Annotated in this window: 56 protein-coding genes; 36 read left to right on the forward strand and 20 right to left on the reverse strand. The window is 68.8% G+C overall.

Annotated elements, in window-relative coordinates; genetic code table 11:
* The 8 genes from EJK15_RS30460 to EJK15_RS30495 all read left to right on the forward strand — a co-directional run.
* Positions 1–1209, forward strand: a 1209-nt coding sequence (locus tag EJK15_RS30460) for an extracellular solute-binding protein (protein WP_138713924.1), incomplete at its 5' end; no start/stop codon positions are given.
* A gap of 5 nt (positions 1210–1214) precedes the next feature.
* Positions 1215–2063: a carbohydrate ABC transporter permease gene (locus EJK15_RS30465; RefSeq protein ID WP_138713925.1), complete on the forward strand. Its 849-nt coding sequence runs from the start codon at positions 1215–1217 to the stop codon at positions 2061–2063.
* Positions 2060–2878, forward strand: coding sequence for a carbohydrate ABC transporter permease (locus EJK15_RS30470; protein ID WP_138713926.1), 819 nt, complete (start codon positions 2060–2062; stop codon positions 2876–2878). Before EJK15_RS30465 ends, EJK15_RS30470 begins: the two co-directional genes overlap by 4 nt.
* Positions 2879–2904: 26 nt before the next feature.
* Positions 2905–5280, forward strand: coding sequence for a GH39 family glycosyl hydrolase (locus EJK15_RS30475; RefSeq protein WP_171074619.1), 2376 nt, complete (start codon positions 2905–2907; stop codon positions 5278–5280).
* Between the two features lie 23 nt (positions 5281–5303).
* A complete protein-coding gene (locus tag EJK15_RS30480; RefSeq protein WP_138713928.1) occupies positions 5304–7970 on the forward strand; it encodes an alpha-L-rhamnosidase in 2667 nt (888 codons plus the stop codon).
* A gap of 55 nt (positions 7971–8025) precedes the next feature.
* The gene (locus EJK15_RS30485) at positions 8026–9366 is read left to right on the forward strand and encodes an ATP-binding protein (protein WP_171074620.1); all 1341 of its coding nucleotides are present in this window, start codon (positions 8026–8028) and stop codon (positions 9364–9366) included.
* Positions 9367–10165: 799 nt separating this feature from the next.
* Positions 10166–10669, forward strand: a complete 504-nt coding sequence (locus EJK15_RS73020) for a hypothetical protein (protein ID WP_138713930.1) — start codon at positions 10166–10168, stop codon at positions 10667–10669.
* Between the two features lie 764 nt (positions 10670–11433).
* The gene (locus tag EJK15_RS30495; protein ID WP_138713931.1) at positions 11434–12369 is read left to right on the forward strand and encodes a pectate lyase family protein; all 936 of its coding nucleotides are present in this window, start codon (positions 11434–11436) and stop codon (positions 12367–12369) included.
* 208 nt (positions 12370–12577) lie between these two features.
* On the opposite strand, the gene EJK15_RS30500 is transcribed toward EJK15_RS30495, so the two are convergent.
* The 4 genes from EJK15_RS30500 to EJK15_RS30515 form a co-directional block, all read right to left on the reverse strand.
* A complete protein-coding gene (locus EJK15_RS30500; protein WP_138713932.1) occupies positions 12578–12799 on the reverse strand; it encodes a hypothetical protein in 222 nt (73 codons plus the stop codon).
* Between the two features lie 250 nt (positions 12800–13049).
* Positions 13050–14240: an NAD(P)/FAD-dependent oxidoreductase gene (locus EJK15_RS30505; RefSeq protein WP_138713933.1), complete on the reverse strand. Its 1191-nt coding sequence runs from the start codon at positions 14238–14240 to the stop codon at positions 13050–13052.
* Positions 14241–14320: 80 nt separating this feature from the next.
* Positions 14321–15268, reverse strand: coding sequence for an RNA polymerase sigma-70 factor (locus tag EJK15_RS30510; protein WP_138713934.1), 948 nt, complete (start codon positions 15266–15268; stop codon positions 14321–14323).
* Positions 15269–15476: 208 nt separating this feature from the next.
* The gene (locus tag EJK15_RS30515) at positions 15477–16373 is read right to left on the reverse strand and encodes an aminoglycoside phosphotransferase family protein (protein ID WP_138713935.1); all 897 of its coding nucleotides are present in this window, start codon (positions 16371–16373) and stop codon (positions 15477–15479) included.
* A gap of 153 nt (positions 16374–16526) precedes the next feature.
* On the opposite strand from EJK15_RS30515, the gene EJK15_RS30520 reads away from it, so the two are divergent.
* Positions 16527–16760 carry a recombinase gene (locus tag EJK15_RS30520; protein ID WP_240777313.1) on the forward strand — a complete coding sequence of 78 codons (234 nt, stop codon included), beginning with the start codon at positions 16527–16529 and terminating at the stop codon, positions 16758–16760.
* Positions 16761–16821: 61 nt separating this feature from the next.
* Here the strand turns inward: EJK15_RS30520 and EJK15_RS30525 are convergent, their stop codons facing one another.
* Positions 16822–17982 carry a TolB family protein gene (locus tag EJK15_RS30525; RefSeq protein WP_138713936.1) on the reverse strand — a complete coding sequence of 387 codons (1161 nt, stop codon included), beginning with the start codon at positions 17980–17982 and terminating at the stop codon, positions 16822–16824.
* A 168-nt stretch (positions 17983–18150) separates the two neighbouring features.
* Positions 18151–18759 carry a TetR/AcrR family transcriptional regulator gene (locus tag EJK15_RS30530; RefSeq protein ID WP_138713937.1) on the reverse strand — a complete coding sequence of 203 codons (609 nt, stop codon included), beginning with the start codon at positions 18757–18759 and terminating at the stop codon, positions 18151–18153.
* A gap of 74 nt (positions 18760–18833) precedes the next feature.
* On the opposite strand from EJK15_RS30530, the gene EJK15_RS30535 reads away from it, so the two are divergent.
* Both EJK15_RS30535 and EJK15_RS30540 read left to right on the forward strand, forming a co-directional pair.
* Complete coding sequence (locus EJK15_RS30535) at positions 18834–20021, forward strand: cytochrome P450 (protein WP_138713938.1); 1188 nt, start codon at positions 18834–18836, stop codon at positions 20019–20021.
* Positions 20022–20214: 193 nt separating this feature from the next.
* Entirely contained in the window at positions 20215–20916 is a 702-nt protein-coding gene (locus EJK15_RS30540) for a hypothetical protein (RefSeq protein WP_138713939.1), read from the forward strand.
* Between the two features lie 192 nt (positions 20917–21108).
* On the opposite strand, the gene EJK15_RS30545 is transcribed toward EJK15_RS30540, so the two are convergent.
* A complete protein-coding gene (locus tag EJK15_RS30545; RefSeq protein WP_138713940.1) occupies positions 21109–21459 on the reverse strand; it encodes an ArsR/SmtB family transcription factor in 351 nt (116 codons plus the stop codon).
* A gap of 67 nt (positions 21460–21526) precedes the next feature.
* Positions 21527–22408, reverse strand: coding sequence for a cation diffusion facilitator family transporter (locus tag EJK15_RS30550; RefSeq protein ID WP_240777314.1), 882 nt, complete (start codon positions 22406–22408; stop codon positions 21527–21529).
* Positions 22409–22713: 305 nt separating this feature from the next.
* Between EJK15_RS30550 and EJK15_RS30555 the strand changes: the two genes are divergently transcribed.
* From EJK15_RS30555 to EJK15_RS30570, 4 genes are all read left to right on the forward strand, one after another.
* Positions 22714–23061: an ArsR/SmtB family transcription factor gene (locus EJK15_RS30555; RefSeq protein ID WP_138713942.1), complete on the forward strand. Its 348-nt coding sequence runs from the start codon at positions 22714–22716 to the stop codon at positions 23059–23061.
* A 308-nt stretch (positions 23062–23369) separates the two neighbouring features.
* Complete coding sequence (locus tag EJK15_RS30560; protein ID WP_138713943.1) at positions 23370–24434, forward strand: energy-coupling factor ABC transporter permease; 1065 nt, start codon at positions 23370–23372, stop codon at positions 24432–24434.
* 4 nt (positions 24435–24438) lie between these two features.
* Positions 24439–25197: a cobalt ECF transporter T component CbiQ gene (gene cbiQ, locus EJK15_RS30565; protein WP_138713944.1), complete on the forward strand. Its 759-nt coding sequence runs from the start codon at positions 24439–24441 to the stop codon at positions 25195–25197.
* Positions 25191–25931 carry an energy-coupling factor ABC transporter ATP-binding protein gene (locus tag EJK15_RS30570; protein ID WP_420847106.1) on the forward strand — a complete coding sequence of 247 codons (741 nt, stop codon included), beginning with the start codon at positions 25191–25193 and terminating at the stop codon, positions 25929–25931. Before cbiQ ends, EJK15_RS30570 begins: the two co-directional genes overlap by 7 nt.
* Positions 25932–25974: 43 nt before the next feature.
* On the opposite strand, the gene hisG is transcribed toward EJK15_RS30570, so the two are convergent.
* From hisG to EJK15_RS30590, 4 genes are all read right to left on the reverse strand, one after another.
* Positions 25975–26820: an ATP phosphoribosyltransferase gene (gene hisG / locus EJK15_RS30575; protein WP_138713945.1), complete on the reverse strand. Its 846-nt coding sequence runs from the start codon at positions 26818–26820 to the stop codon at positions 25975–25977.
* Between the two features lie 615 nt (positions 26821–27435).
* Positions 27436–28782, reverse strand: coding sequence for a chromate efflux transporter (gene chrA, locus EJK15_RS30580; RefSeq protein ID WP_206061183.1), 1347 nt, complete (start codon positions 28780–28782; stop codon positions 27436–27438).
* A 49-nt stretch (positions 28783–28831) separates the two neighbouring features.
* Positions 28832–29263 (reverse strand): chromate resistance protein ChrB domain-containing protein, encoded by a 432-nt coding sequence (locus EJK15_RS30585; protein WP_138713947.1) that lies wholly within the window; start codon positions 29261–29263, stop codon positions 28832–28834.
* Positions 29260–29751 carry a Chromate resistance protein ChrB gene (locus EJK15_RS30590; RefSeq protein ID WP_138713948.1) on the reverse strand — a complete coding sequence of 164 codons (492 nt, stop codon included), beginning with the start codon at positions 29749–29751 and terminating at the stop codon, positions 29260–29262. The genes EJK15_RS30585 and EJK15_RS30590 overlap by 4 nt, the downstream gene beginning before the upstream one ends.
* 142 nt (positions 29752–29893) lie before the next feature.
* On the opposite strand from EJK15_RS30590, the gene EJK15_RS30595 reads away from it, so the two are divergent.
* From EJK15_RS30595 to EJK15_RS30605, 3 genes are all read left to right on the forward strand, one after another.
* On the forward strand, positions 29894–30469 hold the full coding sequence (locus EJK15_RS30595; protein WP_171074621.1) for a TetR/AcrR family transcriptional regulator: 576 nt from the start codon (positions 29894–29896) through the stop codon (positions 30467–30469).
* 116 nt (positions 30470–30585) lie between these two features.
* Positions 30586–31263 carry an ABC transporter ATP-binding protein gene (locus EJK15_RS30600; RefSeq protein ID WP_206061184.1) on the forward strand — a complete coding sequence of 226 codons (678 nt, stop codon included), beginning with the start codon at positions 30586–30588 and terminating at the stop codon, positions 31261–31263.
* Positions 31256–33568: an ABC transporter permease gene (locus EJK15_RS30605; protein ID WP_138713951.1), complete on the forward strand. Its 2313-nt coding sequence runs from the start codon at positions 31256–31258 to the stop codon at positions 33566–33568. The genes EJK15_RS30600 and EJK15_RS30605 overlap by 8 nt, the downstream gene beginning before the upstream one ends.
* Here EJK15_RS30605 and EJK15_RS30610 read toward each other — a convergent pair.
* Entirely contained in the window at positions 33449–34246 is a 798-nt protein-coding gene (locus tag EJK15_RS30610; RefSeq protein WP_171074622.1) for a TetR family transcriptional regulator, read from the reverse strand. The two genes, EJK15_RS30605 and EJK15_RS30610, sit on opposite strands and share 120 nt — an antisense overlap.
* Before the next feature lie 109 nt (positions 34247–34355).
* Between EJK15_RS30610 and EJK15_RS30615 the strand changes: the two genes are divergently transcribed.
* The gene (locus tag EJK15_RS30615; protein WP_138713953.1) at positions 34356–35513 is read left to right on the forward strand and encodes an FAD-dependent monooxygenase; all 1158 of its coding nucleotides are present in this window, start codon (positions 34356–34358) and stop codon (positions 35511–35513) included.
* 81 nt (positions 35514–35594) lie between these two features.
* On the opposite strand, the gene EJK15_RS30620 is transcribed toward EJK15_RS30615, so the two are convergent.
* Positions 35595–36254: a response regulator gene (locus EJK15_RS30620; protein ID WP_138713954.1), complete on the reverse strand. Its 660-nt coding sequence runs from the start codon at positions 36252–36254 to the stop codon at positions 35595–35597.
* Entirely contained in the window at positions 36251–37486 is a 1236-nt protein-coding gene (locus EJK15_RS30625; protein ID WP_138713955.1) for a sensor histidine kinase, read from the reverse strand. Before EJK15_RS30625 ends, EJK15_RS30620 begins: the two co-directional genes overlap by 4 nt.
* Positions 37487–37650: 164 nt before the next feature.
* Between EJK15_RS30625 and EJK15_RS30630 the strand changes: the two genes are divergently transcribed.
* The 4 genes from EJK15_RS30630 (at position 37651) to EJK15_RS30645 (ending at position 41476) form a co-directional block, all read left to right on the forward strand.
* Positions 37651–37836 (forward strand): hypothetical protein, encoded by a 186-nt coding sequence (locus EJK15_RS30630; RefSeq protein ID WP_138713956.1) that lies wholly within the window; start codon positions 37651–37653, stop codon positions 37834–37836.
* Positions 37837–37880: 44 nt separating this feature from the next.
* Complete coding sequence (locus tag EJK15_RS30635) at positions 37881–38576, forward strand: ABC transporter ATP-binding protein (RefSeq protein WP_138713957.1); 696 nt, start codon at positions 37881–37883, stop codon at positions 38574–38576.
* Entirely contained in the window at positions 38573–41008 is a 2436-nt protein-coding gene (locus EJK15_RS30640; RefSeq protein ID WP_138713958.1) for an ABC transporter permease, read from the forward strand. Before EJK15_RS30635 ends, EJK15_RS30640 begins: the two co-directional genes overlap by 4 nt.
* A gap of 189 nt (positions 41009–41197) precedes the next feature.
* Positions 41198–41476 (forward strand): NUDIX domain-containing protein, encoded by a 279-nt coding sequence (locus EJK15_RS30645; RefSeq protein ID WP_171074623.1) that lies wholly within the window; start codon positions 41198–41200, stop codon positions 41474–41476.
* Between the two features lie 486 nt (positions 41477–41962).
* Here the strand turns inward: EJK15_RS30645 and EJK15_RS30650 are convergent, their stop codons facing one another.
* Together EJK15_RS30650 and EJK15_RS76470 are read right to left on the reverse strand one after the other, a co-directional pair.
* Positions 41963–42631, reverse strand: coding sequence for a response regulator (locus tag EJK15_RS30650; protein WP_138713960.1), 669 nt, complete (start codon positions 42629–42631; stop codon positions 41963–41965).
* Positions 42628–43731 (reverse strand): sensor histidine kinase, encoded by a 1104-nt coding sequence (locus EJK15_RS76470; protein WP_138713961.1) that lies wholly within the window; start codon positions 43729–43731, stop codon positions 42628–42630. Before EJK15_RS76470 ends, EJK15_RS30650 begins: the two co-directional genes overlap by 4 nt.
* Positions 43732–43912: 181 nt before the next feature.
* Between EJK15_RS76470 and uidA the strand changes: the two genes are divergently transcribed.
* The 11 genes from uidA (at position 43913) to EJK15_RS30700 (ending at position 53631) form a co-directional block, all read left to right on the forward strand.
* Positions 43913–45658 (forward strand): beta-glucuronidase, encoded by a 1746-nt coding sequence (uidA, locus tag EJK15_RS30660; protein ID WP_206061185.1) that lies wholly within the window; start codon positions 43913–43915, stop codon positions 45656–45658.
* A complete protein-coding gene (locus tag EJK15_RS30665) occupies positions 45655–47004 on the forward strand; it encodes a glycoside-pentoside-hexuronide (GPH):cation symporter (RefSeq protein WP_138713963.1) in 1350 nt (449 codons plus the stop codon). The genes uidA and EJK15_RS30665 overlap by 4 nt, the downstream gene beginning before the upstream one ends.
* The gene (locus EJK15_RS30670) at positions 46980–47372 is read left to right on the forward strand and encodes a hypothetical protein (protein WP_138713964.1); all 393 of its coding nucleotides are present in this window, start codon (positions 46980–46982) and stop codon (positions 47370–47372) included. The genes EJK15_RS30665 and EJK15_RS30670 overlap by 25 nt, the downstream gene beginning before the upstream one ends.
* A gap of 165 nt (positions 47373–47537) precedes the next feature.
* On the forward strand, positions 47538–48353 hold the full coding sequence (locus tag EJK15_RS30675) for an oxidoreductase (RefSeq protein ID WP_138713965.1): 816 nt from the start codon (positions 47538–47540) through the stop codon (positions 48351–48353).
* A 50-nt stretch (positions 48354–48403) separates the two neighbouring features.
* Positions 48404–48922, forward strand: coding sequence for a nuclear transport factor 2 family protein (locus EJK15_RS30680; protein WP_138713966.1), 519 nt, complete (start codon positions 48404–48406; stop codon positions 48920–48922).
* Between the two features lie 726 nt (positions 48923–49648).
* Positions 49649–49813 carry a hypothetical protein gene (locus tag EJK15_RS70985; RefSeq protein WP_171074624.1) on the forward strand — a complete coding sequence of 55 codons (165 nt, stop codon included), beginning with the start codon at positions 49649–49651 and terminating at the stop codon, positions 49811–49813.
* Between the two features lie 640 nt (positions 49814–50453).
* The gene (locus tag EJK15_RS70990) at positions 50454–50609 is read left to right on the forward strand and encodes a hypothetical protein (RefSeq protein WP_171074625.1); all 156 of its coding nucleotides are present in this window, start codon (positions 50454–50456) and stop codon (positions 50607–50609) included.
* A gap of 66 nt (positions 50610–50675) precedes the next feature.
* Positions 50676–51194, forward strand: a complete 519-nt coding sequence (locus tag EJK15_RS30685; RefSeq protein ID WP_138713967.1) for a SigE family RNA polymerase sigma factor — start codon at positions 50676–50678, stop codon at positions 51192–51194.
* On the forward strand, positions 51191–52417 hold the full coding sequence (locus EJK15_RS30690) for a TolB-like translocation protein (RefSeq protein WP_138713968.1): 1227 nt from the start codon (positions 51191–51193) through the stop codon (positions 52415–52417). Before EJK15_RS30685 ends, EJK15_RS30690 begins: the two co-directional genes overlap by 4 nt.
* A gap of 252 nt (positions 52418–52669) precedes the next feature.
* Positions 52670–53284, forward strand: coding sequence for a nucleotidyltransferase domain-containing protein (locus tag EJK15_RS30695; protein ID WP_138713969.1), 615 nt, complete (start codon positions 52670–52672; stop codon positions 53282–53284).
* Between the two features lie 101 nt (positions 53285–53385).
* Positions 53386–53631 carry a hypothetical protein gene (locus EJK15_RS30700; RefSeq protein WP_138713970.1) on the forward strand — a complete coding sequence of 82 codons (246 nt, stop codon included), beginning with the start codon at positions 53386–53388 and terminating at the stop codon, positions 53629–53631.
* Between the two features lie 67 nt (positions 53632–53698).
* Here the strand turns inward: EJK15_RS30700 and EJK15_RS30705 are convergent, their stop codons facing one another.
* Positions 53699–54475, reverse strand: coding sequence for a CPBP family intramembrane glutamic endopeptidase (locus EJK15_RS30705; protein ID WP_138713971.1), 777 nt, complete (start codon positions 54473–54475; stop codon positions 53699–53701).
* Positions 54476–54598: 123 nt separating this feature from the next.
* Between EJK15_RS30705 and EJK15_RS30710 the strand changes: the two genes are divergently transcribed.
* Both EJK15_RS30710 and EJK15_RS30715 read left to right on the forward strand, forming a co-directional pair.
* A complete protein-coding gene (locus EJK15_RS30710) occupies positions 54599–55696 on the forward strand; it encodes a sensor histidine kinase (RefSeq protein WP_138713972.1) in 1098 nt (365 codons plus the stop codon).
* The gene (locus EJK15_RS30715; protein ID WP_138713973.1) at positions 55693–56328 is read left to right on the forward strand and encodes a response regulator; all 636 of its coding nucleotides are present in this window, start codon (positions 55693–55695) and stop codon (positions 56326–56328) included. Before EJK15_RS30710 ends, EJK15_RS30715 begins: the two co-directional genes overlap by 4 nt.
* Here EJK15_RS30715 and EJK15_RS30720 read toward each other — a convergent pair.
* On the reverse strand, positions 56314–56655 hold the full coding sequence (locus EJK15_RS30720) for an ASCH domain-containing protein (protein ID WP_206061186.1): 342 nt from the start codon (positions 56653–56655) through the stop codon (positions 56314–56316). The genes EJK15_RS30715 and EJK15_RS30720 overlap by 15 nt on opposite strands.
* Positions 56656–56735: 80 nt before the next feature.
* Positions 56736–57511, reverse strand: a 776-nt coding sequence (locus EJK15_RS30725) for an urease accessory protein UreD (RefSeq protein ID WP_138713975.1), incomplete at its 5' end; no start/stop codon positions are given.

A 57511-nucleotide genomic window follows, 5' to 3' on the forward strand; every position in this document is an offset into this window, starting at 1 on the left:
GGGACGGGCGGGACGGCCGACGCCGAGCCCGGATCGCTGACGTTCTGGCTCTCCCAGCAGACACCCCAGTCGATCAAGGACGGGATCGCCGCCTTCGGCAAGCAGGACGGCGTCAAGACCGAGATCGTCACGGTCCCCGACCCGTTCGAGACCAACACGCTGACCAAGTGGACCGCCGGAGAGCGCCCCGACGTCATCTACTGGCAGCCCGCCACGAAGTTCTTCGCTCAGCTCGTCCCGCGGTCGAACCTGCAGGACCTGTCCGGCATGGACTTCGTCAAGAAGACGAAGTACCGGCTGGCCGCCGAATCCGGCGCATCGGACGGCAAGGCCTACACGGCCACCGTGGGCTTCCCGTCGATCTTCGGCATCTTCTACAACAAGGGCGTCTTCGCCAAGAACGGCGTGACGCCGCCGAAGAGCTACGACGAGCTGCTGGCGGTGTCGAAGAAGCTCAAGGACGCCGGGGTGGCGCCGATGTCGATCGCGGGCGGTGACGCCTGGACGATGCAGGTGCCGATCTACGAGATGCTCACCGACGCCGTCGCCTCCGGACTCGTCGAGAAGATCAATACGAAGGCGGCGTCGTGGACCGATCCGGCGGTCCTGAGCGCCCTGAAGGGCTTCAAGTCCTACGTCGAGGCCGGCTACACCAACCCCGACTACAAGACCGCCAAGTACACCGACCAGCAGTACGCGCTGTTGTCCGGCAAGGTCGCCATGGTCGCGCAGGCGTCGTGGATGATCTCGGCACTGGCGGAGACGGCCGGCGCCGGGAAGGTCGATCAGAGCATCGGCTTCATGCCCTGGCCCACGACCTCCGGCAAGGCGATGTGGCAGTCGTCGAACAACGCCTCGGTGATGTTGCCCAAGACGAGTGACGCGACCCGCGAGCAAGCCGCCCGCGACTACGTCGCCTACGCCACCACGACGGGCTACAAGGCCTACCTGGGCGCGGCGAAGGAGCCGTCGGTCATCGAGGGGATCACCGACCCGCCCGGGGTGTCGGTGCTGCAGAAAGCCGTCGGCGACGCCTACGCCGCGGGGGCGATCCCGAGCGTGGACATGCAGGCGGCGGCGAGTTTCGGAGATTTCCCGACGATGGTCGGCGAGCTGATCACCGGCAAATCGACCCCCGAAGACGTGGCCCGTCAGATGCAGGCGGAATTCGAGAAGAACGCGAAGCTCATCGGCGTCGAGGGGTTCTGACGATCATGCTGAGACAGCGACGCGGCATCGCGTTGCTCATGGCCCCGCTCGGATTGTTCGGCGCATTCTTTCTGCTGCCGAACCTGATGAACCTCGCCTTCGCCTTCACCGGCTGGAGCGCGTTCCGTCCGGCGGTCGAATTCGTCGGCCTGGACAACTTCCGCGATCTCGCCGATGACGGCATCCTCTGGGCAGACCTGCGCCGCACCCTCGTCTACGCCGCGGTGGTGACGCTGGCTCAGAACGGCGTGGGCCTGGTGCTGGCCCTCGGCCTGGAGCGGTCGACGCGCGGCAACCGCGCGCTGCGGGCCATCCTGTTCTTCCCGGTCCTGCTCGCGCCGCTCGCCGTGGGATATGTCTTCCAGGCCGTTTTGGCCTACGACGGGCTGCTCAACCGGTTACTCGGGACGCAGGTCGAGTGGCTGGGCTCGGTGGACTGGACGCTGGGTGTGGTGGCCCTGGTCCACGCGTGGAAATGGGTCGGGCTGACGGTGCTCATCTACATCGCGGGCCTGGCCGCCGTGCCGCAGGAGGTGCTGCAGGCCGCGCGGATCGACGGCGCGTCCGGCTGGCAGGTGTTCCGCCACGTCAAGTTCCGGCTGCTGGCGCCCGCCGTCACGATCAACGTCACGCTGACCCTGATCGGCGCGCTGAACACCTTCGACATCGTCCTGGCCACCACGCGCGGCGGCCCCGGCCGCGCCACCGAGGTGTTGAACGTCTACGTCTTCCAGCAATTCGGGACCGGAGCGTTCGGGCAGGCCACGGCCATGAGCCTGGTGCTGTTCCTGACGGTGGTCGCGGTCGCCGTCCCGCTCGTCGTCTACCTGCGCCGCCGGGAGGTATCGGGATGAACACCGGGTTCCTGCGGCAGGCCGCGCTCTGGGCGTTCGCGGCGGTATTCGTCGGCGTCCCGCTGTGGCTCGTTCTGGTGACGGCCGCCAAACCTTACGCCGAGGCGCAACACCTGTCCCTGGCGCTGCCCCAGACCTGGCACCTGACCGAGAACCTGGGCACGATCTTCTCCGACGGAGCGGCGGTGCGGGGCTTCGTCAACAGCTGCCTCGTCACCGTCCCGGCGCTGCTGCTGCTGTTGTTCTTCGGGGCGATGGCCGCGTGGGTGTTCGGCCGGGACCGCCGCCGCAGCCTGCGGGCGCTGTACTACCTGGCGATCAGCGGAATCCTGCTGCCGCCCGCGATCATCACCACCCTCCAGGTGCTCAAGACGGTCGGCCTGGACGGCACCCGGCTGGGCGGAGTGCTGTTCTACGCGGGCGCGTACATGAGCCTGTCGATCTTCCTGATGACCGGCTTCGTCAAAGGCATCCCGTACGAGATGGAGGAGGCCGCCCGGCTCGACGGGTGCTCCACACTGGGCGTGTTCCTGCGCATCATCCTCCCGTCGTTGCGGCCGGTGCTGCTCACCGCCGGCATCTTCCTCGCCCTGCAACTCTGGAACGACTTCTTCTACGCCTTCTTCCTGCTCAGGGGCACCGAACGGCAGACCCTGCCGCTGGGGCTGTTCAGCTTCGTCAGCGGCAACCAGTACCGGACGAACTGGCAGTTGATCTTCGCCGACGTGATCGTCGTCAGCCTGCCGCTCGTGGTGACCTATCTCGTCGCCCAGAAACGCATCGTCAGCGGACTTATGTCCGGCGCGGTCAAGTAGCAACTCACTTTCACAAGGAGACTCGTGTGCCATCATCTCTTCGCCGCACATTAAGCACCGTCCTGGCAGGGGTGAGCCTCATCCTCGCCACGACGACCGGTCCGGCTCATGCGGCCGCCACCGTCGACGTATCGGCCGACTACCGGGTCAATATCGTCGGCGGCCTGAACAAGGATCAGCTGCTCAACGTCTCGCAGGGCGGCTACGTCACGTTGCAGAACCTGCATGCCCTGCCTGACCACGCGGCCGCGCTCGCCGAGTTAGGGGTGCGCCAGCTACGCGTGGACCATGTGTTCGACGACGAATTCTACGGCGTGGTGAAGAGCGACGGGAATTACGACTACACCAAGCTCGACGCCGTACTGAAGCCGTTCCTTGATCAGGGCATCAAGCCGTGGATCAGCCTCAGCTACATGCCTCGCGCACTTCGGAAGATCCCGGCGGAGCTTTTCAGCCCTCCCGCCGACAATGCGGCATGGGCGCGCGCGGTCAAGGCCTTGGTTCAGCACTTCGGCCGTCGGGGGTGGAACTGGGAGGTGTGGAACGAACCCGACTTTTTCTGGAAGGGCACCTCAGCCGACTACCTCAGCATGTACGCGGCCACCGCCAAAGCCGTCAAGGAGGGAGACAGCTCCGCGCAAGTAGGCGGGCCGGGCGTCACGAAAGCCGGCATGCTCGGGGACTGGCTGGACTTCATCGCCGCCAACAGGACCGTGCCCGCTGACTTCGTCTCGTGGCACGACTACGGAGCCCCCACCTTCACCTCCGCCTCGACGGTCCGTGACGCGCTGGCCGCGCGCAGCCTTTCGGGCAAGAAGCTGTACGTCACCGAATGGCACGCCGGCTCCCGCATGGACAATGGTCCCGGCACCTGGCCGGACACTCAGCAGAGCGCCTCGTACGCCGCCCACCGGATGTTCGAGGCCCTCAAGGACACCGGGCTGAACGGGATCTTCTTCTTCACCGGGCTCGAAGGGTTGACCCCGCAAAAGGACTTCAACGGCGATCTCGGGCTGCTCACCGTGGAGGGACGCCGCAAGGCGGTCGGCAACACGTTCGCGATGCTCCAGTCCATGAGCGCCGTCAGGCTCGGCACCTCGGTCACCGGCGCGTCGAGCACCGCCACGCACGGACTGGTCACCCAAGATGCGGCAACGCGCAAGGTCAGCGTCCTGCTGTGGAACGACACTCTTGAGCGCACGCCCTTCAACGTGTCGGTGGACAACCTGCCGTACACCGGGAACTTCGCCGTCACCCGCTTCGACATCGACGGCACCGCGGGCACCTCCTGGTTCGACCAGAGCGCCGGCCTCGCCAACCAGCGTCCCAGCCCGAACGAGCTGCTGCGCCCGTCCTCGCGCGACGTCGTAGCGGCGACGTCGAAGTGGTCCACGTCGCTGACGCTCGAACCCAACGCCACCGCCCTGATCGAGCTGACGCCGGCCGACGGGGAGAGCATAGGGGCGAAGCCGGTGGCTCCCGTCGCCACCACCGTGAACCTGGCGCGGGGCATGGAGGTGTCGCACAGCACGGAGTACACCGCCCGGGGCTGGTTCCCGAAGGCGGTCACCGACGGGCGGCGATACAGCTACGCCAACGCCGACGCCGAAGGGGCCGACCCCACCATGGGCTGGACCTCGGTGGAGCACACGACCAACACGCCTCCCGCCCCTGAGTGGGTGCAGGTGGACCTCGGCTCCATCGTGCCCTTCGACACGGTGACGCTGTGGCCCCGCAGCGACCAGGCCGGGGACGGGCACAACTTCCCCGCCGACTTCACCATCGCCGGATCCGCCGACGGTACGACGTGGGACACCCTGATCTCTAGAACCGGTTACAGCCCGGTTCCCGGGCCGCAGGCCTTCCCGATCAGTTCGGACAAGCGGTATCGGTTCGTACGCGTCTCAGCGTCCAAGCTCGGCCTGCCGATCAAGGAAGGGGGCCGGGACGCGTACCGGTTCCAGCTCGCCGAGCTGGAGGTGACCAAGCGGGCCACCAACATCGGCGTGGCCAATCCCGGCTTCGAGACCGGCGCAATGAGCGGCTGGACGGCCACCGGCGCCGCCACCGTGGTCGACAGCGATTCCCGCTCTGGCAAGCACGCCGCCACGTTCGCCGGCGCAGGCAATGGTGTGAACGTCACCGTCACCGGACTGAAGCCCGCGACCACGTACACGTTCTCCGGATACCTGCGCTCCGGCACGCCGGGCGACAAGGTCCAGCTCGGCGTCAAGGACTACGGCGGCGCGGAGACCAGCGCATTCGTCGACGCCACGACGTACACCCCGACCTCGGTCACCTTCACCACCGGACCGTCCAGCACGAGCGCGAACCTGTTCGCGCGGAAGAACAGCGGCGTGGGCCGGGCGTGGTTCGACGACTTCGCCCTCGTTCAGAACTGATCCCGCCTCCTAGAAGGAGTTTCATGAGCAATCACGCCACTGGCGCGCTTCACGTCGTCCGCACCCGTACCGCCGATCTGCCCGCCCCGCTCGGCATCGATGACCGCCGGCCGTACCTGAGCTGGCAGCTGGACTCGGACCGGCGCGGGGCCCGCCAGTGCGCGTATCAGATTCAGGCCGCCAGCTCCGCGGCACTGTTGGTGTCCGGTCAGATCGACCTGTGGGACACCGGCCGCCTGGCGGGGTCGCAGCAGCGCATCCGGTACGGGGGCGTACCTCTCTCCTCGCGCGCGCAGGTCTACTGGCGCGTGCGGGCCTGGAGCGCAGAGGAACAACCGGGGCCATGGAGCGCTCGCGCGCGCTTCGAGCTCGGGCTGCTCGACCCCGCCGACTGGTCGGCGGCATGGATCACCCATCCACGCTGGGCCTCTCCGCCCGCCGACCTCGAATCCGCCGCACTGCCGCTGTTCGCACTGGACTTCACCACGGACGCTCCAGTGGAGCGGGCCCGGCTCTACATCACCGGCGTGGGCATCTGGACGGCCGCCATCAACGGCCGGCCGGTCACCGACGCGGTGCTGGAGCCACCGAACACCGACTTCACCCAGCGCGTCGTCTACACCACCGCCAACGTCACCGCGTTGCTCCGCCCGGGCGCCAACACCATCGGCGTCCAACTCGGCCCCGGCATCGCACACGTCCAGGACATCCCCGGCCGATACACCAAATTCGCCGGCACCCGCGCGCTCCCGGCCGCGCTCGTCCAACTCGAACTACACGCTCCGGACGGCACCCGTACGTGCGTGGTCAGCGACACGACCTGGCGGACCGCGCCCGGCCCGACGCTGATGTCGCATTGGTACGGCGGCGAGGAGCACGACGCCCGGCGAGAGTTGCCGGGATGGGACGCGCCCGGCCACGACCGATCGCAGTGGCAACCGGTCGTGACGGTCGACCGTCCGACGGTGCGGCTGGCCGCCCGCGCCTGCCCCCCGATCCAAGTGATCGACGAGCTGCCCACGCTGGAGATCACCCGGCCCGCCCCCGGCGTGCTCGTCTTCGACGTCGGAACCAACATCGCCGGCTGGCCACTCCTCGACCTCGACCTGGAGGCCGGACGCACCATCCAGCTGCGACCGGGAGAGCAGCTCACCCCCGCCGGGCTCGTCCTGCAGGACGAGCACAGCACCGGCGCGCCCATCATCGACACCTACATCACCCGCGCCGGGCAACAGCAATGGCATCCGCGCTTCACCTACCACGGCTTCCGCTACCTGGAGGTCACCGGCCTGCCCGATGATGCCGGCCCCCACTGCGTACGGGCACTCGTCCTGCGCGCCGCCAACGAGCCGATCGGCGCCCTGCGCACCTCCCACCCGCTGATCGACCAGATCCACGGCCTTGTGGACCGGGCGGTGCAGAGCAACATGTTCAGCGTCCTCACAGACTGCCCGCACCGGGAGAAACTGTGCTGGCTGGAGGAGACCCACCTCGTCTTCGACGCCGTGGCGCGCGGCTACGACGTCGCCGCCTACTACCGCGAACTGGTCCGCAACATGGCCGAGGCCCAGACCGAGACCGGCCTGGTGCCGAACACCGCACCCGAATACGTGATCTTCGAGGACCGCTTCCGCGACGACCCCAACTGGGGAAGCGCGATCATCATGGCCTCCTGGCTGCTCTACAAGGAGTACGGCGACCTCGAAACCGCCCGCCGCACCTTCCCCAACATGCTGCGCTACATGGACCACCTCGCCGGCCGGTCCGCCGGGGACACCCTGGAACACGGGCTCGGCGACTGGATCGCCACCGACGAGTCCACCCCCATCGCGGTCGCCGCCACCTGGGGCTACCACCGCGCGGCCACCACCCTGTCCAAGATCGCCACCGCCCTCGGTGCCCAGACCGAGGCCAAGCGCTACCGCGAACTCACCACCCGCATCGCCGCCGCCTTCCACGACCGCTTCTTCGACCCGGAAAACACTCGCTACGGCAGCGGTAGCCAGGCCTGCCACGCCTTCGCCCTGGACCTCGGCATCGCGCCCGAACTACGCGAGCCGACTCTCGACCGGCTGATCGACGCGATCGAGGCGGCGGGCCACCATCTGACCGTCGGCGAGATCGCCCTGCCGGCTGTCTACCGCGTCCTGTCGACGGCCGGGCGGCACGACGTTCTCTGCCGGCTGGTCACCGAGACCACCCCGCCGAGCTACGGTCACCAGGTGCTCGCGGGGGCCACCTCGCTGGCCGAGGCATGGGACGGGCCGACCCGGGGCCTGTCGCTGAACCACTTCATGCTCGGCGCCGTCGAGACCTGGCTGAGCCGATACCTCGGCGGGGTGGACCAAACCACGGAATCCATCGGATACCGGCACCTCACCATCGCTCCAGTAGTGCTGAACGAGCTCCACTCGATGACCTACACGACGCGCGTTCCCTACGGAGACGTCCGCGTCGCGTGGCGACGCCAGGACGACCGGCTCACTCTCGACGTCACCGTGCCAGTAGGCGCCACGGCGACGGTTCGCGTGCCCGAGCCGACGTTGATCCTCTCGGAGAGCGCGGCCGCCGAATACCTCGTCGGCTCAGGCACATGGCGCTTCGAGTCCGGCGGCGCACCGCGACAGACGCACGGCGGGCGGGCGGGTCTGGCAGCCCAGATCGCGGGACGCGTCGATGACGACGTCTAGGCGAGATGACAAGTTTCTGCCGCATTCAGGCAGGTGACCCTGGGAGATGTATTTCATGTCGTCAGAAGCACATGACGCCGCTGAGGCCCGCCATCCGGCATTGGGTGCGTTGGTGCGGGCCTGGCGTGAGCGGGCGCTGCTGACCCAAGAGCAACTGGCGGTACAGACAGGGCTCAACGTGCGTACCGTCCGGCGGTTGGAGACGGGCAAGCTGCGACGGCCGCGCACCACGTCGGTGCGGCTCCTCGCCGAGGCGCTGGACCTCAACGAAGGAGAGCTGTCGGTCCTGACCCGCGCCGCGAGTGGATTCCCGGAAGACCCCCGCCCAGCACCGCAGCAACTGCCCGCCGATATCGCGACGTTCGTCGGCCGGACGCGGGAACTGGCCGTTCTCGAGGACATGGGTGACGCGGCCACGGTCGTGATCACCGCCATCGACGGCATGGCGGGAGCCGGCAAGACCGCCCTGGCCGTCCACGCCGCCCATCAGCTCGCCCCCCGCTTCCCGGACGGTGATCTGTTCATCGACCTGCACGGCTACACGCAGGGCATGGTTCCTACCGACCCGGCCGACGCGCTCGCCCGCATGCTGGGTGTGCTCGGCGTCCCCGGAGAGTCCATCCCCCAGTGTCTCGACGACCGGGCCGCGCTGTACCGGACGGTGCTGGCCGACAGGAAGATGCTGATCTTGCTGGACAACGCCGCCGACGATGCCCAGGTGCTACCCCTGCTGCCCGGCAGGGGAAGCTGTCTGGTCCTGGTCACGAGCCGGCGGCGGCTGTTCGGCCTGGACGACGCCCGCACGCTGTCGGTCGACCTCATGCCGCTCCCGGACACGATCGCGCTGTTCACCGCGACCGCGGGACAGGAGCGTGTCGCGGATGCGCCGGCGGACGCCCTGGGTGAGGTGGTGCGGCGGTGCGGGCTGTTACCGCTGGCCATCCGGCTGGCGGCGGCCCGGCTGAGGGCCCACCCCGCCTGGAGCGTGACGCACCTGCTCGAGCGGCTGGAGCAACTACAGCGCCGGCTCAGCGAGCTGCATGTCGGGCAGCGCAGCATCACCGCCGCGCTCGAACTGTCGTACCGGGAGCTCACCCAGGACGTACGCCGCGCGTACCGGCTGCTCGGGACGCACGCCGGTACGGACATCGCGCCCGATGCCGCCGCCGCCCTGTTCGACACCACCGCCGCGCGGGCAGGTCAGGTGCTCGACCAGCTGCTGGAGGTTCACCTCCTGCAGGAGCCCGTTCCCGGCCGCTACCGTTTCCACGACCTGATCCGCGCCCATGCCGCCGTGGCCGCAGAAGAAGAGTCCGAGACCGACCGGCGTGCGGCGCTGAACCGGCTGGTGACCCACTACCGCTACGCCTCGTCGGCGGCGATGGACCACCTCTAACTCCTACGAAGCGGACATGCGGCCGCGTCTGTCGCCGGGCGAGGCGCCGGTGCCCCCGCGTGGCTGGAGGTGGAGCTGGCCAACCTGCACGCCCTCGCCCTGCACGGTTCCCCCGAAGACGTCCGTCACCGGGCGACCACCTTGCATTGGTGCCTGCGCACTCGCGGTCTGTACGCCGACGTCGAGATCATCCACACGCGCCTCGACCAGATCGCCCATGCCAAAGTGACGAGGCGAGCAGATCGCTCGGACGTCAGCCGGACTCCAGAGCTTCAGCCCACTCCAGAGCTTCAGCCCGTCAGGGCTTGTGGAGAGCCCGGTGCGCTTAACAGCGCACGCCGGGTTCGGGAGGCGGTTCGGGGAGACCCGCCAGTGGCAGCACCGGCAGGGCGCCCCGGTCCGACCCAACACGGCGCCCCCACTCGGCCGCCTGCAGCCGTGCAGGCTCGCGCCGTTCCTGCTCCGCGGGCGTGTATCCACCCCTTTGCCCCTATCGCATACCCGGTGTACCCCTGATTGCGCCCTGAAATGCCCGGTTGTTGCCCTGGTTGCCATTAGAGCGAAAGAGGTACCTTTCTCGCAATGGCCGTTCTTCATCTCAGGAAGAGAACCGCAATGCGCAGGGTCGGGTTGTGGATCAGAAGAACAGGCATTGTGCTGGGTGCGCTTCTACGAGTGCCGTTCATCAATGCGGTGCAAACGTAGACGTCAGCGACCGGCACTGGGACAACAAGTTCTGGCAGAGGGGAGGGAAGTACGGCACAGCACTGATCACCGGTCCCGGAGCTTTGCCGGGGTCATGTGGTTCACCGGAAAGATCCAGCAGGAAATCACAAGGCATGAGAGAGGGAAAATGAAGAAAATGACATGGGCTGCCGCGATTGCCCTGACGGCCGGTCTTCTGACTAGTGCGGCACCCTCCGCAGCGACGGCCTCACCAACGGACAACGAGGTTCACAATACGAGCACGATCGCCGTCGGCGCCGTCCAGGTCTGGAGGGAGGCCGCCTGTGTTTACAGGCAGGGTTGTTACGATGACCTGATTCCAGCCGGGCAATATTCAGGCTACCGGTACACGGCTGCTGTCTACTTCGGAGACAACTATTGCCTAAGAGTCCGCGCCTGGCTGCCGGGAGGTGGTCTGGGGCCCGTAGACATCACCCGCGAGGGGCCCGCGTGGTACGTATTCAACAGTGTTCATCCTGGTTTCGACGTGAGGGCAAGGCCGATCGGCGATGCCGGCTGCCAGCGCTCGGCAGAGACCTCCAGGGATGCAGGGGACTTTGTTCAGGCCAAGCAGTAACGCTGAGGGGCCCTGAAGGCACTTATCATGTCGGACAGTGCCTTTCCGCTGGCCGGAAGCCGCTTATTTCTCGACCGCCTTCGGGGGATAAGCGGCACTCCACAAAGCGCGGGCTGTTGCAAAGGCGATCCCGGCTGGCGGGGTCGCCGTCAAGAGGGTGAAAGGTCGGGCTCTTCTGGTGGAGCCGGGCCGGTGATCAGAGCGGTGTGAGTGGCGAACGCGTCCAGGACGGCGGGGCGGTACTGCATCCGCCGACGGCGCGTGCGCATCAGGATCGCGAGTTCGTCCAGGCGGCCCAGGCTGCGTTCGAGGTGGGACCACAGTCTCGGCCGCGTTTTGCCCGGCGGTAACCGGCGTCGAACCGCGCGAACAGTTCGCGCTCGGGCTGGGTGAGCGGCTGACCCGTACGCGGTTCACCGCCGCCGGGGTCGCCGGAGACCGATGCTGGGCGGCATACACCGAGGACGGCGGAATCGGCAGCGGCAAGACCACTCGGCGCTTCCGATCGTGGTGAGACCGCGGCCGAGCAGGTCGTGTACGTCCCTGCCCGCGCCGTGCCCCGACATGAAAGTTTCACTGCGAGAAAGTGGCGCTGTTAGCGGTTGGCCAGCGGCTACGTGTTTCCGGCAGAGGCGGCACCCCTCCGTCGCATTGACGGAAGGAAAGCGCTTTCCTACCGTTGCGGTCGTTCGCTCATATGAGTGGCGTTCACAAATGTGAACGAGAGCCAAGAAACGACCCGCGAGCACAGGAGGAGTACAGAGATGCAACGCACCTCCAAACTGGTCATCGGCCTTACCGCCGCGATCACCGGGCTGGCCGTGGGCGCGCCGCCGGCGTCGGCCAACACCGCCCTGGTCGGATGGGCCACCCAAGGCGGCGGCACCACGGGCGGCGGCAGCGCACCCACGACGACGGTGAACTCGTCCTCCGCCCTGTCCAGCGCCCTGTCATCCGGTTCCGCCGCGGTGATCAGGGTGTCGGGGACGATCTCCTGCTCTGGCATGCTCCGCGTGGCCTCGAACAAGACCGTCATCGGCAATTCCGGCGCGGTGATCGCCGGCTGCGGCTTCAACGTCTCCAACGCGTCCAACGTCATCATCCGCAACCTCACCTTCCGCAACTGGGGCGACGACGCGATCAACGTCCAGTACTCCACGCGGGTGTGGATCGGCAACAACTCCTTCAGCAGCGGCGGCGACGGTGCGGTGGACATCAAGCGCGCCAGCGACTACGTCACCGTCTCCTGGAACAAGTTCTCGAGCCACGACAAGACCATGCTGCTCGGCCACAGCGACAGCAACGGCTCGGAGGACCGCGGCCACCTGAGGGTGACCTACCACCACAACTGGTTCGACGGCACCGGCCAGCGCCACCCGCGCGTACGCTTCGGCAATCCGGTGCACGTGTACAACAACTTCTACGCCAACATCGGCGACTACGGCGTGGCGTCCACTGTGGAGGCGGGCGTCCTCGTCGAGGGCAACTACTTCGAGAACGTCGATGACCCCTACCACCGCGGCGAGGGCAGTTCCCCCGCGGGCAACCTCGTCGCCCGCAACAACCACTTCGTGAACTCCGGCAGCGGCAGCGCCGGAGGCAGCGTCGGCTCGATCCCGTACTCCTACACCGTGGACACTCCGTCCAACGTCAAGTCGATCGTGACCGGCGGCGCAGGCGCGGGCCGCATCAGCATCTGAGGGCCACATGACGCACACGGGGTCGGCCGCGCTCCTGCTCGGCCGACCCCGTGGGTCATGGACACGATGTGCAACGAGCAACCCACCTGTTGGGCTGAACCACGCTCACCGCTGGAGCGGGCCGTGCTCCTTCCGGGGGCGTTGGAGAGGTAGGAACGACTCCCAGAGGGAGACCCGGCTCAGGTCAGGGCCCGGGTGGGCGCGGTGTTCAGTTCTCGAACACCAGGTGTGAGCCCACCGCGCGTCCGACCCAGCACGACACTTCGGCGCTTCCCGGTCCGGTCACCCAGTCCGATCCAGGGTCGGGCAGGCCGTCGCAGTGCGCTACGACGTGCCAGCGGTAGTTGCCGGGAGTCTCGCATCTGCCCCAGGCAACGCCGTTGTCGCAGACGCGAGGCGCGAGCGCCTGGGCGGAGGCCCCGGAGCTCACGGCCAGGCCCGCCGCGACCGTCCGCCCGTCCCCTCCACGACATGACCTTCAGCCCGGACGGCACGTTGGCGGCTTCCCCCGCCCCATGCCGCCGCGCCCTGGCAGACGAGTGACCGTCCATCTGCGGCCCGTACGGTTTCGTCCATGAACGGAAGAGATGTTCGGGGCCCGACCGGGCCACCGGTCCGGGTCACGCGGACCGGTGGCTTCGGCCTCCACTTCGCCGCTGCGTTCGGACGCAGCGGCCGCGTCACGGGGTGACGAAGAGGGTCTCCACTTCGCCGGTTGCCGCGAGGTGACGGCGGCGGCTCGGCAGCATCGCGGTCGGGTGGGAGATGCTCCAGGCCGCGCTCGCGCAGATGAACTCCTTGATGCGGGCGGCGGTCCGGCCCGTGATGGCGGTGGACATGGCCTGATCGTCGGGGGTGACGCGCTGGATGATTCCGTCGCGGCGTCCGAGGCTGATGCACTGGATGGTGTAGCCGATCGTGGTCTCGGGAATCTTGCGACCGGTCAAGCGCGCGGCGAGGGCGTCGGCGGCCAGCCACGCCATCGGGATTCCCGAGGCGCAGGACATCCGCAGTGGTTTACCGCCCGCTCCTTCGGCGATCGCGGCGTCGCCGACGGCGTACACATCGGGGTGCGAGACCGAGCGCATGGTGCCGTCGACGACGATCCGCCCGGTATCGGACACCTCCAGGGTGGTGGCGGCCGCGATCGGGTGCACGGTGAAACCCGCGGTCCACACGGTCACCTGGGCCGGGATCTCCCGGGCTGCACCGGTGACCACGCCGTTCGCTTCGACGCGCTTGATGTCGGCATGCTCGTGGACCGTGATGCCGAGCCGGTCGAAGACGCCGCGCAGGTGGCGCTGGGCCTTGTCACTGAGCCAGTCGCCGACGCCGTCGCGGGCGGCGATTGCGACCTCGAGGTCCGGGTGTGCCTCGGCGATCTCGGTGGCTGCTTCGATACCGGTCAGGCCGCCGCCCACGACCAGCACGGTCCCACCCGGCTCCAACTCGCCCAGGCGCGCCCGCAGCCGCAGCGCGGCCTGCTTTCCGGCGACGTTGTAGGCGTACTCGGCGACACCGGGGACGCCGTGGTCGGCGACGGTGCTCCCAAGGGCGTACACGAGGGTGTCATAGCCGAGGGTCTCGGCTCCGTGCTCGCTGGTGAGATCGACGGTCTTGCGATCGACATCCACCGCGGTGACCCGCGCCGGCCGGACCCGCACGCCGGTGCCCGCATAGACGTCGTGCAGCGAGCGATGCGGCAGATTCTGCCCGCTCGCGAGTTGGTGCATACGCACCCGTTCGACGAACTCGGGGTCGCCATTGACCAGAGTGATCTCGATGTCGTCGCAGTGCAGCCGCCTGGCGAGGCGACCGGCGGCGTTGGCTCCGGCGTACCCGGCTCCGAGGACGACAATGCGGTGCTTCATGGCTCGCTCCTATCTGGTTGCTTTCACCTCCTGAACCGGACAGCCGTACGATCCCTGACAGGAAACGATTGTGATGCGGGTCACCACCCATTCTCCACGAGGGGGCGATGGGGGCCAGCGGCTGTCCACTGGCGCGTGATGCGTTCCAGCTTGTCGGGGTTGACCTGGATGTGGATCGCCGCGACGCCGTCGGGGGTCGCGTCGAGGCAGAGGACGCTGAAGACCCGCTCGCCGACCTCGACCAGCACGGCAGGACCGCCGTTGACGACGACGGCATAGAAGGCAGGCCTGCCACCGGCAATGGCTCGCTTGGCATCGGTCGGCCGGAACAGGCCACGCAGGAATCGCGCGATACCGAGCGCACCGATGAGCGGGGTCTTGCGGGCCGGAATCCGGCCACCGCCGTCGGAGACGCTGACCGCGTCGCCGGTGAGCAGCCGGATCAGCGGCTCGGTGTCGCCGCTGAGGGCCGCGGCGAGAAACTCCTCGACGATCTTCCCCGCGGCGACCGCATCGACCTCGGTGCGGGACCGGTCGGTGGTGACGCGCTGCTTGGCCCGCCGGTAGATCTGCTGGCAGTTCGACTCGGTGAGATCGAGGATCTCCGCGATCTCGCGGTGCGGGTACCCGAACGCCTCGCGCAGCACGTACACCACGCGCTCATTGGGCGACAGCCGCTCCATGAGGGTGAGCATCGCAATGGAGACCGACTCGCGTTGCTCGACGGTGTCGGCCGGACCGAGCATCCGATCTCCGGCCAGGACCGGCTCCGGGAGCCACTGCCCCACATAGGTTTCCCGCCTGGCCCGCGCCGAGGTGAGCTGATTGAGGCAGAGATTGGTGAGCACCTTCGTCAGCCACGCCTCAGGTGTCTCGATCCGTTCCCGGTCCGCCGCGTGCCACCGCAGAAACGCATCCTGCACCGCGTCCTCGGCATCAACAGCCGACCCGAGCAGTCGGTAGGCGATCGCCTCCAAGCGGCCCCTGAAGCTCTCGAACAGATCGGCCTCGTGCGTACGGAGCGACATCACCTCATGGTCCGCCATGTGCGCAGGCCGCGTCCACCCGCCCCCTGATCGGCCCAGCGCGTGATCGGGCCAGTTCGATCGGGGCCACGGGCAGCATACGGCCGTGGACCTTGGCATCCCCACCACGCGCGGTGATCGATGAACCCCACGAAGGTGGGCTGCCGCATGGACCTCAACCAAGATCGAGAACAAGTTCAAGAAGTGTGCATCAAACGCCCTTCAGAACACGATCAAGTGCCGCCCGGCCTGCAGGTCCCCAGTGCGGCTTGCCGCCGGGAAGGCCCCGATCTCCGTTCTGCCCCATGAGCATCAGGAAGAGGCTCTTCATAGCGGCCAGCCCGCGGGCGCGCCGGATCGCCGCCTCGTCTGCATGCCCGTACATGTCGAAGAACCGTGAGGCCGTGCCCGCGGGTAGCAGCACCCATGCGGCGGCGAGGTCCCACGCCGGATCGCCGGCGAACATGTCACCGAAGTCGATGATGCCCGAGAGCGTTCCGTCCGAGACGACGACGTTCGCGGGATGGAGGTCGCCGTGCACCCACACCGGCGGGCCCTCCCACGCGTGGGCCGCAACGGCGTCGTCCCAGACGTCCCGGACGTCGGCAGCAATGTCGTCGGGGGCAACGGCCTGGAAGAAGTTCTCGAAGCCGTCCGTGCAGTTCCTGGGATGGGCACCGCGGTCCGTAGTGATCGGCGCCTCGGTGGGCGCCTCCACATGGAGCGCCTGGAGGAAGCCCGCCAGCGTGTCGGCCGCGTGGGCGCCGCGGCTGATCGAGCCGTGGTCCAGCGGCTCGCCGGGAACCCACGTCATCACGGTCCAGTGCTTGGGGAAGCGCTCGGACGGTTCGCCGAACCGCACAGGGGTCGGCACCGGGAGCGGCAGGCGCGGGGCCAGCACGGGTAGCCACCGCCGCTCCTTGAGCTGGAGCTCCGGGGTGGGGTCCATGCGCTGCATGCGCACGGCCAACTCGTCCCCGAGGCGCCACATTTGGTTGCCCCAACCGCCCACCACCTCGCGGATGGCCAGCCCTGCAAGGTCTGGATGTTGCTCCTGCAGCAAGTCGCGGACCAGGTCTGCGGTGATCTCGATCTCAGTGTCGGTCATGCGAAGTCACAGTACTGAGGCGGCAGGGAGCGGCTCTTGCTCTCCGGAACATCTCGCTGTCATTCCTCTGGCATCACCAATTCGGCTTCAGAGAGCTCCAGATCAGAGGCTTTGGGACGGAACTGCCCCATAGTTCAGAAAAGCCTGCCTGAGATGCCCGTGACCAACATCAACCCGAAGATGCTGCCCCGACTCGACGAGATCGAACTCGGCCTCCTGGCCCGCCGAGCCCGAGCCGAAGCCGAGGGCGGGCTCGGCGAAATTGAAGGCATCGACCTCACCCTCACCTTCCTCCGCCAGAAGCGAGACCAGACCCGACGACTCGCCGGAGTCGCCCCGATCCACCTCGGCATGCCGGGCATGCGCACCCCCAGGGCGGAGACGTGATTTGTGATCAATACGATACGGCGCCGACCTCGCTGAGCCAGGCGACCGTTTTAGCTGGTGGTCACCAGGCTGCGCGCGGCGGGTCGCCTTCACCTGGATGCTCGGCGACGCTGATCGGCACTGAGGTGACCGTGCCGTCGGCGAGGTCGACCTGGTAGGCGCGCCACTGGTGCACGTACAGGAGGTGCTCGCCGGTCCCGTCGACGCTGAAGCGCAGGCTCAGAGAGGCGTCGTGCGGCAGCTCCGGCCGGGCCAGGACCTGCGCCGGCCCGCCCGGCACGGGGACGCGTTCGATGGTGTGCCCGGACGCGTAGATCAGCGCGCTGCCGTCGGGGGTGTGGGCGAGCGACTCGATCGGCGTGGCGCCCGTGGCGTTCTTGATGATCTGGTACGCAGCGCTGTCCGGGTCGGCGCCCAGGCGGGCGAGGTCGAGCGAGGCGATGGCCCGGAGACCCAGTACGAAGGCGAGCGAGCGGCCGTCCGGGGCCCAGGACAGGCCGCTCACCATCGAGTGCGTCAACGTCTTCCAGTCCCGGCGCCGGCCGGTGGCGACGTCGAGCACAGAGATCTTGGCGCCGCCTCCGATGAGCGGTGTGGCGTATGCCAGCCGTGTGCCGTCGGCGCTGAGGGCGAGGTCGTAGACGAGGGTGAGGTCGTCGGGGTCGGTCTGCGTGACGGCCACCGGCTTCCCGGGTCGCCCGTCCTCGCCGAGGCGTACCAGGAAGAAGCGAATGTGCGGGTTCCTCGGCTCAGTCCAGCCGGCGATGGCGAACGTCCGGTTGTCCCGAGCGGCGGCCACGAGGTGCCAGGAACTTTCGACGCCGGGCGGCAGCGGGATGTTCGCGATGAACGACCCGGTCTCGGCGTTGTGCACGGCGGGCGGCACCGGAGTGAAGACAGCGGTCTTGGACTTGCCGGGGAAGTGGGCGAGCGGAGTGCGCGCGGAGACGAAGAACCGCGGCGGGCCCGTCGCAGTCAGGAGTGCTCCGGTCGCCATGGGCTCGGCCAAGGAGGTCGCCATCGGGAACGGGTGTCGTACCGGACCCGAGGACACCATGGGCGAGGACGGCGGCGGGACCACTGTGAGAGACGGCAGTGGCGGGGACGCCGGAAGCTGGGACGCGTTGACGAGCGACAACCGGTCGGCGGCCGGATCGGCGCATCCGGCGGCCAGGACGGCCAGGGCCAAGCCCGCCAGTGCGACGGACGTACTGGACGACATGCAGCGATCATCGTACGGAACGGCCTTCTTGACCAGCAAGGGACATGATCAGTTAAGCACCGACATCGACGATGAATCGCCTGGCCGGGGATAGCTGAGGAAGTCCGCGCCCGCGAGCAGGCCGGTCAGGGCGAGCACGCGCAGGGGGAACAGGAGCCCGGCCACGCGTCAGGAACCGTCGAGGCTCGACAGCCCGTTGACCGCGATCTCGATCCCCCGCCGGCCGGAGGCCAGGACGTCCTCGTTGGAGCCGCCCTGCTGCTGGGTGACCAGCCCCGCCACGGCCAGTGCGCCCATGAAGCTGCCGACCGCCGCGCCTGCCGCCACGGGATCCAGCTCGGGGTAGACCTCGCACAGGGCCTCGGCCAGCAGGGGCTGCCCCTCGAGCATGAGCGTCAGCCCGCGTGCCCGCAGCGCGGGCTCGGTGAACATCAGCCGCGTCCGCAGCGGCGACAGCGCGAAGTCCAACTCGTCGTCCTCGGCCAGGCTGCGCACCAGGGCCTCGAACATCCGGCTCAGCAGATCCCCCAGGGGCTCTCCCGGTTTCCGCCCGGCGATCACGTCGAGCATGACCTGCCAGCGATCCTCGGCGTGCAGGAAGAGCACATCCTCCTTGCTGGCGAAGTACGCGAAGAAGGTCCTGGGCGCCACGTCGGCCGCCGCGGCGATCTCGGCGATGGTGGTCTGCTCGTAGCCTTGCTCGCCGAACAGCCGCACCGCGGCCTCCAGCAGCGCGCGGCGGGTGCGGACCTTCTTGCGTTCGCGATGACCTTCCACGACACCACCCTACCGCACGCCCTGCGTTTATGCATTAGTTGCAATTTCGCAATCCGTGCGCTTTTCTGGGGGGCATGGAAACCCTCAAGTCGCTGCCGCTCGAGCGGGAGGACCCGTTCGAGCCGCCTGCCGTACTGAAAGAGCTCCACGGACCGCTGCACCCGATGACCTACGCCGACGGGCGGCCCGGCTGGCTGGTCACCGGCTACACCGAGGCACGCGCGGTGCTCGACGACCCGCGCTTCAGCAACACCTCGCAGGGCGCCGCGCCGCCGATCAAGGAGCTGGCGCCCCCCGAGGGGCTGGCGGATCTGGTGATCCCGCCAGGCTTCTTCATCGCGATGGACGACCCCGAACACTCTCGCTACCGCAGGCTGCTGACCGGCCACTTCAGCATGCGGAAGATGCGAAGGCTGGAGCCCAGGATCCAGGAAATCATCAACGGTCAGCTCGACGAGATGGCCCGCGCGGGAGCTCCCGCGGACCTCGTCCGCGCGTTCGCGCTGCCGGTCCCATCGCTGGTGATCTGCGAGCTGCTCGGCGTGCCGTACGGCGAGCGTTCGCGCTTCCAGGACACCACCGCGCAGGCGGTGAACCTCGACAACTCCATCGAACAGCGGGGCGCCGCAGCCGCCGAGCTGATGGGTTACCTCTCCGAGCTGGTCGGGCGCAAGCGGGCCGAACTCGGCGAGGACCTTCTCAGCGAGTTGGTCGCCGGTGGCGAGCTCAACCACGAGGAGCTCACAGGGGTGGCCACGCTGCTGCTGACCGCCGGGCACGAGACGACCGCGAACATGCTGAGCCTCGGCACGTTCCTGCTGCTGTGCCGCCCCGATCAGGCCGACCTCGTACGCACCGATCCCGGTGTCGCGGAGACCGCGGTCGAGGAGCTGATGCGCTACCTCAGCGTCACGCACATCGGCCCGATCCGGGTCGCCAGGGCTGACGTGCCGCTCGCCGGGCAGACGATCAAAGCTGGAGAGACCGTGACGATCTGCCTCCCGGCCGTCAACCGGGACACAACCCGCTTCCCGGACCCCGACCGCTTCGACGTCACCCGCCAGGCCGGGCAGCAGCTGGGCTTCAGCCACGGCATCCACCAGTGCCTGGGCCAGCAACTGGCCCGGCTGGAGATGCGGCTGGCCTACCCGGCGCTGCTGCGCCGCTTCCCCGCGCTGCGGCTGGCCGTACCCGCCGAGGAGGTGCCGCTGCGGCCGCGGGCCACCATCTACGGCGTGGCCGCCCTGCCGGTTACCTGGTAGTGACGCCCACGGGCACTTCCTACATCCGGTGGATGGCGCCATGGCGGCCAGAGCACGAGCCGCACTCCAGAGAGCGAAATATGAGTAGGGGGCTACTCATGTCCCGGCGGTGGGCCGCGGGACAGGATGCGATCACGGGGGGCCGGGAGTGCCCGCCCGCGCTCCGTCCTTTGATCTGTCCCGGAGGAAGAACATGCTCACACGTTCCGGCAGGCTCGCGGCGATGACAGCATCGGGGTGCCTGGCATGGTCGCTGCTCGGGGTCACGGGAGCCGGCGCCGAGACCGCGTTCGCCCCCGACACCTGCGCCAGCGGGTACGTCTGGCGCGGCGCGCGGCCCAGCGACCACGTATGCGTGGACCCGTCCGTACGCGACCGCACGCGGTCGGAGAACGCGTCAGGAGTCTGGCACGCGTGCACGACCGGGTTCGTCTGGCGGGAGGCGTACCCCGGCGACTACCGGTGCGTGGTCCCCAGCTCCCGCACCCAGGCGCGGCGCGACAACGACAGCGCGGCCCGCAGGCTCGCCTGGGTCATCATGATGAAGCGCAACCACGCCGGCAAGGGGCCCTCCTGCGACGGCGAAACCTGCTCCACCACCAACGAGGGGCCGTACCAGACCGTGGCCGTCCGCGGCTACTACCTGACGCCTGGCACCCAGGTCACCGTCCAGGTCAAGCGCTCCTCGGATGGCCGGGTGCTGTGGCAGGGCCGTGCCACCGCGCAGTCGGGCGGCAATGGACCGGCGGGCAGCTACTCGGTCGACACGGGGCGCGTCCTGTGCGGCGGGAGCTCGTTCAAAGCGCCGCTCACCGCGTACGTGGTCGTACGCGGCGACGGCGGACAGTGGTCGCCGCGCGTGCCGATCGCCTGGCGGTCCTGCTCACTGCTGTAATCATGAGGTCGGGAAGTGCCGGTAGAGCGGCGACCCGAAGCAAACACCTGCTATAGCCCCCTGGAGCTTGACCGCGCCGCCGGTTCAGGGGGCGGTGCGCCCGGGGGGGACAGCGGGACGGGGAGTTCAGCGTGGCACCGCGCAGGTCGGCGTATTCTCCGGTGGCGCGGCTCGGGGTCGGCGAGGTGCCGCTCAGTCATGGGGCGGCAGTGATCCGATCTGGTGGTCGGCGACGTTGAGCGACTCCTCGACCAGCCGGCGGAGGTGTCCATGGTGGAGGGAGTACACGACGTGGCGCCCGTCCTTGCGGGCGGTCACCAGGCCGGCAAGCCGGAGCTTGGCCAGATGCTGGCTGACGGAGGGGCGGGAGGCCGCGATGGCGTCGGTAAGCGTGGTGACATCGGCTTCGCCGTGGCTCAACTCGTTCAGCAGCGCCAATCGCGTGCGATCGGCGAGGAGCGCCAGAACGGACGCGGCGACTTCGAACCGCTCGCCCCTCTGCTGGGAGGTCAGCGCATCTGCGTGGGCCGCGCTCATGCTCATGACCACATCGTAGAGCCGCGGCGGCGTCCGGCGGCTGCAGCGCACTCAGCGGCCGAAGGCGTCGTGGCTACCGGTGGACGATCAGGACGGCGTGGTGGTCGGTGCCTTCCGGTCCGTCGGGGTCGGCGTGCACCGTGGCGGCCTGCAGACGTGGCAGGTCGTGGATGAGCCGGTGCTCGGCCTCCACCGACACGGCGTGCGCCTCGACCAGAGAGAGCTCATGACGCACCACGATGTCCACCTCCGCGCGGAGAGCGTGGCCGATCCAGCGCATGCGCAGGGAGCCGACACCGCGCACGCCGGGGGTCTCGGCGACGATCTGCTCGGCCTTGGCGATCAGCGCGGGGTCGACGGCGTCCATCAGCCGGTGGTAGACCTCGCGGGCGGCGTCACGCAGCACGTAGAGGATCGCGACGGTGATGAGCAGGCCGATGATCGGGTCGGCGTACGGCCAGCCGGCCCATACTCCGGCTGCTCCGAGCAGCACGGCCAGTGAGGTGAAGCCGTCGGTGCGGGCGTGCAGGCCGTCGGCGACCAGCGCCGCCGAGCCGATCTCGCGGCCGACCTTGATCCGGTAGCGGGCCACCAGTTCGTTGCCGAGGAAGCCGATCACTCCTGCGGCGGCGACCCAGCCGAGCGCCTCCACGTCCTGTGGGTTGATCAGGCGCTTGACGGCCTCGTACCCGGCCAGGGCCGCCGAGGCGGCGATGATCAGCACGATGATGATGCCGGCCAGGTCCTCGGCTCTGCCGTACCCGTAGGTGAACCGGCGCGAAGCCATCCGGCGGCCCACCGTGAAGGCGATCGCCAGCGGCACCGCGGTCAGGGCGTCGGCGAAGTTGTGCAGGGTGTCGCCGAGCAGGGCCACCGAGCCCGACACCATGAAGATCACTACTTGGGCGAGAGCGGTGACGGTGAGCACGGCGAAGGAGATCGCCAGGGTGCGCATGCCGCGGCGGCTGGTCTCGAGTGCGCGATCGGTTCGGGCTGCCGCGTCGTGACTGTGTGGCGTCACCACATGGCGGAGCCGTTCCCCTAGGGTGCGGCTGGGGGATGCGTGGTCGTGCTCGTCGTGGCCATGTCCGTGTCCGTGTCCGTGGCCGTGGCTGTGGTCTCTCTCGTGGGACGGTCCTGGGCGGCTGTGCACGCTCATCTGCTGCTCCTCGTCCTGTCATGGAGCACGGGTGACAGTACGGTTATCCCCTCCGATATGTATTCGTATGCGCACGCAAGCACATGTTAGGTGCGTTGACCATGCAGCAGCACAACGGCGGCTCGCCGACCGGCGCCCCGCCGACCGACGCGCAGGTGGAGGTCGCGGTCGCGGCGTTTCGGATGCTCTCCGATGCCACCAGATTGCGCTTGCTGTGGGCCCTGGCCCACGGTGAGCACGACGTGGGCAACCTCGTCACAGTGGTGGGAGCGGCACGGCCTGCCGTGTCCCAGCACCTGGCCAAGCTGCGGCTGGCCGGGCTGGTGGCCTGTCGCCGGGAGGGCAGGCGGGTTCTGTACCGTGCCCGCGACGCCCACATTCGAGCGTTGATCGCCGAGGCGGTCCATCATGCCGATCACGAGGTGTCGAGGATCCCGCGGCACGAGTGATCCGGTCGAACTCAGACGCATCGACGGGCGCCCTGGCGGGTGAGCACCGCGTCGATCATCAAAGACATTCCCAAGCCGACACTCGGATTCAGCGTGGTCCGCCGGGAAACGGGTGTGCGGCCATCGCAGGATGACATATTCGCGAGTGCATACATCTTTACGGGTCGGCCCGCCAGCGGCGCTGGCCCGTCCACAGTTCCGGTGATCACTGCCCCCGGGTGAGCTCGGCGCGAAACCCAGCGCTGCTACGGCGGCGACGAGCGACCGCTGCGAAGCCATCGCTTGGGAAGAAAACCCGGGAGGATCTCGTGCACGTACCCGACGGCTTCTTCACCGTCCCGATGTCCCTTGCCGCGGGCGCCGTGGCCGCGAGTGGCGTCGCCTATTCCCTGCGCAAGGCGAGAGACGAACTGGACGACCGGATGGCTCCGCTGGCCGGGCTGGTGGCCGCTTTCGTCTTCGCCGTCCAGATGCTGAACTTTCCCGTCGGTGCCGGAACAAGCGGCCACCTGATCGGAGGTGCTCTGGCGGCGATCCTCGTCGGACCTTATACAGGGGTCCTGTGCATCGCTGTGGTGGTCACGGTGCAGGCCTTGTTCTTCGCCGACGGAGGACTGACGGCCCTGGGCATCAACATCAGCCTGATGGGGCTGGTGACCGTCCTCACTGGATACGGGCTCTTTCGCGCCGTCGGCAAGCTGGCGCCACGCACCCGTACCGGCGTCGTCATAGCGGCCTTCGCCGGAGCCATGGTGTCCGTCCCGATGTCCGCTCTGGCCTTCACGGGACTGTATGCCATCGGCGGGACCTCCTCGATCGATCCCGCCACGGTCGCCGCGGCCATGGGCGGAGTCCACGTGGTCATCGGCCTGGGTGAAGGCGCGATCACGGCGTTGACCGTCAGTACCGTGCTGGCCGTACGGCCGGACCTGGTCTACGGCGCGCGCAGCCTGGCCAGGCCGTCGATGCTGCGCACCGCTTCCGGTGAACTGGTTCCGGCTCGGCCGGCGGAGGGAGGCCATCGCGCGGCTCCGCGACTTCGGCCGTTTCTCCTCGGCGGGGTCGCTGCCGCCGTCGTGCTCGCGGGACTGGTGAGCTTCTACGCCTCGGCGAACCCTGACGGCCTCGAGCGGGTGGCAACCGACCTGGGGTTCCTGTCTCAGGCGCAAGACCATCCGCTGGGAGACTCGGCGTTGGCCGACTACACCGTCAAGGGCGTCGAAGACGAGCGGTTGTCAACAGGGCTGGCCGGCGCGCTCGGTGTGGGGGTCTCCCTGGCTGTGGGCGCCGGTGTGGCCTGGGCGCTGCGACGCAGAGCCCGCCGCCGGTCGGCCGCCGCGGCCATCGCCGAGCCACTGACGCCGGAATCGTGAATCCATGGCCGCCGGACACAGCCCTCACCTGTATGTCCATGCCGACACGCCCGTGCACCGGCTCCCACCGCAGTGCAAGCTCCTGTCGCTGATCGCGTTCATCCTGATCGTCGTGGCCACCGATCGGGAACGGTTCTGGGCGTTCGCTCTCTACTTCTTGCTGCTCGGCGCGGTGGCCGTGGCGGCCCGCATCCCCCTGAAGCTGCTGCTGCGGCGGATGGTCGTCGAGGTGCCATTCGTGATCTTCGCGGTCGCGCTGCCGTTCCTGTCCCAGGGCGAGCGTCTGACCGTCTTCGGCCTGTCGATGAGCGCCGACGGGTTGCTCGCCGCGTGGAACATCGTGGCCAAGGCGACTCTCGGAGTGATCGCCTCCATCCTGCTGGCCGCCACCACCGAGCCGAGGACCCTGCTGCTCGGCGCCCAGCGGCTGCGGCTTCCGCAGCTGCTGGTGCAGATCGCCTCCTTCATGCTGCGCTACGTCGAGGTGATCCTCGACGAGATGCGCCGGATGCGCATAGCGCGGGAATCCCGAGCGTTCGTGGCACGCGACCTCCGGCACCTGCCCGTCGTGGCACGTTCGGCGGGAGCCCTGTTCATCCGCTCCTACGAGCGCGGCGAACGCGTGCACCTGGCCATGCTCAGCCGCGGCTACACCGGAACCATGCCCATCATTCACGACGTGCGCGGCTCCGCCTCGCAGTGGGCGCTGGCCGCCACCCTGCCCGCCGCCGCGATCACGATACTCATCGGAGGACTGTGGTGAACTCTCTGCTGGTCGAAGGGCTGATGCACGCCTACCCCGACGGCACCCAGGCCCTGTTCGGCGTGGACTTGTCGATCGACCGGGGAGAACGTGTCGCGCTGCTCGGGCCCAACGGCGCGGGCAAGACCACGCTGGTCATGCACCTCAATGGCATCCTCACGCCCAGTCTGGGAACGGTCTCCGTCGGCGGGCTGCCCGTGGCTCGCGACAACCTGAAGGAGATCCGGCGCCGCGTCGGCCTGGTGTTCCAGGATCCAGACGACCAGCTGTTCATGCCGACGGTCCGCGAGGACGTCGCCTTCGGCCCCGCCAATCTGGGCATCCGAGGTGAAGAGCTGGAACGGCGGATATGCGAGGCGCTGGAGCGAGTCGGGATGCTCAACATGCTTGACCGGCCACCGCACCATCTGTCCGGCGGGCAGCGCCGCCGGGTCGCCGTCGCGACCGTGCTCGCCATGGAACCCGAGATCCTGGTGCTCGACGAGCCCTCCTCGAACCTGGACCCGGCCGCACGCCGGGAACTGGCCGACATCCTACGCGGGCTCGATGTCACCATCCTCATGGTCACCCACGACCTGCCGTACGCCCTCGAGCTGTGCGAACGGTCCCTCATCCTGTCCGGCGGGACCATCGTCGCGGATGGCCCGACAGCCGCGATCCTCGCCGACCCCGAACTCCTAGGCCGCCACCGGCTGGAGCTCCCGTACGGTTTCTCGGTCGAAATGCCCATGTGAGGTGCGATTCCAGGAGGCCAGTGCATCCGGCCGGTGATCTGTGTCAGAGGCGGCAGGCGTAGATGCCGGTGACCAAGATGGCGCGTGCACCGACCTCCCACAGCCGGTCCATGATGCGCTGGTGGCCCTCCCGGGGGACCATGACGCGAACCGCCACCCAGCCGTCCTTGCGCAGCTCCGACACCGTGGGCGCTTCCATGCCGGATGTGATCGCGATTGCTTCCTCGACACATTCCTGTGCGATGTCGTAGTCCATGGTCACGAAGTCGCGCGCGACCTGGACACCGTTGAGCCGCCCGATGAGCTGGCGTAGCCCGTTCTCCGCAGGCGCCCCGAGCCGCTTGATCAGCACGGCCTCCGACCGCATGACCGGGTCACCGATGACCTCCAGCCCGACCTCGCGAAGATGAGTTTCGCTCTCGACGACATCGGCCACCGCGTCGGCGACGTCCAGCCGGATCGCGGTCTCGACCGAACCGTCCAGCTTGATGATGCGGGCATCGACCCCGATATCGGCCAGGTGCTTCTCGACCAGCCCCGCATAGGCGGTGGCCACGCGAAGGCCCGTCAGGTCCTCCGGGCTTCGGCAGCCACCCGGCGGGGCCGCGAAGTACAGGGCTGAACGACCGAAACCGAGCCCCGTGATCTCCTCAGCTCGCGCCCCGGAGTCGACCAGCATGTCCCGGCCGGTGATCCCGGCATCCAGCATGCCCTCACCAACATAGACGGCGATGTCCCGGGGACGCAGGAAGAACAGCTCGCAGGAGTTGTCGGGATCGACGACCAGCAGTTCTTTGCTGTTTTTTCGCCGGCGGTAACCAGCCTCCGCCAGCATCAGCTGGGCGCGGTCAGTGAGCTCGCCCTTGTTGGGGACGCCGAGTCGCAGCATGGCTCACGACCCTCTCTGGGCGGCGTCCACCAGAGCAGCCGATCGCTGCTGCCGTCGGTCGGCACCTGAACCGTTGTCACGTGCATACATACATACGTTTCTCCGTCAGCGGGTCATCGTCGACAAGCCGGGCGCGCGTGTCTGACCGAAGGCACTCCTGCACTTTGCCGCCGGACGAGATACTCGTTGGCCGGGATTATTGCTGGCGTACCGGATACCCCGGCAGCCGTCCACGCTGCGGATCACGAAGTAACCATGGGATGTCGGCGATCCTCACGCGACCCCCTTGTTCCCTCCATGCACGTGGCGGCACGATGGCCAGGTGAGGCCTTGGATGAAGGTGGTCGGGATCGCGCTGCTCTGCGTGCTCGGGGCAGCGGTGATCGTGTGGGCGGCAAGCGTTTTGATGAACCAACTGTGATGCCGGCCCGTGATCAACCGTGCGGATGCATCCCGGACATCAGGTGGTCGGCATGGTTGATCGCCTCGACGGTGGGGCGACCGCTGCGCACGCCACTCGACGGCCGGACGGCCCATGCCTGCTCAGGGCGTGCCCGAGAGCCCGCATGGGCAGGAAGCCCTGCGGTTCCGGAAAGCCCCGAGAACCAGCGGAGGTCAGGGCAACAGCAGGGAGGCGATGCCCAGCAGTGCGCAGATGCCGAGGATGCGCAGCATCGGCCAACGCAGCACGAAAGTCATGATCAGCGCAGCCGTGGTGATGGCCAGCGCCAGGACGTTGACGGTGGCGAATTCGGGCACCTGGACGTGGAGCGGTCCCCAGAACCGGGTGCGAGTGACGGCGAACAGGGTGTGCTGGGCGAAGTAGAGAGCGAGATTGGCGATGACGCCGACGACGGCGGCCGTGATGCCGGTCAGTGCGGCGCTGATGCCCGCATTGTGGCGAAGCCGCTCCACGTACGGCGCGCCGAGGAAGATGAACAGGAAGCAGGGCACGAAGGTGACCCAGGTGGTCAGCAGGGCGCCGAGCAAGGCGCCGGCCCACGGCGTTAGGACGCCTGGGTCGCGGTAGGCGCCGAGGAAGGCGACAAACTGCACCACCATGATCAGCGGGCCTGGGGTGGTCTCGGCGAGGGCCAGGCCGCGTACCATCTCGCCCGGGGTCAGCCAGGCGTAGGTTTCCACCGCGCGCTGGGCGACGAAGGCCAGCACGGCATAGGCGCCGCCGAAGGTGATCACGGCGGTGCCGGAGAAGAACAGGCCTTGGGTGGTGAAGACGCTGTCGGCGCCGGTGAGCAGGGCGACGGCGGCCACTGGCAGCCACCAGGCGGCCAGCCCGACGGCCAGGATCTTGCCTGCCGAGCGCAGGCTGGGCTGGGCGTGATGCAGGGCGTCATCGGGGATCAGCGGAGCGGGTCCGCCGTCGCCGCCGTGCCCGCCGCCGTTCGCGAGGGCGTGCGGCATCCGCTTGTGGGTCGCCCAGCCGATCGCGGCGGCCACGGCGATGACCACTGGGAACGGTACGGCGAACAGCGCGAGTGCGGCGAAGGCGGCCACGGCGGTGGCGATGAAGACAGGGTGGGTCAGCGAGCGTTTGGCCACCCGGAGGACGGCCTGGGCGACGATGGCCAGCACTGCGGGCGCGATGCCGGCGAACAGCGCGGTCACCAGCGTGGTGTCCTGCCAGATGACGTAGACCGCCGACAGGGCGAGCAGGGCCAGCATGCCGGGCAGCACGAACAGGGTTCCGGCGACCAGGCCGCCGCGGGTGCCGTTGAGGAGCCAGCCGACGTAGATGGCCAGTTGCTGGGCCTCGGGGCCGGGCAGCAGCATGCAGTAGTTGAGTGCGTGGTTGAAGCGTTGCTGGCCGATCCAGCGTTTCTCTTCCACGAGGGTGCGCTGCATGACGGCGATCTGCCCGGCAGGGCCGCCGAAGGTCTGCAAGGAGATGAGGAACCAGGCGCGCACCGCCTGGCCGAAGGGGATGACATCACCGGACGTCACAGAGCCAGCGGAGGCTGGGGTGGACGGCTGGCTCATCACATTTCTCCATTCACGCGGGCGGGCGGCCGAGCAGCAACGCGCGCCGGTGGTACTCGTACAGGCCGTCGAACAGCGGCCCGGTCAGCTCCAGCACGCGCTCGTCGGCACATGTCATCGACAGCCCGCGCAGGATGACGTCCAGGCCAGGCGCCTCGGGCGCGTCATAGCGCTCGTCGTCGACGTCCGCTTCGTGCACGATCTCGGCGATCTTCCACAGCACCGGGTCGCTCAGGTCGTAGCGGCGCAGGATCGTCTCGAAGCTGCAGTCGGCGCCGTGGTGCGACAGCTCCGCTCCGCGCATGTCGAACGCGGTCGCGTCGGCGGGCACCAGAGCCGGATCATCAACAAACACGAAGCGGGCCTCGGCGTCGATGTGGCGGCGGATCAGCCAGGCGCACGCCGCGCGGTCGATGTGCACACCGCAGCGAGTTGCCCACTTCATTCGGCACCTTCCAGGGCGGGCTTGTCGGCGGTCTGGGTCAGAGCGCGCACGGCCTGCTGCGCGGTCTCGCGCTCGGCGGGCGGGAAATAGTCCCTGCGGGTGATCCGGCGTAGCTCGGCGCGAAGCCGTGTGGCGATGCGGGTGCGCTCGCCCGGCGTGGCTTTGGCCGCGGCGCGGGCCTGGTCGATGACCGCCTGGTATTCCAGGACGCGGGCTTCGCGCATGGACGTGGCGATCGTGCGCTCCTGGGCGGCGTTGGCGGGCGCGGCCAGCCACACCGTCGCGGAGCCGTTGAGTTCGCCGATCTCCTCGGCGATCCAGTCGAACTGCTCGCGGGTGCGGGCGTCAGCGGGCAACGCCACCAGGCCATCACCCAGCCGGGCCACGCCGAGGCGCTCCAGCTTGCGCCAGATGCTGATCCGTCCCGTCGACGGCTCTCGAGGGATCTTGTAGGTCAGTAGGACCCACTGGCTGCCTGAGCCGGTCATCGCCCCTCTTCCCTGATGCAACCATGGTTTCAGCAACCATGGTTTCTAGTCAACCACCTTGATGAGCGGAGATCGCGACCCATGGATTCATGAACACGGCGTATGGTGCCGAATACGGTGTTCGGAATCGTGGAGGGCGTCGATGCCGGCAGCCGCGACGGATCGCAGAGTGCGGCGGACCAGGGAGTTGCTCCGCCGTGCGTTGGTGGAGCTGATCCTGGAGAAGGGCTACGACCGGATCACCGTGCAGGACATCATCGACCGCGCCGACGTCGGCCGCTCGACCTTTTACGCGCACTACACGGACAAGGACGACCTGCTGCTCAGTGGCCTGGAGGAGCTGGCGGCAACGTTCGAGGAGCACATGGAGCGCCACTTCGCCAGCCGCGCCGAGCCGAACCCGGTGCTGGCCGCCTTCCAGCACGCCGACCGGCAACGTGACCTGTATAAGGCGCTGGCGGGCAAGCGGGGCGCGGAGGTGATGAGGGCGGGGCTGCGCCGCAGGATCAGAGAGGTCATGATGCGGCGGATGCCCGAGTTCCTGCCGCACCGCGATGGTGCGGTGCCGGTGGAGGTGACCATGGAGTTCTTGCTGAGCTCGCTGCTCGGCCTGCTGGTGTGGTGGCTGGACAACGACGTGCCCTACACGGCCGAGGAGATGGCCGACATGTACATGCGCCTCATCGTGCCCGGCGTCAAAGCCGTCCACGGAATCTGAACACTTTCGCCGATCTGTTCACTACCGCACTGAACTGCGGTTTCGTCGATTGACCCGGCCTCTCCATACCGAACATCGTGTTCTGTAACTGACTCGATGTTCCGATAGGAGGCTCGGTGTCCGTCATCGACGTACGCGAGGTCACCAAGACCTACGACACCCCGCAGGGCCCGTTCACCGCGCTGCGCGGTGTGTCGCTGCAGACCGGCCCCGGTGAGTTCCTGGCCGTGGTCGGCCGGTCGGGCAGCGGCAAGTCGACCCTGATCAACATGATCACCGGGATCGACCGGCCGACCAGTGGCGAGGTGCACGTCGCCGGGGCCGCCGTGCACGAATTGGACCAGCGGGCGCTGGCCGTCTGGCGCGGGCGCAACGTCGGCGTGGTGTTCCAGTTCTTCCAGCTGCTGCCCACGCTGACCGTCGCGGAGAACGTCATGCTGCCGATGGACTTCTGCGACAGCTACCCGCGCGCCGAGCGCCGTCCCAGGGCGTTGGAGCTGCTGGAGCGGGTCGGCATCGCCGAGCAGGCCGACAAGCTGCCCGCCGCGCTGTCGGGCGGCCAGCAGCAGCGCGCCGCCATCGCCCGCGCACTGGCCAACGACCCGCCGCTGTTGGTGGCCGACGAGCCGACCGGCAACCTGGACTCGGCGACCGCGATTGAGGTGCTGGAGCTGTTCGCCGGCATCGCCGCCGGGGGCACCACTGTGGTCATGGTCACGCATGGCAGCGAGGCGGGCCCGTACATCACCTCGACCGTGGAGCTGGCCGACGGGGCGGTGAGCGCGCATGTCTAGGCCGCGCTGGCGCAAAATCCGCCGAGACATGGCGCTGGCCTGGGGACGGACGGTCATGCTGGTCATGGCCATCGCGGCCGGCGTGACCGGCGTCGGTGCGGTGCTCAGCGCGAACGCGATCGCCTCACGCGAGATCACCCGCAACTACCTCGACACCACCCCGGCCTCGGCCACCTTAGAGCTGGAGCGGGTGGACGCCGCACTAGCTGAGCAGGTCCGAAACCGTCCCGGCATCGCGGACGCACAGGCCAGGGCCACCCTCGCCGCCCGGATGCGCATCGGGGCCGACGAGTGGCGGGCACTGATCCTCTTCGTCGTGCCCGACTTCGACGGCATTCGGATCTCCACCTTCACCCGTGAGTCCGGCGCCTGGCCGCCGCCGTCTGGCACCATGCTCATCGAGCGCGCCGCCCGCGAGATGGTGCCGTCCGGCCCCGTCGAGGTACGCCTGCCCGGAGGCCCAAGCCGCACCATCACCGTCTCCGGCACCGTGCACGACCCCGCTCTCGCACCCGCCTGGCAGGAGCGCGCCGGATACGGCTACATCACCACCGAGACGCTCGCCGCAATCGGCGGTGGAGCCGCCCTCGACGAGCTGAAGATCCGCACACAGGCCACCACCCAGCAGGGCATCGAACAGACCAGCCGCGAACTGGCCACCTGGCTGCGCGCCCGGGGACAGCAGGTGCATGAAATCCAGGTGCCGCCGCCGGGCAAGCACCCGCACGAGTCGCAGATGCAGTCGCTGATGGTGATGTTGCTCATCTTCGCCCTGCTCGGACTGGTCTTGGCGGCGATCCTGGTGGCCACCGTGATCGGCGGCATGCTGGTGCAGCAGATCCGCCAGATCGGCGTGATGAAGGCGATCGGCGCCCGCACCGGCCAGATCGCGACCCTCTACGCCGCCCAGGTGCTTCTGCTCGGCCTGGCCGCCGCTGCGGTCGGCATCCCCATCGGCACCCTGGCCGGCCGCGCCTACGCGGACGTGATCGCGGAGCTTCTCAACCTTGACTTGCACAGCCGGACCGTCCCGCTCTGGGTGTACGCCACGCAACTCGGGGTGTCTGTCCTGGTCCCACTCCTGGTGGCGGCCGTGCCGATCCGCCGCGCCGCCCGCGTCACCGTCCGCGAGGCGATCAGCGACGACGGCGTACGCGCAGAAACGGTCTCGGCCCGGCTGGCCGGGCTCAGCCGCACCCTGCTCATGGCCCTGCGCAATGCCTTCCGCCGCCGTGGGCGGCTCGCGCTCACCCTCGGCCTGCTGTCAGCGGGCGGCGCGCTGTTCCTGTCCGGCCCGAACGTGGCCGCCGCCTGGCAACGCACCGTGGACGACGGCTTCGCCGCACGCCACTACGACATGGAGGTGCGGCTTACATCCTCCGACCCGGCCCTGGTCGAGCGCGTCCGCGCCATCCCGGGCGTCACCCGTGTGGAGACCTGGGGACGCGCGCCGACCACCGCCGGGGACGTGGTCTCGACCTACCCCGACGGCGGCCACGGCAGCTTCAGCCTGCGCGGGGTACCGGAGGACTCCAGCCTGCTTGACCTGCCCGTCACCTCGGGCAGGTGGCTGCGCCCCGGCGACACGAACGCGGTCGTGCTGAACTCGATGGCCGCCAACCCGCTTCCGGACGCGAAACCCGGCGACACGCTCACCCTCAAGCTCGACGGCCGCGCCACCACCTGGCACGTCGTCGGCACCGTACGTGAGGTTGGCTCCCCGGCCGCCGCCTATGTCACCAGGACGGCCTTCGAGCAACGCGTCGGCGCCGCCCGTGACCTGCGCATCGCGACCTCCGACACCGTCGCCGTGCAGCGCGCGCTCCGCGACGCCCGCATCGAGGGCACCGCCCTGACCACCACCGAGCTGCGCGAGGCCATCGACGACCACATCTTCGTCCTGATCGGCGCGCTGATCGCCCTCGCCGTGCTGATGGCGATCGTCGGCGTGCTCGGCCTGGCCGCCGCCACCGGCACCAGCGTGGTCGAACGCACCCGCGAGTTCGCCGTCATGCAGGCCATCGGCGCCACCCCCCGCACCGTGCTCAAGGTCGTGCTCGGCGAGACCGTCTTCGTCGGCCTGCTCAGCTGGGTGGCCGCCGCCCTGCTCGCGCTCCCGCTGAGCTGGGCGATCGGAGACCTGCTCGGCGACCTGGCCTTCCGTACGCCGCTGCCGCTCACCGTCTCACCCCTGGCTCTCGTCCTCTGGGCGCTGGCCGCCGTCGCTGGATCCGCCCTGGCCGGAGTGGCCCCCGCTCGCCGGGCCGCTCGGCTGACCATCCGCCAGGCCCTGGCCTACGTCTGAGGAGTACCGATGCGCAAGACACTGCTCGTCCTGCTCGCGGTCGCCGCCGTGATCGGCGGCATCACCGTGGCCGCTCACCTGCTGGACATCGGAGCCCTGATCCGGCAGCTGCATGGACGGTGAACCGGCTCCCGACATGAGCGTGGCGACGACCCTCCGGAAATCCTCCTGCGGCTCGGGGGAGAGCGGGGGTTGCATGGCGAAGAGGTGGTGGGCGGTGGCGACAAGCGCAAGGGCGAGGGCTCCGGTGTCGGCGTCGGCCGCGAGCCTTCCCCGTACCTGTTCCGCCTCGAGATAGCCGGCGAAGGATTCCCGGATCTCGGCGAGCGTCGGCAGGTTCGAGGCGAGCGCCTGGTGCAGCCGCTCGGCCAGGGCGGGCCGCGACCTGACCAGTTCGGCGGCCGCGGGCACGTACACGCCGAACGCGAGAGCGGCCTGCGTCAGGTTGCCGGCCACGCTGCCCTTGCCCACGAGCGAACGCAACCGGGTGGCGGTCTCTGCCGCCTGGCGGGCACCCTCGGCGATGAACTCGGCCAGGAAGCCGTCGAGGTCGCCGAAATGGTTGTGGAGCAGCCCGGTGGCGACCCCCGCCTCGCGAGTGATCGCCCGACCACTCAATCCGCCCGGCCCTTCCCGCAGCAGCACTGCGCAGGCGGCCTCGAACAGCCTGGATTGCACCTCTGGAACGGCGACACCACGCGGTGACATAACCCTCCCTTGCGGAATGAACGTTGTGTTCATACCGTCGGAATGAACACAACGTTCATCATAGGTTAGAGGAGCAGAGATGATCAGATCCAGAAAGGCGATCATCGTGGGAGCAGGCATCGCCGGCCTGGCCGCGGCGCTCCGACTGCGGCAGATCGGCTGGGAACCGATGGTGTTCGAACGAGCTCCCGCCCGCCGGACCGGCGGGTACGTGCTCCACCTGTCAGGGCTCGGCTACGAGGCCGCCGAGCGCCTGAACGTCTTAGCCGAGCTGAGGGATCGCCACTTCGGCGCCACCGACCTGGTCTTCGTCAAGCCGGACGGGCGGCAGCGATTCTCGGCCGCCGGGCGGGATGCCCAGGCACTGCTCGGCGAGCGCAACCTCAACCTGCTGCGCGGCGACGTCGAGTCGGTCCTGTACGAGGCCGTGCGCGACCAGGTCGACATCCGCTTCGGCGCGGACCTCCAGACCATCGAGCAGGACGCGGTAGGCGTGCGCGCGGTCTTCGCCGACGGCAACACCGAGAACGCCGATCTGCTCGTCGGTGCCGACGGACGGCACTCCAAGGTCCGCGACCTCCTCTTCGGTCCGGAGGAGGATTTCCGCCGCGATCTGGACCACGTGGTCGCCGCCTTCATGCTGGACAGGCTTCCGGCCTCCGTACGCGAACGCGCCTTCACCTCGCTCGCCACCCCCGGCAGGACACTCAGCATCCTCAACCTCGATGAGGACCGCACCGCTGCCATCTTCGCCTACCGCACATCCGACCCCGCCACAGAACTGGCGAGTGGTCCCGTGCAAGCACTCTCCTCCAGATACGGCGACCTCGGCTGGGTCGTCCCCGACCTGCTCGACCAGCTCCGCCGCAGCGAGTCGGTCCACTTCGACAGCGGCAGCGAGATCAGCCTCGGCAGGTGGAGCAGGCAGCGGGTGGTTCTGCTGGGCGACGCAGCCTGGCTGATGCCGATCTACGCCGGTTACGGCGCTTCTCTCGCCATAGGGGGCGCTGACCGGCTTGGCACCATGCTCGCCGACGCCCGGGACGAAATCCCAGCCGCCCTCCACACCTGGGAGACGGCACTCCGTCCCGAGGCACGCAAGAGACAGAAGGTCGGACGCCGCAACACGCGCTGGCAGATTCCCAGCACCCCCTTCCACCTCCTGCTCCGCGACGTCCCACTCCGCATCGCGACCTCCACACCGGCTGCGAGACTGCGTCGGCTCCTACCGGCGTGACCGACTAGTCCAGCTCCGGGCTGATTTCTTGGTGACCTTCTGAGGATGCTCGCCGTGGTCATGGAGGGCCTACTCTGTGACTCACCTCTGGCGAGGGCGGTTGATGCCGTTCTCGTAGGCGAAGATCACGGCCTGTACGCGATCACGGAGGCCGAGCTTCATCAGGATTCGCTTCACATGGGACCGGATCGTCGATTCCTCGACGACCAGGGTTGCGGCGATCTCGCGGTTGGACAGGCCTCTGGCGATCAGTTCGAGCGTTTCTCGCTCTCGCGGGGTCAGCGTGTCGAGCCGGGCCTGGTCGGCGAGGTCGGGCGTGGGCTGCTGGGCCATGCGGTCGATGACGCGGCGGGTGACCGACGGCGACAGTAGTGAGTCCCCGGCGGCCACGGCATGCACCGCGGCGATCAGCTCCTCGGGGCGGGCGCGTTTAAGCAGGAAGCCGGAGGCGCCGACGCGTAGGGCGCCGAAGATGTAGTCGTTCTGCTCGAAGGTCGTGAGGATGAGGATCTTCACGTCAGGTGCCGACTGGGACAGTTGCCTGGTGGCGGCGATCCCGTCGAGGTCTGGCATGCGTACGTCCATCAGCACGACCTCAGGTGTGAGCCTGCACGCGCCTTCGACGGCCTGCCGCCCGGTCGCAGCCTCTCCGACGATCTCGATCCCGGGATCGGCGGTGAGGAGCTCAACCAGACCGGCCCGCATGAGGTGGTCGTCGTCCGCGATCAGTACGCGCGTCATGCCCGGTGACCTCCGTCAGGGATCCGGGCATGCACCCGGAAGACGCCATCCACGTGAACGGCCTCGAAGCTGCCACCGAGCAGGGTGGCCCGCTCCCGCATGCCGATCAAGCCGTGTCCGCCACTCCGACGGGGTGTGCCACCGGTGCGCACCGGGTTGGTCACGGTGAGCTTCACCTCCGTCTCGGTGAACCCGAGGTCGATCTGGGCGTTCCCGGTACCGTGGCGGGCCGCGTTGGTGAGCGCCTGCTGGAGGATGCGGTAGGCGGCCTGGTCGGCGGCCGTTCCGAGCGGTCGTGGCGTCCCCGTGACGTCGAGCTGTACCCGCAGTCCCGCCGCGGTGTGGTGGGCGATCAAGGTATCGAGCGAGGCCAGCCCCAGCGGGGCGGCCACCTCCGGGTCGCCATCGCGCAAGGCGCCGTCGTCACGCAGGGTGCCGACAATGTGGTCGATCTCCGCGACCGTGTGTCTGGCGAGGTCCTCGACCGCCTGCAGGGCCTGCACTGTGCGGTCCCCGTCCTCGTGGTGGCGCAGCCGCGCCGCGCCGGCGCGGATGGCGATCAGACTGATCGCGTGCCCAGCGGAGTCGTGCAGGTCACGGGCGATGCGGGCGCGTTCCTCGGCGACGGCGAGCAGGCGTTCGCGCTCGGCCTCCCGCACGGCGCGCAGGCGTTTTCGCTCGGCCTCGCGTTCGGCATGCTGGGCTCGCCGCCTGAGCTCGGCCATCTGCTCGCGCCGCAGCCGGGTCCGTTCACCGGCGAACCAGGCCACCGCCCAGGGCAGGCCGGTGTGGATCATCCCCACTCCGGGAAAGGCTTCCTGCGCGTACGCCGCCGCGCCGAGGTACGCCACGAACATCCCGGCGACCACGGCGGCACTGCGTACCGTCCACGGGGTCTCCTGCTCCCGGCTCGCGGCGAGCAGGTAGAGGGCGGCGATGGGGCCGAGCAGCAGGTCGACGGGATAACCGAGGCCGGCCAGCAGCACGCCGGCCCCCGCCGTCACCGCGAAGACGGCGAGCGGGAAGCGACGCCAGGCCAGGAACGGCACGGCCGAGCAGGCCGCGAGTACCACGCCGAGTGCGTCGAGCCCCTGTGAGCCCGCGCGGAGCGGGGTCGGGCCGCCGTGAGAGAGCAGCGCCAGTGAGACGGCGAACACGCCGGCGGTGAGCGCGGTGTCGAGGAGTGCCTGTGTGCTGCGGAACAGCGGGCGGGCGGTGACCGTGGATGGCATATCTCGGCCAGGGTAGCTCCGCGAGTGGCGCGAGCCATCGCCCTGAAGGGGGATCCTTCTCCACTCGTTGGGGACATGAGAGGTCCTCTCACGGGGCGTTTCGCAGCGTCCCTTGCCTTCGTAGTTTGGCGGTCATCAATGACAGCGCAAGGAAGAGGGCGCATATGACTGGAACAGGCGAGGGCATCCCGCGCTGGGTGAAGCTGGCAGGGATCGTCGCGGCCGTCCTGATCCTGCTGGTCGTCGTCATGATGCTCATCGGCGGTGGCGGCCTGGGCCACAAGATCCCCAGCCACGGCGGCGGCCCGGTCAGCGCGCCGCCCGCCACCGGCCCGGACGGACTCGGATGACCATGCCACCGGCCCTCGAATCCCAGTAACGGAGTTATCTCACCGTGGAACCTGCCATCCAGGTCATTGACGTCGTCAAGACCTATCCACTCGGCGCCGACGAGGTCGTCGCCGTCGATCATCTCAATCTTGAGATCGAGGACGGCGAGTTCGTCGCGATCGTGGGCCGCTCGGGCAGCGGCAAGACGACCTTGCTCAACCTGCTCGCCGGTATCGACCGGCCCACCTCCGGGACCGTCCGAGCTGCTGGGGCCGATCTCGGCGCGCTATCGGAGTCGGGGCTGGCCGAATGGCGTGGCCAGAATGTGGGGCTGGTGTTCCAGTTCTTCCAGCTGCTGCCCACGCTCACCGTAATCGAGAACGTGATGCTGCCGATGGACTTCGCCGGGAAGATCCCCGCCGTCAGACGGCGTGACCGGGCCCTAGAGCTGCTGGAACGGGTGGGCATCGGCGAACAGGCCGACAAACTGCCCGCCACGCTCTCGGGAGGCCAGCAGCAACGCGCCGCCATCGCCCGCGCCCTGGCCAACGATCCGCCGCTGCTGCTGGCCGACGAACCGACCGGCAACCTCGACTCGCACACCGCGGACGCCGTACTGGAACTGTTCGCCGATCTGAACGCCGAAGGGCGGACCATCGTGGTGATCACCCACGAACGCGACATCAGGTCCATCGTCAGGCGCGAGGTCACCCTGAGCGACGGCCACATCGTGACCGACGAGAGCGTGATAGCGCGATGACCGGACTGATGACCGTCAAGTTGCGCAGGGACCTGCGGGCGTCCTGGTCCAGGTTCGCCCTCATGGTGGTCGCGCTCACGGTCAGCCTGACGGTGTTCGGCGGCCTGCTGGCCGCCTGGGCGTCCATCGGCAGGGAAACCAGCGGCGCGTACATGAGCACCGAGCCCGCCTCCGCGACGATCGTGCTCGACCACGGCATCGACGCCACGCGGATGGCGGCCATCGCGGCAGAGGTGCGGCGGCGGCCGGGAGTGCTGGAGGCGACCGGACGCACTCAGTTCGACACCCCGATCGAGGTCAACGGGCAACCGCAGACCCTGCCGCTGCAGGTGTTCGTGGCCGCGCCGGACGATGCGATGCGGATGGCCACGTTCGACCTGCGCCAGGAGGGCCGCTGGCCGCCGGCGCCCGGCGAGATCCTGATCGGCGAAGACTCCCTCGGCCTGCTCGACGTGACGCCCGGTGACGCGCTGACCGTCACACCCCCGGGCAAGGAACCGGTGAGGCTACGCGTGGCGGGCACCGTCTACGACCCCAGCCTCGCCCCCTCACCCCAGGAACAGCGGGGACACGCCTACCTGTCCGCCGCCGCCCTGCAACCGGCCCTGCTGGACCAGCTGAAGATCCAGGTCGCCGAACCCGGACAGCAGACGCCGAGCCGGGACCGCGACACCGTCGTGGCCATCGCGGGACAGGTCGGCGCGTGGTTGCAACAGGACAAAGGCCTGGCCATCGCCGAGATCCAGGTGCCCACCCCCTACGCCCATCCCCACCAGTGGCAGGCCGACGTGCTGCTGATCTCGCTCATGGCCGGCGGGGCGGCCGCGCTGCTGCTCAGCACCATCCTGGTCGCGAACATGCTCAACAACCTGTTCACCCAGCAGATCCCGCAGATCGGCATCATGAAGGCGATCGGCGCCAGCGCCGGCCGCATCCGCCGCCTCTACCTGGCGATGATCCTCCTGGTGGCCGCCGCGGCGACCCTGCTCGCCCTCGCCCCCGCCACCGTGATCGGCCGCTATCTCCTCGGGACACTGCTGGAGATCCTCGGCATCCAGTCCATCGATCTCGCGGCTCCCTGGTGGGCGTACGCGGTGATCCTCGCCGCCGGTCTCGGCCTGCCGCCCCTGATGGCGCTGGTCCCGCTGATCCGGGCCGGCCGCATCACCGTACGGGCGGCCATCGACCACCACGGCGCCACCTCGAAGCCGGGCGGCGCGGGCGCCAGGCTGAGTCGGTTCCGCAGCCTGGACCGCGGCCTGCTCATGGCGCTGCGCAACACCGTGCGGCGTCCCGCCCGATTCTGGCTGTCGGTCGGCATGCTGGCCGGCGCCGGCGCGGTGTTCGTCGCCGGGATGTCGCTGAACTCCGGCACCCAGGCGGTGGACGAGCAGCGCAAACAGCAGCGCTACTGGGACGTCGAGGCGCAACTGGACGTCCCCGCCCAGCAGGACGCGGTCACCAGCGCCGTGCGGCAGGTGCCGGGCGTCGCCCGCGTCGAGGCGTGGAAGCGGGCACAGATCGGCATCGCCGGGCCAGGACAACTGCCCTTCAGCCGCACCTACCCCGACCAGGGACACGGCAGCGTCGCGGTCAGCACCGTGCCAGCCGATCCCGTGGCCTCGCCGCCTCCGCTGCTGCAAGGGCGCTGGCTCAAACCGGACGAGACCGGCGCGGTCGTGCTCAGCCAGATCGTCCGCGACGCCACCGTTCCCGGCCTCGGCGCCGGTGACACCGTGCGGCTGTTCATCGACGGCAAGCCCAGCACCTGGCGCATCGCCGGCATCGTCGAGGAGCGCGAAGGCAACGGCGCCGGCGTGTACACCACCGCGCAAGGCCTCGCCGACGCCACCCGGCAGCCCTCGCTGGTCAACCAGCTCCGCGTCATCACCACCGGCCATGACGAGCAGACCCGCCAGGCGGTCGCCGCCGCCGTCGACCAGGCGCTCACCGGCGCGGGTGTCAAGGCAGGACACGCCGCCTCGGTCAGCCGCACCAATGCCGCCTCCGCCGGGCACATGGGCCCCGTCCTCCTCGTGCTGCTGGGCGTCGCCCTGCCGCTGGGCGTGGTCGGCGCCATCGGCCTAGCCACCACCATGAGCGCCAACATCCTGGACCGCACCCGCGAGTTCGGCGTCATGCACGCGATCGGCGCACGCCCGAAGACCGTACGCCGCATCGTCGTCGCCGAAGGGATCTTCCTCGCACTCGCGAGCTGCGTGGTCGCCGCCCTGCCCGCGCTCGGGCTCACCGCCGTCCTCGGCGCCGGACTGGGCAACCTCTTCACCAAGGCACCGCTACCGTTCCGCGTCTCGGCGCTCGCGGTCGGCATCTGGATCGTCCTGTCCGTCCTGGGCGCGGTCCTGGCCACCGAAGCCGCCGCCAGCCGCGCCTCCCGCATCACCGTCCGCGAAGCCCTCACCTACCTATAAGACCGTTCGAGCAGCCGGGACACCTCAACCCGAGCTGTCCCGGCTCTACGCCGCGAACGCGCGCACCGCAGACTCGCTCGTACGGTTCACGGCCACCACCGCGCACGGCAAGGGCTCGCGGCCCGCTTCGAACCCAAGCGTCCCCCAGCTCAATTTGGCATAGTGAGGTGCGAGTTCAAGTTGAGCCCAGTGCAAAAATCTGTGAACCCGCCCCTTTTGCCCGGCGGCGGTGTCGAAGACCGCGACCGCAGCCTCGAGGCGGCGCTGCTGCGCGAGATCGACGAAGAACTCGGCGGCCAGGCCGTCATTCACTCCCTCCTCCACATCGACGACAGTGTGCCTGAGCAGCGGCAGTACATTTTCCTGGCGCGCATCGACACCTGGGATATCAGGACGCGCTGCGGCCCGGAGTTCAACGACCCCCGTCCGCGGCCAATACCTGCTGCAGACCACACCGCTTACGCGTGATGCCGTCGCCGGCTTGAACCTGCTACCCGGCGCGGTCGCTGTCCTGCTTGCCGATCATGTCCACGTGCTGTTTGCCCTGGCCGATCTTCGCCAGACGTGTCAATGGACGGGCAGGCTCGGCTCGGTGTTGGAGGACCGAGGCGCGAGCCTTGGTCATCTGCCTGTGCGGCCGCCGGCCATCAGTCCTTCCATGATCCGTCCGTCGTAGTGCCCGCACCAGCGAGCTGGTCCGGCAGGCCCGCGACCTGCACGCCCTGCTCACCAGCCCAGCCTGACGGCCGCACGAGCGGCGTCTGCGCCGCCCCCGGGGCCGAGGGGTCAGCTTCGCGGTGGTTGTTCACGGCCGTTTGCCGCTGATCGGCATGCCGAGGTGGACAGGTGCGGGTGCGAGGTCCGCCCGGCCAGACCCGGTCACCGGATCCGGCGCCTATGGCGGCGCGTTCATCGGCGCGCTCGCCTTCGAGATCGCGGTGATGGTTCTGACCGTCAGCGCCTGTCGCCCGGGCGGGTCAAGCCCGACTCGTAGGCTGCCATCACCAGCTGGGCGCGGTCACGTGCCCCGAGCTTGGCCAGGATCCGCCCGATATGGGACTTGATGGTGAGCGGGCTGAGCACCAGATGCCCGGCGAGCTCGTCATTGGACAGCCCGGCCGCGATGAGCACCAGCACCTCCCGCTCGCGGGCGGTGAGCTCGGCGACCCGGCCGGTCACCACCAGGCTGCTGTCGGGCATGTTGACGACACGCGCGATCAGCGATCTCGTGGCGCCGGGAGACAGCAGCGCCTCCCCGGAGGCCACCGTCCGGATGGCGTCAAGGAGCTGGGCGGGGCGGGCGCTCTTGGCCAGGAACCCGCTCGCGCCGGCACGCAGCGCGCGCACGATGTTCTCCTCGGTCTCGAACGTGGTCAGCATCAGCACGCGTGTGGCCGCGAGGACGGCGTCGGCGCAGATGAGCCTGGTCGCCTCGATACCGTCGCGGTCGGGCATGCGGATGTCCATGACGATCACGTCAGGGTGGCTCGCGCTCGCCACGTCGACGACTTCGGCGCCGGTCGCGGCCTCCCCCACCACCTCCATGTCGGCCGCGGAGTTCACCAGCTGGGCGAAGGCGCCGCGCACCAGGTCCTGGTCGTCGGCAAGAACCACGCGGATCACGGCGTACGGTCGTCCTTCCAGGGGAGCACGGCCACCACCTGGAAGACGTCGTCCTCTGTGGCGCCCGCGGTGAGCGAGCCCGAGACCGCTCGCGCGCGTTCGGTCATGCCCAGGATGCCGTAGCCGGCTCTTCCCCGCACACGAGACGGAGTGTCGTTGACGACACGCAGGCGTAGCTCTCCTGGCGAGTAGGTGATCTCCACCTGCACGTCGCTGCCCGGGGCGTGTTTGGCGGCGTTGGTGAGGGACTCCTGGAGAATCCGGTAGGCGGACAGCCCCACCGCCCGAGGCACGGTCGGCCGCACTCCGGTGGTGCGGACCCGTACGGCCTGCCCAGAGGCACGCGCCTGCCTGATCAGCTCGGGCACGTCGCCCAGGCCGGGAACGGGCCCGGCGTCGTCCGCGTCCTCGCCGCGCAGCACGCCGAGTGTGGCGGACAGGCCGTCCATGGCGTTCTGGGCGGCGTCGTCGATCACCTTCATGGCCTTGCCGAGGTCTTCCGCGGTGCCCAGGTGACGGGCCACGGACGCCTGCACGCCGATGACGGAGATGCTGTGGGCCAGGACGTCGTGCAGCTCACGGGCGATGTGCAGGCGCTCTTCCATGACCCGGCGCCTGCCCTCCTCTTCCCGGGCCTGCTGGATGCGCACGACCCGATCTTCGGCCGCCGCCACCGCCTGCCTGCGCGTTCGTACGATCTCCGCCGCCACCAGCGCGAAACCGATCCAGCCGAATGCCCCGATGGCCCCGGTCGGGCCGAGTGGACCCGCGAAGAGCGCGACCGCGCCCAGCAGCGCGGCACAGGCGGCGCCGATCACCACGCCGCGCACCCGTGAACCGGCGGACACGGCGGTGAACAGGGCCACCATCAGTGCGGGTATCAGCGGCTCGTGCGGGTATCCCTGCGTCACGTACGCGATCAGCGCGGCGAAGGAGCAGGCGAAAACCGTCAGCGGCCACCGCCGCCGCACCGCCAACGGCGCGACCACGGCCACCGTCAGCACCACGGCCATCGCCGACGGCGGACCGCTCTCCACACCGATCGCCATCAGAGCCGCGCCGAGCAGCACAGGGGTGACCAGCAGGCGCAACCAACCCACGAGGATCCCTCCCCTTTCACCCGCCCGCCGATGTGCAAAGCCATCATGGCGGAGTCATGGATGGCCGTCGTCCTCCTCAGGACGTCATGCCGTTGGTACCACGGGAGGAACGGCAGGTACCGACCGTGGTCGGCTGCGCGGGGCCGCGCGGCTGCGAGAGCGTCATCCCATGCTTCGACCAGTGGAAACAGTTTCCAGGGAGACCAAGCCGCTCGACGGGGTGTGGCGCTTCACGGTGGACGCCGACCGGGCAGGGCGGCGCGAACGCTGGTGGGCGTCCGACCTGCCGGGGACCCTCGACATGCCGGTGCCCTCCAGCTACAACGACGTCATCCCCGACGCGTCGATCCGCGATCACGTGGGCGACGTGTGGTACCAGACCTCGGTCCGCCCGCCCACCTCATGGCAGGGGAAGAGGGTGGTGCTGCGGTTCGACGCGGCCGCGCATCTGGCCACCGTCTGGGTGGGCGATGAGGAGGTGGTCACGCACCGGGGTGGGTTCGTCCCGTTCGAGGTGGACGTGACCGACCATCTAAGGTACGGGGCGCCGAACCGCCTCACCGTCGCCGTCAACAACGAGCTGAGCCTGTCCACCATGCCGCCGGGCAAGCAGTACCGGACCCCGGCCGGGGCGACCGCGCAGGCCCTGACCGCCGACTACTTCAACTACACGGGCTTGAACCGCCGGGTCTGGCTCTACGCGACCCCGCACGATCACATCCGCGACGTCACGGTACGGACGCAGCTGGACGGCTCGACCGGGCTGGTCGGCTACGACGTCGTGACCTCCGGGCCCGGTGCGGTGGAGGTGCGCCTGCTGGACGCCCACGGCACGCGGGTCGCCGCCGCGTCCGGCCACGCCGGGGAGCTCGTGGTCCCGCGGGTGCGCCCTTGGGAACCGGGGGAGGGCTACCTCTACCGGCTGGAGATCGGCTACGGCGAGGACGTCTACGAGTTGCCGGTGGGGGTCAGGACCGTGGCCGTACGCGGGCGGGAGTTCCTCATCAACGGCCGCCCGTTCACTTTCAGGGGATTCGGCCGGCACCAGGAGAGCCCCGTCCGCGGGCACGGTCACGACGACGTGGTGATGGTGCACGACTTCGCCCTGCTGGACTGGATCGGCGCCAACTCGATCAGGACCGCGCACTACCCGTACGCCGAGGAGGTGCTGGACTACGCCGACCGGCACGGGATCCTGGTCATCGGCGAGCAGGAGGCCGGGATGATCAACCTGGCCATGGACTTCGGCCCGCGTACCGGCCCAGAACCGCAGACGTTCGGCCCGGACGGGTTCGGCGCCGACGCCCAGGAGGGGTGCGTGACGGCGGTCCGGGAGCTGATCCAGCGCGACAAGAACCATCCCAGTGTGGTCATGTGGTGCCTGTCCAACGAGCCGGACTCAGCGGCCGAAGGGGCGCGGGAGTTCCTCCAGCCGATCGTCACGCAGGCCCGCGAGCTGGACCCCACCAGGCCGGTGTGCTTCACCAACGTGTTTCTCGCGCCGGCCGAGCGGGATCGGATCACCGACCTGTTCGACGTGATCTGCCTCAACCGCTATTACGGCTGGTACCTCGACGGCGGCGATCTGGCCTCCGCCGAGCAGCGGTTGACCGCCGAGCTGGACCAGTGGGCGGCGCGCCACGACAGCCCGATTCTCATCACCGAGTGCGGCGCCGAGGCGCTGCCCGGTGTGCACGAGGTGGCGGCCACGATGTGGACCGAGGAATACCAGAGCGAGGTCCTGGAGATGGTCGCGCGGGTGGCGGACGCGCACGAGGCCGTGGTGGGACAGCACGTGTGGAGCTTCGCCGACTTCCGTACCCGGCAGGAGATCATCCGCCCCGAGGGGAACAGGAAGGGGGTCTTCGACCGCAATCGCCGGCCGAAGGCCGCCGCGCACACGCTCCGCCGGCTGTGGCGGCGATGAGGCGGCGTCACGTCGTCGGGTACGGGCTGGGCGAGGCCGCCAACCAGGCGGCCTTCGCCACCGTCTCGCTGCTGCTGCTGTCCTACTACACGGACGTCGTCGCGATGAACGCGGCGGTCGCCGGGCTGGTCCTGATGGTGGTCAGGATCGTGGACGCGTTCTTCGACCTGTTCGCCGGCCGCCTGATGGACCGCACCAGCAGTCGCTGGGGCAAGTTCCGGCCGTTCCTGCTGGCGGGCGGGATCGCGCTGGCGGTCACGAGCGTGCTGCTGTTCACCGTCCCCGACCTCGCCGGTGGCCTTCAGGTGGCGTACGCGGCCGGCACGTTCGCGCTGTTCGGCCTGGCCTTCGCCTTCAGTCAGGTGTCGCTGGGGTCGCTGGCGGCGGCGATGACCCAGGATCCACGCGAGCGCGACCGGCTCGCGATGGTCCGCTCGATGTCGTCCTTCTTCGTCTACCTCCTGCTCTACGCCGGCATCGCCCCGTTGCTGGAGGATGTGCCGGACCAGGGCGAGGCGTACCTGCTCGTCGTGGTCGCCGCTTCGGTCGTCTCGGTGGTGCTGTTCGCCTGCTCCTTCGCCATGACCCAGGAGTCGGTGAGCCGGGCCGAACCACGCATCACGCTTCGGCAGAGCCTCGCCGCCGTACGCGCCAACCAGCCGCTGCTGGTGTTGTGCGGCGGCATGCTGCTGATGCTCGTCGGCTTCGAGACGTTCAACTTCGGCATGTTGTACTACGCCCGCTACCTGGCCGGCGGGGTCGACACCTTCGTGGTGATGTCCATCTCGATGGCCATCGGCCAAGGTCTGTTCGGCTGGCTCACCCCCCGGATCTCCCGCCGGTGCGGCAAACGCGGGACCTACGTCGGAGCCGGGGCGGTCGCCGCATTCGGATATCTGGCGCTCGTCTTCGCCGATCCCGCGCAGATGTGGCTGGTCCTGATCGTGCTCGCCGTGTCCGCGTCCGGCACCGCCGTCCTGCAGACCGTCCTGTTCTCACTCCAGGCCGACACCGTGGAGTACGGGCAGTGGCGCTCGGGCCATCGTGCCGAAGGCGCGATCTACGCGTTCTTCTCCTTCGCCCGCAAAGGCGGGAACGCGGCCGCCGCCGGCCTGTCCGGCGTCATCCTGGCCACCACCGGATATGTCGCCAACGCGACCGTTCAACCCGAGGGCGCGGAGTGGGGGATCCTCACGCTCGTCGGCTTGATTCCAGCGGCGGGCTTCGGTCTCGCCGCGGCCTGCATGATCTTCTACCGGTTCTCGGAACGCGACTACCAGCGCATCGTCGCCGAGCTCGCACAGTCACGGGAGGAACGGCCATGGCCCTCGCTCAAGGGCTCCTGATCGCCGGGATCCTGGTCAGCCTGATCAGCCTCGGCCAGACCGTCTCCCACCTGTGGGACGACACCTACCTCGTACCGAAGGCCAAGGACGGCAGCAAGCACGCCCAGTTCCACATGCAGCGCGAAGCCGTGGGCGACCTGGGGCACATCGCCGTGATGCTGCTGGTGATCCTCGCTCCTCCGGACCAGAGGACCCCGCTGCTGTGGTGGATCCTGGCCGTGACCATGGTGTCCTACTACGGGGCCTACTGGACGGGCCACCTGCTCATCGGAGTCGGAGCTCCACACTGGTACGCCAGGAGCGTCCACGTGATCGTCAGCGTTTGCGGCGCCCTGTCCCTCGGCCTGTCCTACGGCCACTATCACTGAGACCCGTCCCGATCACAGCGTGGCGGGCGCTGGTCAGCTCAACCTGAAGACAGCCGGTGACGCGGCCCGGGATCAGTTCGCTGCTTGAGCTTGTGCATGGAAACCGATCGGTTTACAGTGAGGCAAGGCGAAACCGATCGGTTTCCCAGATGAGTTCGGGAGTGCATGATGACGACAAATCGGCCGGTGGCACTCGTGACGGGTGCGTCATCCGGCATCGGGAAGGAAACCGCGCTCGCGCTGGTCGCAGCGGGTTTCGACGTGGCCGGCACAGGCCGCGACACCTCGCGCGTCACCCCGCTCCACGGTGTGACGTTCCTCGACCTCGACGTGGTCAGTGACAAGTCGGTCACCGCCGCGGTCCAGCAGGTGATCGAGCGGTTCGGGCGGATCGACGTCCTGGTCAACAACGCCGGCATCGGCTCGATCGGTGCGGCCGAGGAAACCTCCGTCGCGCAGGCCCAGGGCGTCTTCGACATCAACGTCTTCGGGGTCATGCGCATGGTGAAGGAGGTCCTGCCGCACATGCGCGCCCGGGGACGCGGGCGCATCATCAACCTCTCGTCCGTACAGGGGTTCATCCCCGCTCCCTACATGGCCGTCTACGGCGCGTCCAAGCATGCGGTCGAGGGCTACACCGAGTCCCTGGACCACGAGGTCCGGGAGTACGGCGTCCGGGCCCTTCTCGTCGAACCCGCCTACACCAGGACCGGATTCGAGGCCAACAGCGCGAAGCCCGACACGCCCCTGCAGGCCTACGCGGATCAGCGGCACGTCTTCGACCGCCTGATGGCGGAGGCGATCAAGGACGGCGACGACCCCGCCGTTGTCGCCAAGGCGATCGTCGCGGCAGCGACCGACGCGAAGCCGAAACTGCGCTACACCGCCGGCCCCATGGCCGGACGCGCGCGCCTGCTCCGCTTTGTTCCTGCCTGGGTCTTGGACAGGCAGATCCGCAAGATGAACAAGCTGGCCGGTTGACACCCGCCAACCCGCAAACCCCATCGCGCCGTTGATACCGGGAGAGATCCATGTCCGAGACCCTGCACTCCGCCGCCGCTACAGTCGCGAGCTGGCGCGCCGCCGCAGAACGCGGTGACGTCGGCGCCGCGGTCGCGTGCCTGAGCCGGGACGTCGTGCTCAGCTCGCCGCTCACCGAGCAGTTCCGCTTCGAGGGACCTGACCAGCTGCGCGACTTCCTGACCTCGGCGTTCGCGGCGGTCGAGGGCATCCGCTTCCACACTCAGACCGGCGAGGGCGGCGCGTACGGGCTGTTCTACCGGGCGCGGGTGGGATCCCAGCCGTTCGAGGAGGCGCAACTGCTGCGGCTCGACGACGAGGCACACATCAGGGAGATCACTCTCTTCGGGCGTCCGATGCCGGCTCTCACCGCCCTGATGATCAGCGCGGGGTCGGAGCTCGCCCGCCGGCAGGGCCGCCGGGGCCTCGCGGCGCTCATGCGCGCCAGCGCCGCGCCCGTGCACGCGATGGTCACCTTCGGGGACCGCCGCGTGGTCCCGCTGACCCGGCCGGCAGCCCAGTGGACCTGAGAGAACCAGGTCCACTGGGCGTTTGGCCCCGTTCCCCTTCCCGGAGTTGGCGGTAGCCGCAGGCGATGTCCTCGGCGGACAGCTTCGGGTCGGAGGAACGCAGGAGGTACTTGCCGTCCAGGTGGGCAGGCTGGTGTCCCGTCTCAAATGATCTTCTTTGATCGCAATGCGCTGAGCAGGGCGTGTGGAATGTCGGCGAGACAGGGATGGGGTCAGATTCTCAGTTTGTGTTGTCGGCGGAGGGGGCGGCCCTCGACGTGACGCGCGCGGCAGGTCCCGCTCATCGCCTCAATCCCTTCAGCCGCTGGGCGGCGCGCTATTGCAGATGGACGGCGTGGCTGTTCGCGGGAGCTCGCTGATCTGCCAAGAGATCACGCTCCCACTTGTGAAGAGCTGCCGTAGGCCGGGTGTGGCGGCCAACCGGTCATCGGCCAGGCGCCCGGCCGCTACCGGGCGGTGACGGACACGGTCAGAGAACAATTCACGTCCGGTAAATGCCCGGTTGCTGTCCTGGCCATGGTGCTTCCTGGTGGTTAAGAATTGAGGCGCCAGCGCGACTGCTCTCGCCCTCCGGGCCGTAGCGGTCTCACCACGAAAATCACTGCAGTACCGTGATCAACTTACCTTCAATCTTTATGGGCGCAAAATCAAGACGACGTCTTCAGGGATGCGTTTGGGCGGATTCTCGAACTCCAATTAATCATTCAAGAAAGGAATCTTAGAGCAATGACGAAGCGCATCCTATCCAGCGTGCGCAGACTCGCGGCAACAGCGGTGGTCGTCACAATAAGCGCTGGTCTCGTCAATATCGCGGCCACGCCAGAACATACCGATGTGTCGGGTGGCCGCACCTCGGTCTCCGTGGTCGCCCAGATGCTCCAGGGCCTGTAGCGTCCCAGGGCGAACCGGTGTCGCCGCCAGATCAGGGGCTGAGTTGCCTGCCAACTGACCATGCCACCGAGTTGCGTGGGCATGGGTGACATCAAGAGGAATTTCGATCCGATCGGAATAATATCCAACACCTGAAAGGAAGATCGACCGTGAAAACGGGCCAAAGGATTGCGACTGTTGTTTCGGCATTCACCCTCGCCTGCGTCGCCCTGGCGGGCCAAGCCAGTGCGTCTTCCGTGCAATCGTCGTCCGCGTCCGTGGCGGCGATCCCGCCGCCTGTGCCTCCAGCGGCGATCCCGCCACCGCGGTGCATCCCGCAGGACCAGGGGAAATATCCCTACGAATGGGAATATCAGTCCACCCGGTCGCTGAGTAGGGGAGGCCACGGAACGCGGGTGCACGTGTTCTACATCTACTACACCCCGATAACGTGGTTCAGCATGGCGAGAAAGGTCACTTGTAGTGTCAGATTCTGACACATGTGATTTCGCGTCATCACGCATAGAGTCGTATCTCTCACCGCGCCCCGGCCCGGCAGCCCATGCCCGGCCGGGGCCTTCTTGCCTGCGGCGGCACATCAGGACGCGCGGCGCGAGGGAGAGCTGAGCTGATCGGGGACGGCACGGGAGCTGTCCGCTCCTTGGCCGCGTCTGGCCCTGCGCGGATCGCCCAGATCCTGTACCGGTCGATCTGGACGGTGCATGGCGGCACCGCCACCCCGCCGACCGGGGTTGCGGACCTCCAGGAGCACGTGCTGACCCGCGACCTGCGAGCCGGCACGACGGCCGCCAGCTGAACGCGTGCAACAGTTCGGTCAGGATCGCCCTCTGGGAGGTGACGGAGCGACGAAGGGCGAAGGCAGTTGGACGCAGATTCCCGCTTTGCGGAGTTTGTCGCTGAGCGTGGCGACGCATTGCTGCGCTACGGCTACGTGCTCTCCGGGAACCGGCACGACGCGGCCGATCTGGTGCAGGAGGCGCTGCTGAAGCTGCGCGCCGCCTGGCCGCGGCTACGGACCAAGGACAATCCGGAAAGCTACGCCCGCACCACCATGGCCAGGCTGCACATCGCCGCATGGCGGTTGCGGCGGCGCGAGCAGCTCGCCTGGGACCCGCCCGAGCACGCGCACCACGACGCGCTGCCGAGCGGGGACGAGCAGGCGATGTGGCAGGCGCTGGCGGGGTTGCCGCGCAAGCAGCGGGCGGTCCTGGTGCTGCGGTACTACGAGCAGCTGAGCGACGAGGAGATCGCGGGCGCGCTCGGCATCTCGCGAGGGACCGTGCGCAGCCAGGCGTCGCGGGCGCTGGACAAGCTCCGCGCCGCCGTACCGGAGAACAGCCGCAGCGGGCGGCCCCCGGCCGCCAGGGAGAGCAAGCGATGAACGACATCGAAGAGACGTTGTGCAGGACGCTGGGGCACGCGGCCGAGCAGGCGCCGCGGCTGCCCAGCACGCTGCCGGGACAGTTGGCGACCGGCTACCGGCGGCGCAGGAACAGGGCCAGGGCGGTGCTCGCGGCGACGGCTGTGGTGGTGGTCGCGGGCGGGACCACGGTGGGACTGCGCGGCGGCGCAATCGAGGCGGTGTCGCCCGCGACCGACCCCACCGGCATCCCGTCAGCGATGATCAGCACGGCGCCGCAGGAGACGCTGCCGCCGCCCATCGAGCAGGTGTGGCCGGAGGCGGTGCGCAAGGTGTCCGCCGAAGGGCCGGACGGCAAGGAATTCACTCCGCTCGCGTTCATCGACGACAGGAACGTGCTCGTCTCCACCTCGGCCGGATTCGAAAGGACGGCCGCTCTTTACGCCTTCGACCTGGACAGCCGCGAGTTCCGCAAGATCGCTGACACGCCGATTCCGGCGGGGACGGTGACGTTCAGCTCGGACTTCACCATCGGCAACGGCCAGGTGGCCTGGTGGACCGCGACCTCTGACGCCCGCGCGCACATCTACCGCGCTCCGCTGTACGGCGGCGAGGCCGAGCTCGTGACCAGCCTGGAGATCACCGACCAGCAGGACATGGGGCTGGGCAGCCTGGACGTGGCCGACGACAGGATCTACTTCTCCGAGCAGGAAGGCGGAGTGTACAGCGTCCTCCTCGGGGGCGGGAGGGTAGAACAGGTGCAGAACAGCGCGGGCATGCACGTCCTGTCCTGGCCGTGGATCGGCAGGCCGCGCTACCTCGGGGAAAGCGACGGGCCGCGGTTCGGCGAGATCCGCAACGTGGAAACCGGCGAGACTCGTACGGCGGTGACCCGGCCTGGCGAGAAGTCCGTCACCTGTGACCTGACCTATTGCTCCGGCATCAGGTCCGACGGCGAGAGCTTCCACCGACTGCGTGACGGCTCGCAGGAGCGAACGCTGCCAGGCGACATACCCCAGCTGATGCCGCCGGCCCTGGGCCGCTTCTCCATCACGACCGTCCGGGACGAGCGTGCGCTGCTGGGCGTCGCGCTGCACGACCTGACCACCGGCACCTCGGCCGACTTGGGCCTGCGACCACGGGGCAAGAGCATTTCCCACCCGGGCTTCAGCAGGGACAACAGGCTCCTGTCGTACGCGTTCGGGGGCGAGGTCGTCATCGTCGACCTGGCCAAGATCCGGTGACCAGGGTGGCGTGACGGATCATCTCAACCTCATCAGGCAGCCGCTATCGGCTCAGCTTTCAAGCCACCGTCCTGGAGGGCAGCCAGCGGCCAGTCAAGACGTTGTTGGTCCGGGGCGGTTCAAAGGGCCAGTGCGAGCCGATGCCGAGTGCGCGGCGTTCGTAGGCTGCGGCTCGCATGGATCCTGGCGCCCTCTTGGCTCGGAGCGCTCACGAGCGCGACGACGGAAGCTGCGATCATGCATGATTTCGGGATGATGAGGATCGAGACGCCGTGGGGGCCCTGGGAAGCCGCGCCGCTTGACGAGGTCGTCGCGCTGATGCGCGGGCTGGCGGCGCCGTGGTGGGTGGCCGGCGGGTACGCGATCGAGCTGGCCGTGGGCCGTGCGTATCGCGAGCACGGGGACGTGGATATCGCGTTGCTGCGTCGGGACCAGATCGCGGTGCGGCGGCTGCTGGACGGCTGGGACGTCCACGCCGCAGTCGTGCCCCAGACGCTGCGGCCATGGGCGCTGGACGAGGTGCTGCCCGAGCAGGCGCACGACATCTGGGTGCGCGAGCATCCGGACGGGCCATGGCGCTTCCAGCTCATGTTGGACGAGGCCGACGGAGAGGAGTGGACCTACCGTCGTGACCCTCGGATCCGCCGCTCGCTGGCCGGGCTGACCGTCGAGGAGGACGGTTTCCACCGGCTTGCCCCGGAAGTGCAACTGCTCTACAAGTCCAAGGGCATGCGGCCGAAGGACGAGGCCGATTTCGAGGCGGTCCTCCCGCTGCTGAGCAACGGGCAGCGGCGCTGGCTGGACGAGGCGCTGGAGACCGAGCACACCACACATCCCTGGCGCGAGCGCCTGCGCCATGATCCATGAGATGGACGCTGCCGTAGCACCGGTTGAGGGCTTTGAGGCGGTGTATCTGAGCGACGATGGCACGGAACGGCGGGTGCCGCTGGCTCTCCTGGTGGAGGAGGTTGAGACGTTGGGCGATATCGCCCGGCCAGCCATCCACGCGCGATCAGGAAGCGCCCCATGCGTCCAAACCCGAGGTCGGCAAGGACTACACCGACAAGGGCGAACTGCATGACGACCGCAGTTTGAAGGGCCATTGGAAGAAGACCGTGCGGCCGGTGCCTATCCCGCCCGAACTGGTGGCGCTGTTGCGCTGGCACATCGCCCGGTTCGGGGTCACGAAGGACGGCAGGCTGTTCCGCTCCTAGAGCGGTCGCGGACGGCAAGGCTCGTCCTATCCAGGCTCGACGGCGACCGGGCCGAGGCCCAACTCCGTCAGGTCGCCACCCGTTTGCTTGCCCGCGGATCAGGTGAGATCAGGCCCTGACCCCTGAGCAATACGGCTCCCGCCAGCGCGAGTGTGATGGCCTGCAACACGAGCATGACGCTGAAGTGCACCGGCTGCAGGGGCAGCACGCGCATGCCCAGGTGGAAGCCCAGGTGCACACCGACTGCCATCCACAGCCCGCCGCCGCGTACCCGCGCCGCCGTGCACGCGAAGCCGAGCGCCACGGCCATGACCACGTAGAGCAGCCTTTCCGTTATGGTGTCCGCCGCGCTTTGGGAGATGATGTGCAGAACGCCGAATCCGGCCGAGACGATGATCACGACGGCCCGTGGCGACAGCCGTACCGACAAGGTGTCGAAGACGTGGCCGCGCCAGAGCAGTTCCTCCGGGAAGGCTTGGCCGAGCAGGAGGACGACTGCGCCCAGCGGCAGCCAGGCATAGACGGAGGCGTCGATCGGCCCCAGGGTGGACGCTCCCATGGCGAGGGAGAGCCCGTTGGCGGCGAGCACGGGCACGGCGCCCGCGAGCACGCCGAGCAGGACGTGTGACGGGTTGCGCCAGCCCAGTGCCGGCCACGGCCGCCGGTAGAGGAAGCGGCGGATGAGGTAGACCAGCAGGAGCCCGGTGAGCGTGATGCCGAGCGCGCCGAGTGGCTCTCTCAGCGGGTTCGCCTGGTCGAGGAGCAGTAACGCGGGGACGGCGCCGATGAAGACCTGAGCCAACATGACGACCACGGCAAGGAAGACGGACCAGAGAGTTTTCACGCCAGTCACGGTAGAAACGCTCGGGTACAGCGCGCATCCGGCCGGAGATAGAGATCGCCATGACGAAAGTCATGGTGACGTGGGTGGGATCACAGGCGTTCGGCGGGATCGTAGGTTTGTCGCATGGCGTGGTTGCGTGATCCCGATCGTCCGGTTCTCCTCAGCGTGGTGTTCTGGCTGGTGCTCGGCGCCACGGTCGTGGTCAATCTGGCGATCCCCAGCAATGCGCGGGACCGGGTCCTGTTCTTCGCTGATGTTGTGCTGCTGTGCGGGCTGTGGCTGGTGATGCCGTGGCGGCCCGGCTATGGTCGGCGCTTGGTGGCTCCCGCTTTCCTGGCGGGCACGTTCGTGCTGGGGCTCACCGGGGCGATCGGCACGCACATGCCCCTGCTGCTCATCGGCGTGGCCAACCTCGCCGTCGTGTACGGCATGCGGGTCGCCACCGCCATCCTGGCCGCGTTCGGTGTGATCATGGTCGTTGTTGTGCCCCTGTTCTATGGCAGGCCGATCGTCCAGGCGCTGGCCGAGACGGCGGTGGTCGCGGTGCTGGCCACCTTTTCGATGGGCATGGCGTCGGCGGTGTTGCGGGCCCGGCAGCTCGCCGAACGGGTGCGGGAGCTGACCGTCGCCGAGGAGCGCGCCAGGATGGCGGCGGAGATGCACGATTCGATCGGACACCACCTGACCGTGATCAAGGTGGGGCTGGAGAACGCCGAGCGCTTCCGCGACCGCCGTCCCGCAGCCGCCTGGGAGGAGGTGCGCCAGGCCAAGGAGCTCACGGTAGCGGCGCTGGCCGACGCCCGCCGGTGGGTGCGCGCGCTGCGCCCGCTCGCCCTCAACGGTCACCTGGGCAGCGCCGCGCTCCAGCGGCTTGCCGACTCCTTCGCAGGCACCGGCGTCAGGGTCACCTTTGAGGTAACAGGGACCGAACGCCTGCTTGAGCCTGACGCCGAGTTGGTGCTCTACCGTGTGTTGCAGGAAGGGCTCACCAATGCCCTCCGGCACGCCGAAGCCAAGTCCGTACGTGGCACGCTGACGTTCGAGAAGGGAATGGTCGCGCTCGTGGTCGCCGACGACGGCAAGGGCGATGACCGTGACCATGATCATGGCCACGGGTTCGGATTGAGCTCGCTAGCCGAGCGGGTCAAGGCGCTTGGCGGTACCCTCACCAGCGGCAACGCGGCCAAGGGCTTCGAGCTGCGCGCGGAGCTGCCGTCGTGAGCGCGGTCCGGGTGCTGCTGGTCGATGACCAGGAGCTGATGCGGCAAGGGCTGCGCAAGCTGCTGGAGATCGAGGAGTGCATCGAGGTCGTGGGCGAGGCGGCCGACGGGGTGGCCGCTCTGGCAGCGGTGGACGAGACACGCCCCGATGTGGCGCTCGTGGATGCCCGGATGCCGCGGATGGACGGCGTGGAGCTGATCACCCGCCTGACGGTCGAGCATCCCTCGGTGGCGGCGATCGTGCTCAGCACCTTCGACGAGGACGACTACATCTTCGGAGCGCTGCGCGGCGGCGCCGTCGGCTACCTGCTCAAGGACTGCTCGCCCGACGAGCTGGTGGCGGCCATCTTGCAGGCGAGCCGCGGCGAGACCGTGCTGAGCAGCCCGGTCGCCGCCCGGCTGGTCGCCAACCTGCGCCGGGCACCGGTGCACGGCGCATTCCCCGGCCAGGAACTGCTATCGGCCCGGGAACTCGAAGTGGCCCGGATGGTGGCGGCCGGCGCCGCCAACCGGGAGATCGCCGCCCGGCTGTTCATCACCGAAGGGACGGTGAAGAACCACGTCTCAAGCGTGCTGCGCAAGCTGGGCCTGCGTGATCGCACCCAGCTCGCCCTGCACCTAACGGGCCGGTAGCCATGTGGTTGGCTCGATCAGCTCGATCTCGATGGCCAGCACGCCGAGCGCCTCTTTCTCGGTGCCGTAGATGCGGCGGATGTTGGCCAGCTGCTGCTCACGTGGGCTGTCGGGGTTGACGTTGGTGGCGCCCTCGGCATCCAGCATCTCCTCGAAGCTGGTGTAGCGGGCCACCCGCTTGACGCGAGTGAGGGCGTCGTCGCGGCCCCACACAAACCGGATGTGGTCGCCGGCCTTGAGCTTGCGCAGGTTCGGGTATGGCACGCGGACCTCGATGGTCTTGCGGCCGGCGGCGACAAGGGGCTCGTGATGTTGCGGGACTGGCACCCTCAACCTTGAGTCAGCTCGTCAAGCCCGTGCAGTAGCTGGCCAAGAGCCGATCTGTCGGCGGCGACGCCGTGACGCGTTTACACGATGGGATAAGCCGCGTCGAGGAGGCGGCGCAGGTGCATTGTGTCCGTGGCCAGGGCCGTCACCAGAATGGCCGGACCGGCGAGCGGGGTCAGCATGGCCTGCCCGTGGGCGGGGTCGTCGCCGACCAGCCGGACGTCCGGCGGCTCTTTCTCGTAGGCGGGATCGACGATGAGGATCTGGCCGACGGCGCGGTGGCCGGCGAGTATGGCGGGGCCGTCCCAGCCGGGTGCGTCCGGACCGTACATGGTCTGCTGGTCCAGGAGAGGATGTCCGTCGTGCCGGACGGTGAGACGGGTGGTCAGCCGGCCCGGCGGTTCGTTGGCGCGGCCGAGGACCTGTTCCTCGCGCAGGACGAGTCGCGCACTGGCGGCGAGGTCGATGGTGCAGGTCTGCCGCAGGTTGCTGCGTGCGGCGGAGATCAGCGGCTGGGGCAGCCAGTGCAGGCTCGCCTGGTCGGCCGCGGTCAGGTGAACGTCGTATGTGGCGTGCTCGGGGGTGGGGCCGCGCAAGGCGATGGTGGCGGCGACTGTGGTGATGTGCAGGTGGGCGTCTTGTTCGGCGGTGGCTTCGATGCGCAGTCGGTCGCCGCCGAGCGGGGCGCTCATGGCACCGAGGATGCACACCCGTGCCTGGTTTCCGTGCGGGCGGTTGCGGCGCAGGTCGAAAGGACCGTCGCCGGCCAGAACGGGCAGGGCGGTGGCGTTTCCCGCGCTGGTCGCCCTGATGCGGGCGGTGGCGTGCACGCCGGGGGCGGTGCGCCCGGCCGGGG

The organism is Nonomuraea basaltis (genome assembly GCF_005893125.1).
GTDB lineage: Bacteria > Actinomycetota > Actinomycetes > Streptosporangiales > Streptosporangiaceae > Nonomuraea > Nonomuraea basaltis.

Bases quoted from the DNA above. Each gene is read 5' to 3' on its own strand.
- EJK15_RS30465 (WP_138713925.1), top strand. From the start codon at position 1,215: ATGCTGAGACAGCGACGCGGCATCGCGTTGCTCATGGCCCCGCTCGGA.
- EJK15_RS30470 (WP_138713926.1), top strand. From the start codon at position 2,060: ATGAACACCGGGTTCCTGCGGCAGGCCGCGCTCTGGGCGTTCGCGGCG.
- EJK15_RS30480 (WP_138713928.1), top strand. From the start codon at position 5,304: ATGAGCAATCACGCCACTGGCGCGCTTCACGTCGTCCGCACCCGTACC.
- EJK15_RS30485 (WP_171074620.1), top strand. From the start codon at position 8,026: ATGTCGTCAGAAGCACATGACGCCGCTGAGGCCCGCCATCCGGCATTG.
- EJK15_RS73020 (WP_138713930.1), top strand. From the start codon at position 10,166: ATGTGGTTCACCGGAAAGATCCAGCAGGAAATCACAAGGCATGAGAGA.
- EJK15_RS30495 (WP_138713931.1), top strand. From the start codon at position 11,434: ATGCAACGCACCTCCAAACTGGTCATCGGCCTTACCGCCGCGATCACC.
- EJK15_RS30505 (WP_138713933.1), bottom strand. From the start codon at position 14,240: ATGAAGCACCGCATTGTCGTCCTCGGAGCCGGGTACGCCGGAGCCAAC.
- EJK15_RS30510 (WP_138713934.1), bottom strand. From the start codon at position 15,268: ATGTCGCTCCGTACGCACGAGGCCGATCTGTTCGAGAGCTTCAGGGGC.
- EJK15_RS30515 (WP_138713935.1), bottom strand. From the start codon at position 16,373: ATGACCGACACTGAGATCGAGATCACCGCAGACCTGGTCCGCGACTTG.
- EJK15_RS30520 (WP_240777313.1), top strand. From the start codon at position 16,527: ATGCCCGTGACCAACATCAACCCGAAGATGCTGCCCCGACTCGACGAG.
- EJK15_RS30525 (WP_138713936.1), bottom strand. From the start codon at position 17,982: ATGTCGTCCAGTACGTCCGTCGCACTGGCGGGCTTGGCCCTGGCCGTC.
- EJK15_RS30535 (WP_138713938.1), top strand. From the start codon at position 18,834: ATGGAAACCCTCAAGTCGCTGCCGCTCGAGCGGGAGGACCCGTTCGAG.
- EJK15_RS30540 (WP_138713939.1), top strand. From the start codon at position 20,215: ATGCTCACACGTTCCGGCAGGCTCGCGGCGATGACAGCATCGGGGTGC.
- EJK15_RS30545 (WP_138713940.1), bottom strand. From the start codon at position 21,459: ATGAGCATGAGCGCGGCCCACGCAGATGCGCTGACCTCCCAGCAGAGG.
- EJK15_RS30550 (WP_240777314.1), bottom strand. From the start codon at position 22,408: ATGCGCACCCTGGCGATCTCCTTCGCCGTGCTCACCGTCACCGCTCTC.
- EJK15_RS30555 (WP_138713942.1), top strand. From the start codon at position 22,714: ATGCAGCAGCACAACGGCGGCTCGCCGACCGGCGCCCCGCCGACCGAC.
- cbiQ (WP_138713944.1), top strand. From the start codon at position 24,439: ATGGCCGCCGGACACAGCCCTCACCTGTATGTCCATGCCGACACGCCC.
- hisG (WP_138713945.1), bottom strand. From the start codon at position 26,820: ATGCTGCGACTCGGCGTCCCCAACAAGGGCGAGCTCACTGACCGCGCC.
- EJK15_RS30585 (WP_138713947.1), bottom strand. From the start codon at position 29,263: ATGAAGTGGGCAACTCGCTGCGGTGTGCACATCGACCGCGCGGCGTGC.
- EJK15_RS30590 (WP_138713948.1), bottom strand. From the start codon at position 29,751: ATGACCGGCTCAGGCAGCCAGTGGGTCCTACTGACCTACAAGATCCCT.
- EJK15_RS30595 (WP_171074621.1), top strand. From the start codon at position 29,894: ATGCCGGCAGCCGCGACGGATCGCAGAGTGCGGCGGACCAGGGAGTTG.
- EJK15_RS30605 (WP_138713951.1), top strand. From the start codon at position 31,256: ATGTCTAGGCCGCGCTGGCGCAAAATCCGCCGAGACATGGCGCTGGCC.
- EJK15_RS30615 (WP_138713953.1), top strand. From the start codon at position 34,356: ATGATCAGATCCAGAAAGGCGATCATCGTGGGAGCAGGCATCGCCGGC.
- EJK15_RS30620 (WP_138713954.1), bottom strand. From the start codon at position 36,254: ATGACGCGCGTACTGATCGCGGACGACGACCACCTCATGCGGGCCGGT.
- EJK15_RS30625 (WP_138713955.1), bottom strand. From the start codon at position 37,486: ATGCCATCCACGGTCACCGCCCGCCCGCTGTTCCGCAGCACACAGGCA.
- EJK15_RS30630 (WP_138713956.1), top strand. From the start codon at position 37,651: ATGACTGGAACAGGCGAGGGCATCCCGCGCTGGGTGAAGCTGGCAGGG.
- EJK15_RS30640 (WP_138713958.1), top strand. From the start codon at position 38,573: ATGACCGGACTGATGACCGTCAAGTTGCGCAGGGACCTGCGGGCGTCC.
- EJK15_RS30665 (WP_138713963.1), top strand. From the start codon at position 45,655: ATGAGGCGGCGTCACGTCGTCGGGTACGGGCTGGGCGAGGCCGCCAAC.
- EJK15_RS30670 (WP_138713964.1), top strand. From the start codon at position 46,980: ATGGCCCTCGCTCAAGGGCTCCTGATCGCCGGGATCCTGGTCAGCCTG.
- EJK15_RS30675 (WP_138713965.1), top strand. From the start codon at position 47,538: ATGATGACGACAAATCGGCCGGTGGCACTCGTGACGGGTGCGTCATCC.
- EJK15_RS30680 (WP_138713966.1), top strand. From the start codon at position 48,404: ATGTCCGAGACCCTGCACTCCGCCGCCGCTACAGTCGCGAGCTGGCGC.
- EJK15_RS70985 (WP_171074624.1), top strand. From the start codon at position 49,649: ATGACGAAGCGCATCCTATCCAGCGTGCGCAGACTCGCGGCAACAGCG.
- EJK15_RS30690 (WP_138713968.1), top strand. From the start codon at position 51,191: ATGAACGACATCGAAGAGACGTTGTGCAGGACGCTGGGGCACGCGGCC.
- EJK15_RS30695 (WP_138713969.1), top strand. From the start codon at position 52,670: ATGATGAGGATCGAGACGCCGTGGGGGCCCTGGGAAGCCGCGCCGCTT.
- EJK15_RS30710 (WP_138713972.1), top strand. From the start codon at position 54,599: ATGGCGTGGTTGCGTGATCCCGATCGTCCGGTTCTCCTCAGCGTGGTG.